The sequence below is a fragment of the Maritimibacter sp. genome (assembly GCF_016774595.1).
Classification (GTDB): Bacteria; Pseudomonadota; Alphaproteobacteria; order Rhodobacterales; family Rhodobacteraceae; genus Maritimibacter; species Maritimibacter alkaliphilus.
Genome location: NZ_JACBWT010000001.1, coordinates 444869 through 499949, shown reverse-complemented (window position 1 = coordinate 499949; position 55081 = coordinate 444869). Strand labels below are relative to the sequence as shown.

Annotated in this window: 55 protein-coding genes and 1 tRNA gene (2 of these 56 cut by a window edge); 23 read left to right on the top strand and 33 right to left on the bottom strand. The window is 65.2% G+C overall.

Features of this window, described 5'->3' with window-relative positions; all coding sequences use genetic code 11:
• Window positions 1-378 carry the 3' portion of a periplasmic heavy metal sensor gene (locus HOY44_RS02550; RefSeq protein WP_287432842.1) on the top strand. Its footprint begins 147 nt before the window's first position, so 378 of the gene's 525 nt are visible here — the last part of the coding sequence; its start codon lies beyond the left edge, outside the window; it ends in the stop codon at window positions 376-378.
• Here the strand turns inward: HOY44_RS02550 and HOY44_RS02545 are convergent.
• Window positions 375-1745 (bottom strand): diguanylate cyclase, encoded by a 1371-nt coding sequence (locus HOY44_RS02545; RefSeq protein ID WP_287432841.1) that lies wholly within the window; start codon window positions 1743-1745, stop codon window positions 375-377. The genes HOY44_RS02550 and HOY44_RS02545 overlap by 4 nt on opposite strands.
• 98 nt (window positions 1746-1843) lie before the next feature.
• Between HOY44_RS02545 and HOY44_RS02540 the strand changes: the two genes are divergently transcribed.
• The 7 genes from HOY44_RS02540 (at window position 1844) to HOY44_RS02510 (ending at window position 8527) form a co-directional block, all read left to right on the top strand.
• Window positions 1844-2122 carry a DUF3572 domain-containing protein gene (locus HOY44_RS02540; RefSeq protein WP_287432840.1) on the top strand — a complete coding sequence of 93 codons (279 nt, stop codon included), beginning with the start codon at window positions 1844-1846 and terminating at the stop codon, window positions 2120-2122.
• Entirely contained in the window at window positions 2119-2811 is a 693-nt protein-coding gene (locus HOY44_RS02535; RefSeq protein WP_008335225.1) for an HAD family hydrolase, read from the top strand. Before HOY44_RS02540 ends, HOY44_RS02535 begins: the two co-directional genes overlap by 4 nt.
• Window positions 2812-2973: 162 nt before the next feature.
• The gene (locus tag HOY44_RS02530; protein WP_287432838.1) at window positions 2974-3582 is read left to right on the top strand and encodes a heme NO-binding domain-containing protein; all 609 of its coding nucleotides are present in this window, start codon (window positions 2974-2976) and stop codon (window positions 3580-3582) included.
• The gene (locus tag HOY44_RS02525; RefSeq protein ID WP_008335227.1) at window positions 3579-4604 is read left to right on the top strand and encodes a GGDEF domain-containing protein; all 1026 of its coding nucleotides are present in this window, start codon (window positions 3579-3581) and stop codon (window positions 4602-4604) included. The genes HOY44_RS02530 and HOY44_RS02525 overlap by 4 nt, the downstream gene beginning before the upstream one ends.
• Before the next feature lie 166 nt (window positions 4605-4770).
• Window positions 4771-5445: a response regulator gene (locus tag HOY44_RS02520; RefSeq protein WP_287432836.1), complete on the top strand. Its 675-nt coding sequence runs from the start codon at window positions 4771-4773 to the stop codon at window positions 5443-5445.
• 122 nt (window positions 5446-5567) lie between these two features.
• Complete coding sequence (locus HOY44_RS02515; RefSeq protein WP_287432834.1) at window positions 5568-7655, top strand: 4Fe-4S binding protein; 2088 nt, start codon at window positions 5568-5570, stop codon at window positions 7653-7655.
• On the top strand, window positions 7652-8527 hold the full coding sequence (locus tag HOY44_RS02510) for an FAD:protein FMN transferase (protein ID WP_287432833.1): 876 nt from the start codon (window positions 7652-7654) through the stop codon (window positions 8525-8527). Before HOY44_RS02515 ends, HOY44_RS02510 begins: the two co-directional genes overlap by 4 nt.
• On the opposite strand, the gene HOY44_RS02505 is transcribed toward HOY44_RS02510, so the two are convergent.
• Window positions 8524-9417: a substrate-binding periplasmic protein gene (locus HOY44_RS02505; RefSeq protein ID WP_287432832.1), complete on the bottom strand. Its 894-nt coding sequence runs from the start codon at window positions 9415-9417 to the stop codon at window positions 8524-8526. The genes HOY44_RS02510 and HOY44_RS02505 overlap by 4 nt on opposite strands.
• 4 nt (window positions 9418-9421) lie before the next feature.
• Window positions 9422-10108, bottom strand: a complete 687-nt coding sequence (pedF, locus tag HOY44_RS02500; RefSeq protein WP_008335232.1) for a cytochrome c-550 PedF — start codon at window positions 10106-10108, stop codon at window positions 9422-9424.
• A gap of 190 nt (window positions 10109-10298) precedes the next feature.
• On the opposite strand from pedF, the gene HOY44_RS02495 reads away from it, so the two are divergent.
• The 8 genes from HOY44_RS02495 to HOY44_RS02460 all read left to right on the top strand — a co-directional run bounded on the left by HOY44_RS02495 (window position 10299) and on the right by HOY44_RS02460 (window position 17750).
• Window positions 10299-11483: a lanthanide ABC transporter ABC transporter substrate-binding protein PedA1 gene (locus HOY44_RS02495; RefSeq protein WP_287432820.1), complete on the top strand. Its 1185-nt coding sequence runs from the start codon at window positions 10299-10301 to the stop codon at window positions 11481-11483.
• A 1-nt stretch (window position 11484) separates the two neighbouring features.
• A complete protein-coding gene (locus tag HOY44_RS02490; RefSeq protein ID WP_287432819.1) occupies window positions 11485-12441 on the top strand; it encodes a YVTN family beta-propeller repeat protein in 957 nt (318 codons plus the stop codon).
• A gap of 42 nt (window positions 12442-12483) precedes the next feature.
• Window positions 12484-12930: a hypothetical protein gene (locus tag HOY44_RS02485; protein ID WP_287432817.1), complete on the top strand. Its 447-nt coding sequence runs from the start codon at window positions 12484-12486 to the stop codon at window positions 12928-12930.
• An 18-nt stretch (window positions 12931-12948) separates the two neighbouring features.
• On the top strand, window positions 12949-13680 hold the full coding sequence (locus HOY44_RS02480) for a lanthanide ABC transporter ATP-binding protein PedB/LutE (protein WP_287432816.1): 732 nt from the start codon (window positions 12949-12951) through the stop codon (window positions 13678-13680).
• The gene (locus HOY44_RS02475; RefSeq protein ID WP_287432815.1) at window positions 13680-14489 is read left to right on the top strand and encodes a lanthanide ABC transporter permease protein PedC; all 810 of its coding nucleotides are present in this window, start codon (window positions 13680-13682) and stop codon (window positions 14487-14489) included. Before HOY44_RS02480 ends, HOY44_RS02475 begins: the two co-directional genes overlap by 1 nt.
• Before the next feature lie 70 nt (window positions 14490-14559).
• Complete coding sequence (locus tag HOY44_RS02470; protein WP_287432814.1) at window positions 14560-15132, top strand: tetratricopeptide repeat protein; 573 nt, start codon at window positions 14560-14562, stop codon at window positions 15130-15132.
• Window positions 15133-15270: 138 nt separating this feature from the next.
• Window positions 15271-15648: a c-type cytochrome gene (locus HOY44_RS02465; RefSeq protein WP_287432813.1), complete on the top strand. Its 378-nt coding sequence runs from the start codon at window positions 15271-15273 to the stop codon at window positions 15646-15648.
• A gap of 335 nt (window positions 15649-15983) precedes the next feature.
• Window positions 15984-17750, top strand: a complete 1767-nt coding sequence (locus tag HOY44_RS02460; protein ID WP_287432812.1) for a PQQ-dependent methanol/ethanol family dehydrogenase — start codon at window positions 15984-15986, stop codon at window positions 17748-17750.
• Between the two features lie 250 nt (window positions 17751-18000).
• On the opposite strand, the gene HOY44_RS02455 is transcribed toward HOY44_RS02460, so the two are convergent.
• The 5 genes from HOY44_RS02455 to HOY44_RS02435 form a co-directional block, all read right to left on the bottom strand.
• Window positions 18001-18075 (bottom strand) — tRNA-Glu (locus tag HOY44_RS02455).
• A 76-nt stretch (window positions 18076-18151) separates the two neighbouring features.
• Window positions 18152-18682, bottom strand: coding sequence for a P-loop nucleotide/nucleoside kinase family protein (locus tag HOY44_RS02450; protein WP_287432810.1), 531 nt, complete (start codon window positions 18680-18682; stop codon window positions 18152-18154).
• Window positions 18679-20427: a single-stranded-DNA-specific exonuclease RecJ gene (recJ, locus tag HOY44_RS02445; RefSeq protein WP_287432809.1), complete on the bottom strand. Its 1749-nt coding sequence runs from the start codon at window positions 20425-20427 to the stop codon at window positions 18679-18681. The genes HOY44_RS02450 and recJ overlap by 4 nt, the downstream gene beginning before the upstream one ends.
• A 9-nt stretch (window positions 20428-20436) precedes the next feature.
• Window positions 20437-21414, bottom strand: a complete 978-nt coding sequence (gene glpX / locus HOY44_RS02440) for a class II fructose-bisphosphatase (RefSeq protein ID WP_287432808.1) — start codon at window positions 21412-21414, stop codon at window positions 20437-20439.
• Between the two features lie 103 nt (window positions 21415-21517).
• On the bottom strand, window positions 21518-22204 hold the full coding sequence (locus HOY44_RS02435) for an FCD domain-containing protein (RefSeq protein ID WP_287432807.1): 687 nt from the start codon (window positions 22202-22204) through the stop codon (window positions 21518-21520).
• 195 nt (window positions 22205-22399) lie between these two features.
• Between HOY44_RS02435 and dctP the strand changes: the two genes are divergently transcribed.
• Both dctP and HOY44_RS02425 read left to right on the top strand, forming a co-directional pair.
• Window positions 22400-23386: a TRAP transporter substrate-binding protein DctP gene (dctP, locus tag HOY44_RS02430; RefSeq protein ID WP_287432806.1), complete on the top strand. Its 987-nt coding sequence runs from the start codon at window positions 22400-22402 to the stop codon at window positions 23384-23386.
• A gap of 54 nt (window positions 23387-23440) precedes the next feature.
• On the top strand, window positions 23441-23884 hold the full coding sequence (locus HOY44_RS02425; RefSeq protein ID WP_287432804.1) for a type II 3-dehydroquinate dehydratase: 444 nt from the start codon (window positions 23441-23443) through the stop codon (window positions 23882-23884).
• A 130-nt stretch (window positions 23885-24014) separates the two neighbouring features.
• Here the strand turns inward: HOY44_RS02425 and HOY44_RS02420 are convergent, their stop codons facing one another.
• The 6 genes from HOY44_RS02420 to HOY44_RS02395 all read right to left on the bottom strand — a co-directional run bounded on the left by HOY44_RS02420 (window position 24015) and on the right by HOY44_RS02395 (window position 31606).
• On the bottom strand, window positions 24015-25307 hold the full coding sequence (locus HOY44_RS02420) for a homoserine dehydrogenase (protein WP_008335353.1): 1293 nt from the start codon (window positions 25305-25307) through the stop codon (window positions 24015-24017).
• 193 nt (window positions 25308-25500) lie between these two features.
• Window positions 25501-26292 carry a crotonase/enoyl-CoA hydratase family protein gene (locus tag HOY44_RS02415; protein ID WP_287432803.1) on the bottom strand — a complete coding sequence of 264 codons (792 nt, stop codon included), beginning with the start codon at window positions 26290-26292 and terminating at the stop codon, window positions 25501-25503.
• Window positions 26289-26738: a PaaI family thioesterase gene (locus HOY44_RS02410; RefSeq protein WP_287432802.1), complete on the bottom strand. Its 450-nt coding sequence runs from the start codon at window positions 26736-26738 to the stop codon at window positions 26289-26291. Before HOY44_RS02410 ends, HOY44_RS02415 begins: the two co-directional genes overlap by 4 nt.
• 66 nt (window positions 26739-26804) lie before the next feature.
• The gene (pdeM, locus tag HOY44_RS02405; protein WP_287432801.1) at window positions 26805-27455 is read right to left on the bottom strand and encodes a ligase-associated DNA damage response endonuclease PdeM; all 651 of its coding nucleotides are present in this window, start codon (window positions 27453-27455) and stop codon (window positions 26805-26807) included.
• A 247-nt stretch (window positions 27456-27702) separates the two neighbouring features.
• Window positions 27703-30096, bottom strand: coding sequence for a ligase-associated DNA damage response DEXH box helicase (locus tag HOY44_RS02400; RefSeq protein ID WP_287432800.1), 2394 nt, complete (start codon window positions 30094-30096; stop codon window positions 27703-27705).
• 184 nt (window positions 30097-30280) lie between these two features.
• Window positions 30281-31606: a DUF8689 domain-containing protein gene (locus tag HOY44_RS02395; protein ID WP_008335347.1), complete on the bottom strand. Its 1326-nt coding sequence runs from the start codon at window positions 31604-31606 to the stop codon at window positions 30281-30283.
• A 138-nt stretch (window positions 31607-31744) separates the two neighbouring features.
• Between HOY44_RS02395 and HOY44_RS02390 the strand changes: the two genes are divergently transcribed.
• Window positions 31745-33370 (top strand): hypothetical protein, encoded by a 1626-nt coding sequence (locus HOY44_RS02390; protein ID WP_287432799.1) that lies wholly within the window; start codon window positions 31745-31747, stop codon window positions 33368-33370.
• A 15-nt stretch (window positions 33371-33385) separates the two neighbouring features.
• Here HOY44_RS02390 and HOY44_RS02385 read toward each other — a convergent pair whose 3' ends face one another.
• From HOY44_RS02385 to HOY44_RS02320, 14 genes are all read right to left on the bottom strand, one after another.
• Window positions 33386-33901, bottom strand: coding sequence for a prepilin peptidase (locus HOY44_RS02385; protein WP_287432798.1), 516 nt, complete (start codon window positions 33899-33901; stop codon window positions 33386-33388).
• Window positions 33898-34761, bottom strand: a complete 864-nt coding sequence (locus HOY44_RS02380; RefSeq protein ID WP_287432796.1) for a tetratricopeptide repeat protein — start codon at window positions 34759-34761, stop codon at window positions 33898-33900. Before HOY44_RS02380 ends, HOY44_RS02385 begins: the two co-directional genes overlap by 4 nt.
• A gap of 66 nt (window positions 34762-34827) precedes the next feature.
• A complete protein-coding gene (locus HOY44_RS02375) occupies window positions 34828-35406 on the bottom strand; it encodes a tetratricopeptide repeat protein (protein ID WP_287432794.1) in 579 nt (192 codons plus the stop codon).
• Window positions 35407-35452: 46 nt separating this feature from the next.
• Entirely contained in the window at window positions 35453-36427 is a 975-nt protein-coding gene (locus HOY44_RS02370; RefSeq protein ID WP_008335341.1) for a type II secretion system F family protein, read from the bottom strand.
• A 10-nt stretch (window positions 36428-36437) separates the two neighbouring features.
• Complete coding sequence (locus tag HOY44_RS02365) at window positions 36438-37406, bottom strand: type II secretion system F family protein (protein WP_008335340.1); 969 nt, start codon at window positions 37404-37406, stop codon at window positions 36438-36440.
• A 5-nt stretch (window positions 37407-37411) separates the two neighbouring features.
• Window positions 37412-38896: a TadA family conjugal transfer-associated ATPase gene (locus HOY44_RS02360; protein ID WP_287432793.1), complete on the bottom strand. Its 1485-nt coding sequence runs from the start codon at window positions 38894-38896 to the stop codon at window positions 37412-37414.
• A 10-nt stretch (window positions 38897-38906) separates the two neighbouring features.
• Window positions 38907-40187 carry a CpaE/TadZ family protein gene (locus HOY44_RS02355; RefSeq protein WP_050772005.1) on the bottom strand — a complete coding sequence of 427 codons (1281 nt, stop codon included), beginning with the start codon at window positions 40185-40187 and terminating at the stop codon, window positions 38907-38909.
• Window positions 40188-40473: 286 nt separating this feature from the next.
• Window positions 40474-41142 (bottom strand): OmpA family protein, encoded by a 669-nt coding sequence (locus HOY44_RS02350; RefSeq protein WP_008335335.1) that lies wholly within the window; start codon window positions 41140-41142, stop codon window positions 40474-40476.
• A gap of 2 nt (window positions 41143-41144) precedes the next feature.
• Complete coding sequence (locus HOY44_RS02345) at window positions 41145-42569, bottom strand: type II and III secretion system protein family protein (RefSeq protein ID WP_008335334.1); 1425 nt, start codon at window positions 42567-42569, stop codon at window positions 41145-41147.
• Window positions 42570-42827: 258 nt separating this feature from the next.
• Window positions 42828-43682 carry a Flp pilus assembly protein CpaB gene (cpaB, locus tag HOY44_RS02340; protein WP_040885347.1) on the bottom strand — a complete coding sequence of 285 codons (855 nt, stop codon included), beginning with the start codon at window positions 43680-43682 and terminating at the stop codon, window positions 42828-42830.
• Complete coding sequence (locus HOY44_RS02335) at window positions 43655-43861, bottom strand: hypothetical protein (RefSeq protein ID WP_287432792.1); 207 nt, start codon at window positions 43859-43861, stop codon at window positions 43655-43657. The genes cpaB and HOY44_RS02335 overlap by 28 nt, the downstream gene beginning before the upstream one ends.
• A gap of 26 nt (window positions 43862-43887) precedes the next feature.
• A complete protein-coding gene (locus tag HOY44_RS02330) occupies window positions 43888-44079 on the bottom strand; it encodes a Flp family type IVb pilin (protein ID WP_008335330.1) in 192 nt (63 codons plus the stop codon).
• 33 nt (window positions 44080-44112) lie between these two features.
• Complete coding sequence (locus tag HOY44_RS02325; protein WP_008335329.1) at window positions 44113-44304, bottom strand: Flp family type IVb pilin; 192 nt, start codon at window positions 44302-44304, stop codon at window positions 44113-44115.
• Window positions 44305-44341: 37 nt separating this feature from the next.
• Window positions 44342-44533, bottom strand: a complete 192-nt coding sequence (locus tag HOY44_RS02320) for a hypothetical protein (RefSeq protein WP_008335328.1) — start codon at window positions 44531-44533, stop codon at window positions 44342-44344.
• 343 nt (window positions 44534-44876) lie between these two features.
• On the opposite strand from HOY44_RS02320, the gene HOY44_RS02315 reads away from it, so the two are divergent.
• Together HOY44_RS02315 and HOY44_RS02310 are read left to right on the top strand one after the other, a co-directional pair.
• On the top strand, window positions 44877-45728 hold the full coding sequence (locus HOY44_RS02315) for a lytic transglycosylase domain-containing protein (protein WP_008335323.1): 852 nt from the start codon (window positions 44877-44879) through the stop codon (window positions 45726-45728).
• 4 nt (window positions 45729-45732) lie between these two features.
• On the top strand, window positions 45733-47199 hold the full coding sequence (locus HOY44_RS02310; RefSeq protein ID WP_287432789.1) for a UbiA family prenyltransferase: 1467 nt from the start codon (window positions 45733-45735) through the stop codon (window positions 47197-47199).
• Window positions 47200-47217: 18 nt separating this feature from the next.
• Here the strand turns inward: HOY44_RS02310 and HOY44_RS02305 are convergent, their stop codons facing one another.
• From HOY44_RS02305 to HOY44_RS02290, 4 genes are all read right to left on the bottom strand, one after another.
• The gene (locus tag HOY44_RS02305; protein ID WP_287432788.1) at window positions 47218-47955 is read right to left on the bottom strand and encodes an SDR family oxidoreductase; all 738 of its coding nucleotides are present in this window, start codon (window positions 47953-47955) and stop codon (window positions 47218-47220) included.
• The gene (locus HOY44_RS02300) at window positions 47952-49262 is read right to left on the bottom strand and encodes an FAD-binding protein (protein WP_287432787.1); all 1311 of its coding nucleotides are present in this window, start codon (window positions 49260-49262) and stop codon (window positions 47952-47954) included. Before HOY44_RS02300 ends, HOY44_RS02305 begins: the two co-directional genes overlap by 4 nt.
• On the bottom strand, window positions 49243-50268 hold the full coding sequence (locus HOY44_RS02295) for a lysylphosphatidylglycerol synthase transmembrane domain-containing protein (protein ID WP_287432786.1): 1026 nt from the start codon (window positions 50266-50268) through the stop codon (window positions 49243-49245). Before HOY44_RS02295 ends, HOY44_RS02300 begins: the two co-directional genes overlap by 20 nt.
• Window positions 50269-50465: 197 nt before the next feature.
• The gene (locus HOY44_RS02290) at window positions 50466-51299 is read right to left on the bottom strand and encodes a bifunctional allantoicase/(S)-ureidoglycine aminohydrolase (protein WP_287432785.1); all 834 of its coding nucleotides are present in this window, start codon (window positions 51297-51299) and stop codon (window positions 50466-50468) included.
• A gap of 97 nt (window positions 51300-51396) precedes the next feature.
• Here HOY44_RS02290 and glpD point away from each other — a divergent pair, with 97 nt between their 5' ends.
• Both glpD and glpK read left to right on the top strand, forming a co-directional pair.
• Window positions 51397-52872, top strand: coding sequence for a glycerol-3-phosphate dehydrogenase (gene glpD / locus HOY44_RS02285; RefSeq protein ID WP_287432784.1), 1476 nt, complete (start codon window positions 51397-51399; stop codon window positions 52870-52872).
• Window positions 52873-52957: 85 nt separating this feature from the next.
• A complete protein-coding gene (gene glpK / locus HOY44_RS02280) occupies window positions 52958-54427 on the top strand; it encodes a glycerol kinase GlpK (protein ID WP_287432783.1) in 1470 nt (489 codons plus the stop codon).
• On the opposite strand, the gene HOY44_RS02275 is transcribed toward glpK, so the two are convergent.
• A protein-coding gene (locus tag HOY44_RS02275) for a non-ribosomal peptide synthetase (RefSeq protein ID WP_287432782.1) crosses the window boundary here: on the bottom strand, window positions 54424-55081 show its end. Its footprint extends 2159 nt past the window's final position; the window shows 658 of its 2817 coding nt (coding positions 2160-2817); the start codon falls outside the window, past its right edge; it ends in the stop codon at window positions 54424-54426. The two genes, glpK and HOY44_RS02275, sit on opposite strands and share 4 nt — an antisense overlap.

The window sequence follows — 55081 nt, the reverse complement described above, 5'->3', positions numbered from 1 at the left end:
CGCTCGACACGGGATGCGCGGTCGTCCTTCGATCCTGCGCTGGGCCCGTTTTCGCGGTCGCTGCCCGATCCGTACCGTGAGCAGGCCGTCCAAGCGTTGCGCGAACGGGCGGGGGATTACCGCGACAACCGGGCGCAACTGGCCGATCAGCTGGCCACGATGCTGACGATCCTGCGGGCGCAGGAGTTCGACGAGGAGGCGCTGCGGGCGGTCATGGCCGCGCAGACCGAACTGTTCGAACGGCGTGGCGAAATCGGGCGTGACGTGGTCGTGGAGCAGATCGCCGCGATGTCCGCCGACGAACGCGCGGCGCTGGCGGCGCGTATGGAAGAGGGGTTCAAACGGGCGATGGACCGGGCCAAGCCGCCGAAACGCTAGGCCGCGCTGCGTTCGGGCGCGCAGGTCACGATGTTGCGCCCCCCGGCCTTGGACACGTAAAGCGCCCGGTCGGCCTGATCCCACAACTCGCGCGGGTTGCTTATCGCGCTGGAACACAGCGCCATGCCGATGGACAGGGTGACCGAAATTGGGGTCTGTCCGTCACGGGCGTCGACCGGGGTATCGGCGACGGCGGCCCGCAGGCGCTCGGCGGTCAGCCGCGCCTCGTCCCCGGTGGTGTCGCGCAGCACGACAAGGAATTCCTCGCCCCCGATGCGCGCGACGAGGTCGATCTCACGCAAGGTGGCTTTCAGGCGGCGCGCGGTCTCCACCAGCACGTCGTCGCCGGCGAGATGGCCGAAGCGGTCGTTGACCGATTTGAAGTGATCGAGGTCCAGCAAAAGCATGGCGCAGGATCGGCGCGTGGCCCCATGTTCTTTCTGCATCCGGGCGAGGTAACCGTCGGCGTAACGGCGGTTGAACAGCCCCGTGAGCGGATCGCGCAAGGCCTCGTCCAGTTGGTCCTCGACGCGGGCGCGCAGCCGGTCGGTTTCCCGTTTCCGGTCCAGAAGCCGGTCCAGACGTGCGGCCAGTTCCGCGCTGGAGAAGGTGCCGCGCATCACGGCGTCCGCCCCGAAGTCGAAAGCCATGTCGGCGGTGTCGTCACGCTCGCGCGGCGTGTGCAGCAGGACGAGCGCGTGGCGCGTCGACGGTCGGGCGCGCAATTCCGCGACAAGCCCAAGCGCCGCGCCTGGGTTGCCCGATGTCAGCGCGATGACATAGGCATCGCCCTCGGCCTCCGGTTCCAGCGCGGTCGCAGACGTGGCGAGCGTCACCTTTGCACCCGAGGCGGCGGCGATCCGGCTGCGCCAGCCCGGCCCTTCGGTCGCGGTGGGGGGAACCACCGTGATGCGGGCGCGTGGCGCGAACCCGGCGGAGGCTTCGGCGAATGCGTCGGCTGCGCCCAGGGGCTGACGGCGCAAAAGCTCCTCCCGCTCGGCGCGTTTGCGGGTCAGGTTGCGCAGAAGGGCGAGCAGAAGCGCCTCGCCCGGAAGGTCGGTCAGGCATTCCTCGGCCCCCGCCTCCAGCGCGGCGATCCGGGCCACCCTGTCGTCGGCCGCGCCGTAGATCACGACGGGCACCTCGGCCAGATCGGGCCGGGCCTTCAGGGCGCGGCAGGCGGCGATACCGCCGCCGGGAAAGTCGATGTCGATCAGGATGACATCGGGTTTGTCGGCGAAGGCGCGCGTCAGCAGCTCGTCCCGCGTGCGCGCCTGTGTCACGCTGTGCCGCGCCGCTGCCAGCCGCGCCTTGAGCGCGATCCGGTCGGTGACGAGGTCGTCTGCGATGATGATGCGTCCGCCCATTCTTTTCTGCTCGATTTTGTATTAAGTGCTCCGCGATTGGGTAATCTTTGCCCAAGAAGTCTTAACAAAGGGTTTCTCCCGGTCGGGATGAGGGGCAGATGAAGCAGGAAATGGCCGAAACCATCGGTTTACAGGCACTTGGCTGGCTTGCGGGCAACGATGACCTGCTCCCGGTCTTTCTGGGTTCGACGGGCGGTGACGTGGGCGCGTTGCGCGAAGGGGCAAGTGATCCGCAGTTCCTTGCCGCCGTGCTCGACTTCATCACGATGGACGATGCCTGGGTCATGGCGTTCTGCGATGCGTCCGGGCTGGACTATGCGCAGCCGATGCAGGCCCGGCAGGCGTTGCCCGGCGGAGGCGAGGTAAACTGGACATGAACCGCAAGGTGGATGCGATCCTGTTCGACAAGGATGGCACGCTGTTCGATTTCGATGCGACCTGGACGGTCTGGGCGAACACGGTCATCGAACGTCTTGCACAGGGCGACCCCGCGCTGGCGGACGCGATCGCGGAGGCGGTCGAGTTCGACCGGGCCACAGGCCGCTTTCGGGACGCATCGGTCGTGATCGCCGGGACGCCCGACGATGTCGCCAAGGCCGTCGCGCCGGTTCTGGGCATCGCGCCGGATGTGCTGATCGGTGGCATGAACGCCGCCGCCGCGACCGCTCCGATGGCCGAAGCCGTGCCTTTGGTGCCGCTTCTCACAGGATTGCGGGCCAAAGGCCTCAAACTCGGCGTGGCGACCAACGATGGCGAGGTTCCGGCGCGTGCGCATCTGGGAAGCGCGGGCGTTGTCGAGGCCTTCGATTTCATCGCCGGGTCCGACAGCGGCTGGGCGCCCAAACCGGACCCGGCCATGTGTCTGGCCTTTGCCGAGGCCATGAACCTTGCGCCGCACCGGATCGCGATGGTCGGTGACAGCCTGCACGATCTCGTCGCCGCCCGCGCAGCCGGGATGCACGCGGTGGCGGTGCTGACGGGTCACGCCGATGAGCGCCGACTCACCGGACATGCGGATGTCGTTCTGCCCGACATCGGTTACCTCCCCGGTTGGTTGGGGTTTTGAGCGCACCACCTGAGGTGGATCGCGTTAACCTATTGATAACATTTGTTTTGAATTCTGCGCCGAGAACGCCGACTTTGCGCGCGGTCGGTGCTTCGTTCGCCTGATTTTTCCGGTTTCTTAACCCCGCAACTCTAGTCTTAAGACTTAATTGAGGGTTCCAGCATGCATGGCATTATTTGCCGTTCTTTCGAAATGTTCGTGAGGTCCGCCTACGGGGCGGAGCTATGGGGCGCGGCGCTGGATCAACTCGACCTGCCGTTCGACGGGTTCGAGACGATGTTCCAATACGACGACCATCTGGCGGATCGCCTCGTGTCCTGCTGCGCCATCCTTCTGGGCAAACCGCGCGACGCGCTTTTGGAAGACTTCGGAACCTTTCTCATCACCGCTACGCCGTCCGGGCGGGTGCGCCGACTGCTGCGGTTCGGCGGCCTCGACTACGAGGATTTCCTGCATTCGCTCGAAGACCTGCCGGGGCGTGTCGCGCTCGCGGTTCCCGACATCGGCCTGCCGGATCTCGTGCTCTACGAAATCGAACCCGGACGCTTCGAACTCGCCTGCCGGAGCAAGGTCAGGGGCGCAGGGCATGTCATCGCGGGGCTCTTGCGGGCGATGGCGGACGACTACGGCGCGCTTGTGCTGCTCGACCACGTGGGTCGCCGCCGAAGTGTCGAGATTATCGACATCCATCTTCTCGAATCTTCGTATTCCGAAGGGCGCGGCTTCGATCTGAGCGAAGGCGGGCTGACGGCGGCGGGGCAGGTCGGATGAACGACATGACACCGTTGCGCGTGACCGTTTCGGGCCGCGGACTGGACCGGCTCATGCCCCTTCACCTCCTGCTCGATATGGAGGGGCGGATCGTGCAGGTCGGCCCCACGATGGCCAAGGTTCTGCAAGGGCAGACCTTTCTCGGCCAGCGGATGCTGGACCTGTTCGACCTCAAACGCCCGCGCGAGGACGAGATTTTGGCGCTGCTCGAAAAGGGGGCGACCGGCAAGGTGCTGCTGCGCCTGCGCGCTTATCCCCAAACGCAATTCATCGGAAGTGCGGTGACCTTGCCCGACCACGCGGGTGTGCTGGTCAACCTGTCCTTCGGCATCTCGACCTTCGACGCAGTGCGCGATTTCCGGCTCGCCGGTTCGGATTTCGCGCCGACCGACCTGACGCTCGAACTGCTCTATGTCGCCGAGGCGAATGCGGCGGCGATGGCCGAGAGCCGTGCCTTGAACGAACGGTTGCACGGGGCCAAGCAACTGGCGGAATCCGAGGCGCATACGGATGCGCTGACCGGGCTGCGCAACCGGCGGGCGCTGGATCAGGAACTCCACCGGCTGATCGAGCGCCGGGTTCCGTTCACGCTCGCCCATCTCGATCTCGATTTCTTCAAGTCGGTGAACGACACGCTGGGCCACGCGGCTGGCGATTTCGTTCTGGGTCAGGTGGCCCGCGTTCTGGTGGAAGAGACGCGAACGAACGACGTGGTCGCACGGGTCGGGGGCGACGAATTCGTCCTCCTTTTCATCGGTTTGACGGATCGGGAGCGGATTTCGGCGCTCGCCGGGCGGATCATCGGACGGCTTGAGGAACCCATGCCGTTCCATGGCACGCCCTGCCGGGTGTCCGGGTCCATCGGCCTCGTGCTGTCGACGCAATACGAGCGGCCGGATGCCGAACGGATCATGGCGGATGCGGATACGGCGCTCTACGCGTCGAAAGAGTCGGGTCGGTCGCGGTTCACCTTCATCAACCCGAAGATCGGCACGATGGAATATGGTCCGAGGGCCGGGTGATCGCCCTAGATCGTGGCCAGAGCGGCGCCAGATCGAACACCGTTCCGCGGTCCCGAACCTCTCCGACCTTTCGCCAATTTGAGGCGGGATCGTGCGTTGCTAGCCTCGATGCGTGACGAATGGGTGGCGGGGCGACCCCCGCGACCCGTCGCAGGCGACCGCAACCATGACGGAGGGGGCCTTGAACTCAGCAATGATCGTCGACGATCACCCGCTGTTCTGCGACGCACTTTCCATGACGCTCAGGGCCTCGATGGGGATCGAGCATGTGGTGACGGCGGGCACGCTGGAAGCGGCGTTGGATCACCTCGCGCGCGCCACGGCCCCGGATGTCATCCTGCTCGACCTGAACCTGCCCGATGTTCACGGTCTCGAAGGGCTGGTCCGGCTCGTGAAATCCAGCGCCGAGACGCCCGTCATCATCGTCTCGTCCGAGACCGAGTCGCGCGTGGTCCGGTCGGCCATTCGGGTCGGCGCGGCGGGATATGTGCCCAAACATTCCTCGCGCGACACCTTTCGGCTGGCCCTGACCCAGATCATGCGCGGCGAGGTCTATGCGCCCGAGGTCGCGCTGTCTCATCAGTCCGCGAATGCGCCGCTCACGGCTCGTGAAGACGCGCTCGTGCGGATTTCCCACCTGACCCGGCAACAGGCGCGCATTCTCCAACTCATCTGCGTGGGGCAGATGAACAAGCAGATCGCATATGAACTGTCGATTGCCGAAACGACGGTGAAGGCTCACGTCACCGCGATCATGCGAAAGCTCGGGGTGCAAAGCCGCACGCAGGCCGTGCTGATCGCGCAGGAGGCCAATTTCAGCTCGCTGCTTCAGGACAACTGAGGCCGCGCGGTTCCCGCCTTTTGAGACAATCCTCCGGTTATTCGCGCAGGTTCAAAACGTCCTGAAGGTCGCTCGACCTTGGTCGTATAGGGCGCGCTGCGGGGCGGGAGTAGCGTCGCCCCATGTGGAGGATCATCACCGCTGTCTGGCTTGCCTGTCTGACGCTCGCCTGCGCGCCCGGCGCGGTCGCGGCGGAATGGGCGCCTGCGTCGCGCGCCGAGATCGAGGGGCGGATCGTGCCGCCCTATGCGCTGGGCACGCCTATCGGTGACGACGGCGTTTACCATCTTCTGAACTCGGGCGGTGCCGAGATCGGCTATGCCTTCCAGACCGGGCCGCTCGCCCCGCTGCCGGGGTTTTCGGGCAAGCCCATCGACATGCTCGTTCTGCTCAAGCTCGACGGAACGATCATCGACGTCCGCCTCCTGTCCCAGAAAGAGCCGGTCTTCGTTTCGGGTCTGGGCGAGGCGCCGTTTCGGGCGTTTCTCGAACAATATCCGGGGCTTTCGATCACCCAGCCGCTTGTCGTCGGGGTGCCGTACGGCAAGGCGGGCGGTGGGTCCGACCTCGTCTATCTGGACGGGGTGACCAAGGCGACGGCGAGCGTGCGCATCGCCCACGAATCCATTCTCGCCGCCGCGCTACAGGTCGCGCGGGACAAGATGGCGGGGGTCGGCGGGGCATCGACCGCGCCGGCGCGTCCGAAGATGGAATATAACGAGGCGCTCGACTGGCAGGCGCTTGTCGACGAAGGGATCGCAAGGCGCCTGACGGTGACCAACGCCCAAGTCGACGCGGCCTTTGCCGGCACCATCTGGGCCTCGGACGACCCCGAGGCGCGCGCCGATCCTGAAGGCCTGTTCCTCGATTTGTGGCTGGTCGACATCGGTCCGCCTGCCGTCCAACGCGCCATCTTCGCCCCGGACACGGTGGACGAGCTTGCGCGGCTTTATGCAGTCAGCCCGGATGACGAACCGATCCTCGTGATGGATGGCGGTCGCCATGGCCTCGTGTCGGCGGATTTCGTGCGGAATACCGCGCCCGACAGGGTCTCCGCCGTTCAGGGCGGTTTCCCGGTCGCGCTGCGGGATGCGGATATGTTCCCCGCTTTCCTGCCCGGCGTGCCGGAGCATGACACCGCGATGATCCTGCGGGCCGATCGCAGGCTGGGGTTCGATCCGATCACCGAATGGGTGCTCAGGGTGCAGGCGGTGCGTGCGCACGGCATGTTCCAACCCGAAATCGGCGACGTGCATTTCGAGATCGCGTATCAAGCGCCGGAGCGGTTCTACGACGTGCCCGAGGTCGTGACACTGCGCCCCGCCTGGCAGGAGGCGATCGTGAACCGGCAGGGAGACCTGATCGCGCTGTCGGTGTTCCTCGTCGTGCTTCTGGGGCTCCTGGGGCCGGGGATGACTTGGTTCGCGGGGCTCGGATCATTCACCGCTATTCGGCTCGGCATTCTGGCCGTGGTCGTGGGGTTCATCGGATACTGGGGGCAGGGGCAGCTTTCCATCGTCACGGTCCTCGCCGTCCTGCGCGCGGCGGTCGGCGAGGGGTCTTTCGCCGTTCTGCTCTACGACCCGTTCTCACTCCTCATCTGGGCGGTGACGATCCTCGGTTTCGTGCTGTGGGGCCGGGGGCTGTTCTGCGGCTGGCTGTGCCCGTTCGGCGCGATGCAGGAGTTCGCGCATCACATCGGCCGCGCCCTCCGCCTGCCCGAAATCGAGGCGGGGCCACGGCTCGACCAGTGGCTCAAGAAGGTGAAATACATCGCGCTTTCGGGGCTGATCCTGACCGCCTTCGTGGTGCCCGATCAGGCCGAGAAGGCCGCCGAGATCGAGCCGTTCAAGACCGCGATCACCGTCTCGTTTCAGCGCGAATGGTTCTATGTCGCCTATGCGGCGCTCTGGCTGGGGCTCGGCACCGTCTTTTTCAAAGGCTTCTGTCGCTACGTCTGCCCATTGGGCGCGGTCATGGCCATCGGGGGGCTCTTGCGCACCCGGAGGTGGATCGCACGGCGAACAGACTGCGGCTCGCCCTGCCAGTTGTGCAGGGTCAAATGCCGCTACGGCGCGATCAAGAAGACCGGCGAAATCCAGTATGACGAGTGTTTCCAGTGCCTTGATTGCGTGTCGATCCATGACGATCCGACCCGCTGCGTGCCGCTCGTCCTTGCCGAAAAGCGCCGCACCAAGGTGGCCGCATGACCCTGACGCGCCGCAGGTTCATGGCCCTCATGGCGAGCCTTGCGATGCCGGGGGCGGCGGGCGCGGTGAGCCGCGAGGTCTGGCGCGGTCGTGCCTTTGGCGGTGACGTGTCGCTCGACCTGACCGGCCCGCGCGACCGTGTGGCGGCGGATCTCGTCAGGCTGACCGCCCGGATGCGCGAACTCGAGGCGCGCTTCACGCTCTACGAGGATGATGGGCCATTGGTGCGGTTGAACCTGACCGGGAAGGGGCCGCTCCACGGCGACCTGCGCCGGGTGATGGAGGTGTCGCGGCGGGTGCACGTCGCCACGAACGGCGTGTTCGACCCCACGGTGCAGTCGCTCTGGGCCGCACTGGCCGAAGGGCGCGGTGCGGATCTGTCCGCTGTGGGACTGGATCGTGTTCGGATGACAGATACCGAGATCACGCTGGCGAAGGGTCAGGCCCTGACCTTCAACGGCATCGCGCAGGGCTATGCCGCCGACGCCTTGCGCGCGATGCTTTCGGGCTGGGGCTATTCGACCGCGCTGGTCGACATGGGCGAACAGGCCGCGCTGGGCGGGCCGTTCCGGCTTGGGCTGGTGGACCCTGCGGCGGGGCGGATCGGTCAGGTCACGCTAACGGGTCAGGCGGCCGCCACATCCTCGCCCGCGGCCATGACCATCGGGGGGCGTGCGCATATCCTGCACCCGAAAGGCGGGCGCGCGATCTGGTCCACGGTGACGGTAATCGCAGCCTCCGCGACGCTTTCGGATGCGGCTTCGACCGCGTTCTGCTTGATGGAGCGGGACGACATCGGACAGGCCAAGGTCGCCCTCGGCCTGTCCGATGTGCTGCTCGTCGACAAAGACGGCGACCTCACCCGGTTTTAGCGGTCCGGCGGCAGAAACGTCAGGCCATGGGCCTTGAACAGGGCCTCGATCCGCCCGTCTGCAAGCGCCTTTTCGATAGCGTAGTCAACGGCATATCCCAGATCTCGGTGCTGGTGGTTGATCGCGACTCCTACCGTCCAGCGCGACCGGACAAGGCCCGGATACGGTGGGACGTGGATGTCCTGTGCCTCGGTCAGCCCCGCTTCAAGAACCGCGCGCGGCCCCATCGCGGCCATGACCTCGCCCGCGACGAGGGCGGTCATGGCGGCTTCGGTCGTCGGGAACCGATGCACCTTATCGCCCACCGCGCCCCGACCCACCGACGCGAGGTAGAAATCGGACAGCGAGTCGTTTTCGACCGCCACCGTGTCATAGCGGAAATAGGCTGGCGTCGGGCCGCCGTCGGGGTAGGCCGCGCGGTCAAAGGCGATGGCCAGTTCCTCGCCCGCGTATTGCCCGGTGAAGACGACCTGTTCGATCCGGCAGGTCAGTTCGCTGTCATAGGGCGCGTGCAGCATCACGTCGGACACGCGCCCGTTCACCACCGCGCCTTTCCAGACGTAGTTCATCAGGTCGGTGTCTAGGTTTTCGCCCGCCTGCACGAAGCGGAAGCGCGCCTCGACGCCCAGGTCGTCGGCGATGATCCTGCCGATCTCGATGTCGATGCCGACCGGCTGCCCGCCCGTTTTCACGGACCACGGCGCGAAATCCTCGTAGACCGCGAATTCGATCCAGCCTTCGTCGATGATCCGGTCGAACTCCCGCCCGATGTCCTGAGCGAAAGTGTTCTGCGGTTTGGGTTGCGGGACATAGTCCTCGCAACGCGCCAAGGCCGGCCCCGCGAAAGCAAGACCGGCCATCAGGCTCGTCAGAGCGAACAGGCGTGTCATGGCGTCAATGCGCGGCGGACAGGCCGACGGTCAGGATGTCGCCCGCCTGTTTCCACGTGGCCTGATCGTCCGACAGGATGCGCGAGGCCTCGAAGGCGACGGAATCCGCGATGGGCGCGCCCGAGCCGGTTTCGACGGTCGCGGCGATGTCGGCCAGTTCGACCTTGAGCGCCTCGGGGTCAGCGACCGACCCGGACAGAAGCTCGTCCCGGATCGCACCGAGGCGCGTGGCATGATCGTCCAGCGCCCCGTCATCGGGCCGCGTCTCGACATAGGTGCGGATGGCCCACGCGGCTTTCTGGCCCAGAAGCTCGCCGAACGCGGGCATCTTAGTGATCCCGTTCTGGGTCATGCCGTGGCGGAACCGTTCGACATACCATTCGTCACCGTATTCGGCGGCTTCCAGATAACGCAGGTCCGGGGCCAGCCCGCCGGACACGACGCCAAGCCCATGACAGCGCGCGCAGTTCTGGGTGTAGCCCGACGCCCCGATCTCGATCGCTTTCAACCAGGTTTCCTCGCCCACCGCTTCGGCGCGGTAGGGGTTTTCGATCAGCCATTCCTCGCCCACATCGGGCAGGGCTTCGGTGTTCACGGGCTGGGGCGTGACGTCGCCGTGACCGATGGCCATCCCGCCAAGCGTCAAGGTTCCGGCGAGCGTCGTGGCCGCGATGAGAGCGAGTTTCTGCATGGTGTTCCTCCGCGTTTCTCGGCCCAACTATCGGCGCGCCGCCGCGTCGCACCATTAGACCTTGGTGCAAGCCAATCGGCCCGATACGGCGCAAATCGCCGGAATCACGCCGGAAAAGGCATATCTGCGACCTAGGTCTAATGGGCCGTCGCGATGTCCTTCCTCTAGCGTCGTCGGCGTGGAGGAGACGATGCGCAAGATCGTGCGGAATGCGGCCCCGTGGGCCATTGGTCTGACGCTGGCCTGTTCGGGTGGGCTACTTGCCGAACCGCTTCAGGTTCGCGTCGGCTACCTTCGGCTCGAAGAACCGCCGCGCGCGGTTCTGTCGAACCTCGACACCGTGCCCGCCGACCTTGGCATCGCGGGGGCAAGGCTCGGGTTGGCCGACAACGCGACCACCGGCGCCTTCATGGGGCATGACTACGCCCTCGAAATCGTCTCGCTTGCGCCGGGTGGCGACGTGGTGGCGGCGGCGCGTGACATGGCGGGGCAGGTCGATCTGATCCTCGCCGACATGAACGCCGAGGCGCTTCTGAGCCTCGCCGATCTGCCGGATGCCGCCGGGGCGCTCATCTTCAACGTCTCCGACGCATCCGAACGCCTGCGTGATGCCGATTGCCGCGCGAACCTGCTTCATACCGCGACCGAGGCCGCGATGCGTTCGGATGCGCTGATGCAGGTTCTGTTGGCGAAACGCTGGACGAAAGTGGCCCTGATCGAAGGACCGGGGGGCGCGGACGCGGCGCTGGCCGCCGCCTACCGCGCATCTGCGCGAAAGTTCGGGGTCAGGATCGTCTCGGACGCCCGGTGGGACGACACCGCCGACCTGCGCCGCACGGCCTCGGCCGAGGTGCCGCTGCTCACGCAGGGGTTCAAGGATCACGACGTGGTGCTGGTGGCCGATGCCGCCGACGATTTCGCTCGCTACGTGGAACACAACACATGGGTGCCGCGTCCGGTGATCGGTGTCACCGGCCTGACCCCTGTGGCCTGGGCGCCGGTGGTCGAGCAATGGGGGGCGGCGCAGCTTCAATCCCGGTTCACCGACCTTGCGGCGCGCGACATGCAGCCCCGCGACTATGCCGCCTGGGCCGCCATGCGGGTGATCGGCGAAGCGGTGACGCGCACCAATACCGCCGACGCCCCTGCGCTGCGCGCCTACATCCTGTCCGATACCTTCGAACTTGCGGCGTTTCAGGGCCGCCCCCTCAGTTTTCGCCACTGGAACGGTCAGATGCGCCAGCCGATCCCGGTGGTGAACGCCCGCGCGGTCGTCGGTTCGGCCCCGCTCGACGGGTTCGAACATGCCCGCAACCCGTTGGACAGCCTCGGCCTCGACGCGCCGGAAAGCGCCTGCACGGCCTTTGGAGATTGATATGCTTCGCACCTTCGCAACCGCCCTCTGCCTTCTGTCGCCGCCCGCACTTGCCGGAGAGATCTGGGTCACGAACGAGAAGGACGATACGATCAGCGTCATCGACATCGAGACGCTCGAAGTGACCCGCACGATCCCCACGGGCGAGCGGCCACGCGGCATCACCTTCAACTCGGATCATTCGCTGGTGTTCATCTGCGCCTCGGATTCGAACGCGGTTCAGGTGATGGACCCGGACACGGGCGAAATTCTGCACGACCTTCCCTCCGGCGCCGATCCGGAGCAATTCGTGCTTGCGCCCGATGACCGTCACCTCTGGATCGCCAACGAAGACGATGCGGTCACGACGGTCGTCGATGTCGAAACCCGCAGGGTGGTCGCGCAGATCAACGTCGGGATCGAACCCGAGGGCATGGCCGTGTCGCCCGACGGCAAGACGGTGATTACCACGTCCGAGACCACGAACATGGCGCATTGGATCGACACGGACAGCAAGACGATCCGCGCCAACACGCTGGTCGATGCGCGGCCCCGGCACGCCGAGTTCATCAAGGATGGGACCGAGCTGTGGGTCAGTTCGGAAATCGGCGGAACCGTCTCGGTGTTTTCCACGGCGGATCAGGCCCCTGTGGCCAAGATCGCCTTCGCGATTCAAGGTGTGCACGAAGACCTGATCCAGCCGGTCGGGTTCGAAGTCACGCCGGATCAGAAGACCATCTTCGTCGCGCTCGGCCCGTCTAACCATGTCGCCGTGGTGAATGCCGAGACCTACGAGGTCGAAGACTACCTCCTCGTCGGGCGGCGGGTCTGGCACATGGCGTTTTCGCCGGATCACACCCGGCTTTTCACCACCAACGGCGTGTCCGGCGACGTCACCGTTATCGACGTGGTGCAACGGGAGCCGATCAAGACGATCAAGGTCGGCCGTTTCCCCTGGGGCGCGGCAACGCGACCCTGACGAAACGAGTGGCCATTGGCCCGGTTCATGGGAGGACCGAGAATGAAATGCATCACCCTGACTCTGGCGGCCGCCGTTTTCGCCTTTCCGGCGTTTGCCGACGACGACAGTGCCGCCGCGCGCTTCGGATTGGCGGGCATCCTGTCGGCCACGAATTCCGAAGACCTGCCGCCGATCATGCTGTCGGCGGGTCAGCCGCTCGCCGCTGCGCCGCTGGTTCTAAAGTCGGGCACTTATTACGAGATCGAGATCGAAGCGGACGGGTCGCAGGAGCTTGCGCTGGTCGGCGCGGGCTTTTTCCGGGCGATCTGGATCGACGAAATCGTGGTTGAAGGGCTTGAGATCCGCCCTCTCGGCATCGACAGTTTCGAGTTCGACGAGGCGGGCGTGATGGAGGTGGGCTTCGTCGCGATCAAACCCGGCAGTTACACCCTGAGCGTGCCGCAATCGCGCGGCGACCTTCAAACGCTTCAGATCACCATCGAATAGCAGGGTCAGGGGGAGCGGATGAGCGGTCTTTCGGTTCGAAACGTCACCTATCACTGGGGCAGGCACCGGGCGCTGGACGAGGTGTCGTTCGACGTGGCCCCCGGCGCGTTCTGTGCGCTCCTGGGCCCCAATGGCGCGGGCAAGTCGACGCTGTTCGGGCTGCTCACGGGGCTCTTCAGACCCGAGCGGGGCAGGCTGGTGCTGGCGGGTCACGACATGGACCGCGCGACCCGGTCGGCGCTTGCGGCGACGGGCGTCGTGTTCCAGCAACCGACCCTCGACCTCGACCTCTCGGTCTGGCGTAACATGCTTTATTTCGCCGGACTTCAGGGGCTCACGGGGCGCAGTATGCGCGGACGGGCCGAAGCGGCGCTGGCGCGTCTGGGGATGGAGGAGCGTGCGGGCGAAAAGGTGCGGGCGCTCAACGGCGGCCACCGTCGGCGGCTCGAAATCGCGCGGGCCTTGATGCACGACCCGCAGGTTTTGCTGCTCGATGAGCCGACCGTCGGTCTCGACGCGCCGACGCGCCACGACCTGACCGCGCATGTCCATGCGCTTGCCCGCGACGAGGGGTTGAGCGTGCTTTGGGCCACGCACTTGACCGACGAGGTGGCGCCGGGCGATCACCTCGTCATCATGCACAATGGTCGCGTTCTGGAAGAGGGACGCACCCCGGCGACGGGCCCCGCGCTGACCGCACATTTCCTTGCCATGACGGGCCGCGCGGTCCGGGCCGACGAGGCCGCCTGATGAAACACGCGCTGTCCGCTCTCATCTCGATCTGCCAGCGCGAGGGGCTTCGCTTTTTCGGGCAGACCGGGCGGCTGGTGGCGGCGCTCGTGCGACCGCTCATCTGGCTGTTCGTCTTCGCGGCGGGCTTTCGCGCGGCGCTCGGCCTGTCAATCACCCCGCCCTACGAGACCTATATCACCTTCGAGACCTACATCGTGCCGGGGCTGGTCGGGATGATCCTGCTGTTCAACGGCATGCAAAGCTCGCTGTCGCTGGTCATGGACCGCGAATTGGGCACCATGCGGCTGCTCCTCACCGCGCCGCTGCCGCGCTGGTGGCTTCTGACCTGCAAGCTGATTGCCGGCGCGCTGATGTCAGTGTTGCAGGCCTATGCATTCCTCGCCATCGCAGCCGTTTACGGCATCCGGTTTCCCGCGCTCGGTTACCTCACCGTCGCGCCCGTTTTGCTTGTCGCCGCCTTCATGGTGGGTGCGCTGGGGATCGCGTTGTCATCGACGATCAAACAGCTCGAAAATTTCGCGGGCGTGATGAACTTCGTCATCTTCCCGATGTTCTTTTTGTCCTCCGCTCTCTATCCGCTCTGGAAGATGGCCGAGGCGAGCGCGCTTCTGCACGACATCTGCGCCGCGAACCCCTTCACCCACGCGGTCGAAGCGGTTCGCTTCGCGCTCTACGTCCAGCCCAACTGGTTCGCGCTTGGCATCACGGTGGCGGCGGGACTTGTCTTCATGGGGATCGCGCTGTGGGGCTACGATCCGGGGCGGGGGATGGTGCGACAGAAGGCCGGGGGACCGGCAGGGTCGTAGAATTTTCGCGACGTAGGTCGGATAAACGGGCGGGGCGGGCTGTGGCACACTCCCGTTCGGAGGATACCCGATGACCCGACTATCGCTGATAGCAACCCTGCTGTTGTGTGCCTTGCCCGCCGGTGCCGAAGACTTCGCCCTGGATTTGGGCGAGGGCACGACGGTGGACGATGGCGGCACGCTGAACCCGCACGAAATGTCGATGGCCCGCGTGATGGAGAATATCCGAGACGGGCAATCGGGGATGGTCCTGTGTTCCACCGGCTACCTCGTCACCAAGTCCGGGCGTCACGGTCTGGCCCGCGAATTGTTCACGCGCTGCGCCGAAGATGGCTATACTGGCGCGATGACCTGGATGAGTCAGCTCGACGACAATGGGTTGGGCGGTGCGCAGGATCTGGAAGCGGCGACCGAATGGAACCGCCGGGCCGCCGAAGCGGGTGATCCCGTGGGCAAGTTCAACCGGGGTCTCGACCTCATGCGCGGCCGGGGCGTCGCGCAGGATGAGGAGGCCGGACGTAGACTGGTGGACGAAGCCGCGAACGAGGGCCTTCCGGTCGCAGAACGCCTGCGCCGCGCCGACTACGATCTGGACGAAGTGACGCCCGATGCCGACGAATGGCGGTATCAGACCCTGTTCTGACCGGGATTCGCGACGAAGGTCGTATATGACCCCCGACGAAGGTCGGGGGTTTTGTTTGACGTAAATCAAGGGTTCAGGGCGGCATCGGGCCGATCCTGAGAACCGCGATCACCCAAGGTCGCGGCTCAGGAGTTCCAAATGATACGTCTATCCCTCGCCCTCGTCGCCTGTCTCGCCACCCCCGCCATTGCCGATGAATACGACGCGATAAAGGCGCAGGCCGGTGAACGGCTTTTCGACAAGGAATGCCACCGCTGCCACTCGGTCGAGGCCGACCGGGCCAGCTATGGACCTTTGCTGAACGGCGTGCTGGGCCGGGCAGCCGGAACCTTTGCCGACTACCCTTATTCGGACGCCCTTCGGGGCGCCGGGTTCGTCTGGACCTCCGGCGCGCTCAAGGCATGGATGGAGGACAACGACGGGTTTCTTCCCGGCACCAAGATGCGCCATGTCGGTATCGACGATCCCACCGTTCAGGACTTCATCGTGACCTATCTCGCCAGTCTGACCGAGTAAGTCGCGGCGGCGCGGTCTGGGCCGCACGGCGCATCGGTGCGCGCCGCATTCTCACGTTGGCCTCCCGGCCCGGGTTCACGATCCGAACCCAAAAGACTGCATCGAACATCCTAGAAGCGGGCGAAAGGCCCGCAAATAGGACCAAAGGACAAGGCGCGGTTTGCTGTGCGAAACCCTTGAAAACAAGGGGGTCGTAGGGGTCTTACGACCTTTAGCCAATTTGCCCGGGGATAGGGCTTGCCGATCATGAAAGCGGCTCCACCAGCGTCCGGTCACATCATGGATCCCGGACGGGATCACGGGTCGGACGCCAGACTATCCATGGGAGGATACAGATGAACAGATTTGTCAAAGCCGCCGTCGCGGCGACCGTGGCCCTTGCCGCGTCCAGCCCGGCCTTCGCCAATGTGACGGAAGAGGACCTCGCCAACGACCGCGATACGCCCGAAAACATCCTGACCAACGGCATGGGGCGCGATCTTCAGCGCTACTCGCCGATGAACACGCTGAACAAGGACAACGTGCAGAACCTCGTGCCCGCCTGGGCCTTTTCGCTCGGTGGCGAAAAACAGCGCGGGCAGGAGACGCAGCCGCTCGTTTATGACGGCATGATGTATATCACCGGGTCCTATTCGCGCCTCTACGCGATCGATCTGGAGACCGGGGAAGAGGTCTGGCAATTCGACGCGCGCCTGCCCGAAGGCATTCTGCCCTGCTGCGACGTCATCAACCGCGGGGCGGCGATCTTCGGCGACAAGATCTATTTCGGCACGCTCGACGCCCGCATCGTCGCGCTCGACCTCAAGACCGGCGATACCGTCTGGAACAAGAAAATCGCCGAATACAAGGAAGGTTATTCCTACACCGCAGCGCCGCTGATCGTCGACGGCCTTGTCATCACCGGGAACTCCGGCGGTGAATTCGGCATCGTGGGCGAGGTGCAGGCCCGCGACGCCGAGACCGGCGAACTGGTCTGGACCCGCCCGGTGATCGAAGGTCACATGGGCACGCTCAACGGTGAAGAAAGCACCATAACGGGCGAGCTTAACGCGACATGGCCCGGCGATATGTGGAAGACCGGCGGGGGCGCCACATGGCTTGGCGGCTCGTATGACGCCGACACCGATACGCTCGTCTTCGGCACCGGGAACCCGGCCCCGTGGAACAGCCACCTGCGCAACGCGGGCACCCCGACCGAGGGCAACGCGGGCGACAACCTCTATGCCGCCTCGCGTCTGGGCATCGACCCGGCCACCGGCGAGATCAAATGGCACTTCCAAACCACCCCGCGCGAAGGCTGGGACTTCGACGGTGTGAACGAGGTCGTCGCGTTCGAGGATGCGGACGGCAACAAACGCTTCGCCACCGCCGACCGTAACGGCTTCTTCTACGTGCTGAACCGCGAAGACGGCGCCTTCGTGAACGCGACGCCCTTCGTGTCCGAGATCAGCTGGGCCTCCGGCATCGACGAGACGGGGCGCCCGATCTACAACGAAGACAATCGGCCGGGCAATCCGCTCGACGCCGAGAAGGGCGAGATGGTCTTCGCCGTGCCGTCCTTCCTTGGCGGCAAGAACTGGATGCCGATGGCCTTCAGCCAGAACACCGGCATGTTCTACGTCCCGTCGAACGAGTGGGGCATGGACATCTGGAACGAACCGATTTCCTACAAGAAGGGTGCCGCCTATCTGGGGGCCGGTTTCACCATCAAGCCGATCTTCGAGGATCACATCGGGTCACTGAAGGCGATCCAGCCCGAAACAGGCGAGATCAAGTGGGAATACAAGAACGACGCACCGCTCTGGGGTGGCGTGATGACCACCGCCGGGGGCCTCGTCTTCTTCGGCACGCCCGAGGGCAAGTTCATCGCGCTGGACGATGAGACCGGGGAAGAGCTGTGGTCGTTCCAGACCGGCTCCGGCATCGTCGGCCAGCCCGTCACCTACGAGATCGACGGTGAACAATACGTGACGGTCGTGTCCGGCTGGGGCGGCGCGGTTCCGCTCTGGGGCGGCGAGGTCGCGAAGAAGGTGAACTACCTCAACCAGGGTGGCACCGTCTGGACCTTCAAACTCCCGCGGCAGCTGGCCTCTGCCCAATAATCCTCCCGCTGCAAAAAGCGAACCAACTGACCCCGCGGCGCTCGCGGGGTCTTTTTTTTGTGCGAGGTTCGGCCTTTTTGGGCGGGGCACGGCCTGCGTCGGTGCGCGGCGGCACGCGGCGCTTCGGAGGCTTGTGCGGCGAGGGACAGAGCTCGCAGGCCAAGGCCAGCCGCACCGATTGGCGCTGCAAGATCGAACAGGTTGCGGAAGGTGCCCGCCAGTCCAGAAATCCCGAAGACTTATGGCAAAGTGGCAGCCCGTAGGGGAATCGAACCCCTCTTTCCAGGTTGAAAACCTGGCGTCCTAACCGATAGACGAACGGGCCGCGCTTGGCGTGAGGCGGTTTCTAGAAAAACGCCGGGTCGGGTGCAAGAGGGAAAATCGGCCCCGTGCAAAAAACTTTAGTCGCGGGTGGCGGTATCCCGCGCCGCCTCGAGGATCAGCGCGATCGCGGCCTCGATCCCCGTGGTTGCGGTGTCGATCATAAGGTCGCACTGGTCGGACGGCAGATACGTGCGGCCCTCGACGGCTTGCCAGTCGGGCAGGGTCATGCCCACGATGTCGGCTGCGCGGGTTTCGATGCGTTTGCGGTGCGCGGCCACGTCCGAACAGGTCAATTCGACGATCAGGTGGGCCGCGTTCAAGCCGGTCAGGGCCTTGGACCACAACCGTTCGGCTGCGGGCCAGCCGTGGACGGCATCGACCACCGCGGATTGCCCGAGGGTGAGCGCATCGCGCGCCAGAGCATAGGCGACCAGATAGCCCGCGTCGCCGGACGCGCCGTCGAACTTGAACCCCCGCGCCTTCATCGCGGCCTCGATGGTATCGATGCGCAGGTGCTGGGCGGGCAGGGCGGTCGCGACGGCACGCGAAAGGGTGGTCTTGCCGGTGCCGGGTAGCCCGCAGAGCGTGATGAGCACCGGGCGGGTCATGCCCGCGCGGCGTCTTCGAGGCGAAGCTGGGGGATCGAACGGCCTTGCCAGTGGTTGATCTCCAACCGTCCGGCCAGGTGGAACCGCGCGCCGCCGTGGCCTTCCAGCGCGGGGCCGAGCGGCCCGTCATAGGCGCCGAAGGCGATGGCGTCGATCTTGGCGCCCAGCCCGTCGCCGAAGCTGACCTTGAGGTGGCGGTCGCCTACGCGCTTGGCGAAGGCGATCTGCACATCGGGGAAGGCGAAGCGCGGGGCGGGCGCGCCCGCGCCGAACGGTCCCGCCGCTTCGATCTCGTCTATAAGGTCCACGGTGGCTGCGCCGGGCATGAGAATCCCGTCCACCGCCAGATCGCGGGGGCCACCCGCGCCCGCGCCTTGGCGTGCCAGAAGCTCGGACAGGCGCGCCATGGCGGGTTCGAGTTGCGCGCGGCTCAAGGACAGGCCCGCCGCCATCTTGTGCCCGCCGCCCTTCTCGATCAGCCCTTCAGCGGCGAGTTTCTGGATCGACGCGCCAAGGTCGACGCCCGAGACCGAGCGGCCCGACCCCTTGCCTTCGTCGCCGTCGAAACCGATCACGATGGCCGGGCGATGCGCCGCGTCCTTGAGGCGCGAGGCGACGATGCCGACGACGCCCGGATGCCAGCCGTCGGCGGCGGCCCAGACGAGCGGCGCGTCCAGCCCGCGCGCTTCGGCCTGATCCAGCGCGGCGAGGCGCACCTGTTCCTCGATTTCCCGCCGTTCGGTGTTGAGCTGGTCGAGACGCGCGGCCAGCGCGCCCGCTTCGGCCGGGTCGATGCAGGCCAGAAGCCGCGCGCCGAGGTCGGCCTTGCCGATGCGCCCGCCCGCATTGACGCGCGGCCCCATGAGGAAGCCCAGATGATACGGGCGCGGCGCCTCGTTCATCCGCGCCACGTCCGCCAGCGCCACCATGCCGGGGCGTCCGCGCTGGGCCATGATCTTCAACCCTTGTGTCACCAGCGCCCGGTTGGCCCCCACAAGCGGTGCCACGTCCGCCACGGTGGCAAGCGCGACAAGGTCGAGCATCCCCATGAGGTCCGGTCCACGTCGCCCGGCTTCGCGCATCTGGCGGCCCGCTTCGACGAGCATGAGGAACACGACCCCGGCGGCACAAAGATAGCCCGGCGCATCGACCTCATCCTGCCGGTTGGGGTTCACGACGGCCAGCGCGGGCGGCAGCGTTTCGCCGCCCAGATGGTGATCGAGCACCACGACCTCGGCCCCCTTGGCGTTCGCGGCTGCGATGGGCTCATGGCTGAGAGTGCCGCAGTCGACGCAGACGATGAGACTGTGAGTCTCCGCCAGCGCCTCCATCGCCGGGACGTTGGGGCCATAGCCCTCGTCGATCCGGTCGGGAATGTAGAGCGTGATGTCGCGCCCCATCCGGCGCATCCAGTCGATGAGAAGCGCGGCAGACGATCCGCCGTCCACGTCGTAGTCGGCGAACACGGCCACGCGCTCGTTCTTGTCGACAGCAGCCAGCAGGCGTGCGGCGGCGCGATCCATGTCGCGCATCGAACGCGGGTCGGGCAGCGTGTCGCGGATCGTGGGGGCGAGGAACCCCACCGCTTCGTCCGCCTGCACACCCCGGCGGGCGAGGACGGCGCAGACGGGCGCCGACAGGCCGGTCGCCTGCACCAGCGCCTCGGCCTGTCGTTCCAGTTCGACCCCGGGGCCGGTCCAGCGCCGACCCGTGAGGCTGTTGTCTACGTCGAGAAATGCGGCCACGTGGCCCCCTTACGCGCCCACCCACTCCTTCGGGTTGCGGTAGGTCATACGCCGGACCGAACCGGATTTCGAGCGCATCAGGATGGTCTCGGTGGTCAGGTGGTGCGGCTCGCGGATGATGCCGCGCACGATCGACCCGTCGGTCACGCCGGTGGCGGCGAAGATCACGTCGGCGCGCACCATTTCGTCGCGGGAATAGACCTTGTCGAGGTCGGTGATCCCGGCCTTGGCGGCGCGGCCCCGCTCGTCATCGTTGCGGAAGGTGAGTTGGCCCCACATCTGCCCGCCCATGCATTTCAGCGCAGAGGCGGCCAGAACGCCCTCGGGCGCGCCGCCCGATCCCATATACATGTCGATGCCCGTGGTCGGTTCGGCGCAATGGATCACCCCGGCCACGTCGCCATCGGTGATGAGGCGGATCGCGGCCCCGGTGGAGCGGATGTCGGCGATCATGTCTTCATGGCGCGGGCGTTCCAGCACGCAGACCGTGATGTCGGACGGCTCGCAGCCCTTGGCGTTGGCCAGCGCCTTGACGCGTTCCGACGGGCTCATGTCGAGCGAGACGACGTTTTCCGGGTAGCCCGGCCCGATCGCCAGCTTTTCCATGTAGACGTCGGGGGCGTGGAGCAGCGTGCCGCGCGGCGCCATGGCGATCACGGTCAGCGCGTTCGGCATATCCTTGGCGGTCAGCGTCGTGCCTTCGAGCGGGTCGAGCGCGATGTCCACCTCGGGCCCGTTTCCGGTGCCGACCTCTTCGCCGATGTAGAGCATCGGGGCCTCGTCCCGCTCGCCCTCACCGATGACGACGGTGCCCTTGATGTCGAGCAGGTTGAGCTGGTCGCGCATGGCGTTGACCGCGGCCTGGTCGGCGGCTTTCTCGTCGCCGCGCCCCACCAGTTTGGCCGAGGCCATCGCGGCGGCCTCCGACACGCGGGCAAGGCCCAGTGACAGCATGCGGTCGGCAAATACGACGGGAGAAGCAGACATGTTCGGAAGTCCCTCAGAATTTTGGTTGGCCAACACCTAGCAGGCGGCGCGAGGGGGGCCAAGCGTCCCCAGCGCGTTTAGCGCAACCAGTGTTGCCCGTGTTTCAGGCAGGTATCCGACCGGAGGCCAGAATGTGTTCGACACCGCTGCCGATGTGGGAGGTCAGCAGGGATACGGCAGCCTCGGTGTCGCGCGCGATCACCAGATCGCGCAGCTTCGCATGTTCGTCGGCAGCCGGGCGGCCGCGAAAGTCCAGAACGATCATGTGATAGCGGATGAACCGGTCGAAGGCGTTGGAATGGGCGGCCATGAGCGCCGGCGAGGCGCAGGCCGAAATGGTGGCATGGTGAAATTCCCAGTCCTGCTGCACCCAGTCGTTCACCGAGTTCATGTCGCCCGCGATCAATTGCTCTTCGACCGTGTGCAGCATGTAGTAGGAGCGGACCACATCCGCCTCCCACGACAGATCCCCGGTGGCGAGCGACAGGCGAAGCGCCTGTGTTTCCAGCAAGGTGCGCAACGCAGCGATGTCGCGCAGGCCCGCGACCGAAACCGGCGCGACCTCGAACCCCTTCTGCCCTTCGGCGACCACGAGGTCTTCGACCCAGAGCCGCGTCAGGATCTCACGCACCGTTCCGGCGCCAATGTCGTAGCGGTCTTTCAACTGGTCGATCCGCAGCTTTTCGCCCGGACCTACGATCCCGCGGATGATATCGAATTTCAGACGTCTGTAGGCCGTCTCTCCGACAGTCTCGTTAATCGCGGCGTCGGCGTAGGTTTTCTTGATCATCAGACAAAAGCCCGTTTCTGGCGGTCATACGATTATTCCCGAAACACGCGATAATGTCAGCCCGGGCGAAAGCAAAGCCGATGTTTGGCAAGCGCATCGGCCCTACCGCTTTCGCTTTACAGCCCGCGTCGAGTCAGCATATGAATTTAAAATCATCCGATGAAAATAGATTCATCGGCAAAAGGGAGGAATGACATGACTTTCAGATTGGGCCGTCGCGCCCTTCTTTCGCTTGCGGTCGCCACGTCGGTCATGGCCGCCGTGCCCGCCACGGCTCAGGATACCGTCGAGCTGAACTTTTCCGCCGTGTTCTCGGCCAATGACATCCGCGCCGAGATGATGAACAAGTTCGCAGAGGCGCTGACCGACGAGTTCACCTTCAATGGCTATTACGGTGCGACCCTGTTCGCGCAGGGGACCGAGCTTGTGGCGATCCAGCGCGGCAACCTCGAAATGGGGAACATCGCGCCGCAGGACGTGTCGAACCAGCTTCCGGCGTTCTCGATCCTGACTTCGGCCTACCTGTTCCGCGATGCCGACCACCTGCGGACCTTCTTCAACTCCGAGCCGGGCGAGGAGATGAAGGCGATGGCGGAGGACGAGCTTGGGATCAAGATCCTCGGCCCGACCTACTTCGGCACCCGTCAGGTCGGCCTGCGAATCGACAAGGAAATCAACACGCCCGAGGATATGGCGGGTGTGAAGCTGCGGATGCCGGGCGGTGAGGCGTGGCAGTTCCTGGGCGAGGCACTGGGCGCGAACCCGACTCCGATGGCCTATGCCGAGGTCTACACCGGCCTTGCGACGGGTGCGATCGACGGGCAGGACAACCCGCTGCCCAACGTGCAGAACATGAAGTTCTACGAGGTCGAGACCCAGACGGTTCTGACCTCGCATCTTGTGGGATACGACCTGCTCGTGATCTCGAAAGAGGTCTGGGATGGCCTGTCGGATGAACAGAAAGCCACCGTGCAAAGTGCAGCGGACGAGGCGATCGCATGGTCGACCGAACAGCATCTGGCGCAGGAAGCGGAACTCGTCGCGTTCTTCGAGAGCGAAGGGATGACGTTCCATACGCCGGATGTGGACGCGTTTCGTGCCTACGCGCAGGACAAGTATCTGAATTCGGATCTGTCGAAGGACTGGCCCGAAGGGATGCTGGACAAGATCAACGGCCTGTGACTGCCCGAGGAGGCCTGAACGGCCGCCTCACTTCCCCATGAGAAGGACACCGTGATGAGCCGCGGTCTTTACGTATTGAACGGCCCGAACCTGAACCGGCTCGGGTTGCGAGAGCCTGACATCTACGGTCACACGACGCTGGCCCAGATCGAAGCCATGTGTCGGGAGGCGGTGGGCGACGCGCCGCTGGAGTTTCGGCAGACGAACGCGGAATACCAGCTGATCGACTGGATTCACGAAGCCTGCGATAGGGCCGACGCGCTTGTCATCAACCCCGCAGGTCTCAGTTTTCGATCAATCCCGGTGCTCGATGCCCTTAAAATGTTCTCCGGGCCGCTCATAGAATTGCATATTTCGAACATCCATGCCCGGGATGAGATCTACCGGACGTCGCTGGTGTCGCCCGTCGCGACGGCGGTGATCTGCGGGCTCGGCGCACGCGGTTACGACCACGCGGTTCGCGCGGCCCTGGACCTCGTGACGGATCGCGCGGTCTGAGGCCGCCGGGAATGGTGACAGGAGAAAGCGGCCGGGCGCAAAGCCTGCCTCACATGGCCTGAAGCTCACGAATGGCGGCCGGGGATTGCCCGGTCGCGCCGGCTTGCCCCTTGGGCGTCGGGGCCGACCGTCAGACTTCCTCGATACGGATCGCGACCGGATCGCCCTCGACGACGCCGGTGGCCCCGAGGCCCGAGAGCGCCTCGTCGATCGCGGCGCGGGTCGTGGTGTGGGTCACGATGATGACGGGGGCGGTGCCCTCGTCATGGCCGTATTGGCGCATCCGGTTGATCGACACGCCCGCGTCGCCCAGAACAGCGGCGACTTTCGCCAGCGCGCCGGGTTTGTCCATCAGCGACATGCGCAGGTAATACGCGGCGGGAACGGTGGCCTTGGCGGGCTTTGCAGGCACCAGATCGGTGGCCCGTTTGCCGAAGGTCGAAATCGTGATGCCGCGCGCGATGTCCATGACGTCGCCCATGACGGCGGAGGCGGTCGGGCCTTCGCCCGCGCCCGCGCCCCGCATGACGATCTGGCCGACGCTGTCGCCCTCGATCACCACCATGTTGGTGCCGCCTTCGAGCTGGCCCAGCGGTGAGGCGGCAGGGACGAGGCAGGGCGACATGCGCTGTTCCAGCCCACGGCCCGTCATCTGCGCGACGCCGAGCAGCTTGATCCGGTAGCCCATGTCGGCGGCTTGCTCGATATCCTCGATCTTGATGCGCTCGATGCCTTCAAGCTCGACCCCGTCGAAGTTGACCTGCGTGCCGAAGGCGATGGAGGATAGGAGCGACAGCTTGTGGCCCGCGTCGATCCCGCCCACGTCGAGCTGCGGATCGGCTTCGAGGAAGCCCAGCTTGTCGGCCTCGTCGAACACCACGTCATAGGGCAGTTCGGCGTCGTACATGCGGGTCAGGATGTAATTGCAGGTGCCGTTCATCACGCCCATGACCCGCGTGATCTCGTTCCCCGCAAGCCCTTCGGTCAGCGCCTTGATGACCGGGATGCCCCCGGCGACGGCGGCTTCGAACCGGAGCACAACATCGGCCGCCTCGGCAGCCTCGGCGATGGCTTGGCCGTGATGGGCGAGCAGCGCCTTGTTGGCGGTGACGACGTGTTTGCCTGCGGCGATGGCCGCTTCCACGCTCGCCTTGGCCGGTCCGTCGGACCCGCCCATGAGTTCGACGTAGACATCGACATCGTCGCGGGTGGCGAGCGTGACGGGATCGTCTTCCCAGTCATACTTGCCAAGATCCACGCCGCGATCCTTGGCGCGGTTGCGGGCGGCGACGGCGGTGATCGCGACGGGGCGGCCCGTGCGTTCCTCGATCAGCTTGGCGTGTTTACGCACGATCTTGATGACGCCGACGCCGACGGTACCGAGACCTGCGATGCCGAGGCGAAGCGGGGCGGGGGTGGACATGGCGGATCTCCGTCGAAATTGCGCTGCGTCCACTTATCCAAAGGCCTTGCTGGGTGCAATGGAGGGTTTGCGCCGGGCTTGCCCGTCGCGAGGGGGCGGGCGCGGGCAAGCCCGCGCCCGCAAGGGGCGTTGCCCCTCGCCCCGCCAAGGCGGGCCTCACCCCAAGGTTTCCGGAAACAGAGAAGGGGCGCGGTCAGTCCGTGAAATTCGGGGCGCGTTTCTGCAGACCTGCCATCACCGCCTCCATCTGGTTCGCGGTGCCGATGAGTTCCTGTTGAATGCGGCTTTCAGCAAGGAGCGTGTCGGCGGGGGAGGTCTGTTCGGTCGCGGAAATCAGCCGTTTTGCGGCGCGGATCGCATCCGGGGATTTGCCGGCGATGGCGGTGGCGAGCTCCATTGCGCGGGCGAGCGGGTCGTCGGTGATTTCGGTCACCACGCCCCAGTGGAGCGCCTGCTCGGCACCGAAGGTTTCGGCGGTATAGGTCAGGCGGCGCAGGATGTCGCCGCGCATCAGGCGGCGGGCGAGGTGAAGCCCGCCCATGTCCGGCACGATGCCCCATTTGAGCTCCATGACGGAAAAGCGCGCGTCGGGGGCGGTGATGCGCATGTCGGGGCCGAGCGCGATCTGGAACCCGCCGCCCAGCGTGTGGCCGTTGATTGCCGCGATGACGGGAACGGGGCATTCGGCCCAGACCATCGCGGTCGCCTGAAACTTGTTGGCGATGCCATGGGTGCGGGGCATCAACCCGTCCCCCTGCGCATCTTGCGCGATATTGGCCATCGACGCCATGTCGAGTCCGGCGCAGAAGGCTTTCGGCCCGCCGGTGAGGACGACGGCGCGCACACCCTTGGTGGTCGAAACCTCTTGCCCCGCCGCGATGATCGCGTCGATCTGCTCCGGGTCCAGCGCGTTCATCTTGTCGTGCCGGTTCATCGTGACGAGCGCCACGTGATCCTGAATGTCGATGGTGACGCGGTCGGTCATGTCGTTGGCTCCACGAGTGGGACGGGCACCATCGTGCCCATGAGTTTCGCGATAAGGGTGCGGGCGCCCACGGTTTCGGACCACACGTCGGCCTCGACGATGGTCAGGCGACGGCCGGGCCGGATCACGCGGCCGGTGGCCACGAGGCGCTCGCCACGCCCGGGGGCGAGGAGGTGGATCTTCATCTCGGAGGTGACGATTTCGTTCCCCGTGGGCAACAGCGACGAAGCCGCATAGCCCGCCGCCGAATCCCCGATCGAAAAGGCGAGGCCGGCATGGGTCGACCCCTGCTGTTGCAGGGTGCCGGGCGGGATCGTCGACACGATGGTGACGGTGCCGGGGCGCACGTCGGTCATGGTGGCGCCCAGCGTTTCCATCATCGGCTGACGGGCGAAGCTCGCACGCACGCGTGCCTCGAAGTCCGGGTCTTTCGGTGTGAAGTCCATGCCATCGCCTCCCTCGCTGCATCCTGTCGGGGTGCGGGGCGAGGGGCAAGCGTGACGCGGCGGCGGCTAACGCGGCATCGGGATCGCGAGCGGGCGCGTCCCGGTCAGGACCGCGACGGCGCCCGGTTGCATGAGCGTGGTGAGCGCGCGGTCGTGGCTGCGCAGACCGCCGGTATAGGTGCCGTAGGCGGGCAGGATCACGCGGGCGTCGTCACGCAGCAGGCAGGGCCGGGCGCGCCCGGCGACCCGTGCCTTGGGGTGGTAATGTCCCGAGACCTCGCCCGCCGCGCCGGGGGCGGCGATGTGCCGGAAGGTGAGGGGGCCGAGGGTCAAGTCTGCGCGGTGATCGCCGCCGAGTTCCACGGGGCCGGGGTCGTGGTTGCCTTCGATCCAGACCCAGCGGCGTCCGGCCATCAGGCGGGTGATCCAAAGCGCCACGCTGTCGTCCAGCCCATGCGCGGCTGCGTCGTCGTCGAAACTGTCGCCCAAGCAGATGACGGTCGTCGCCCCGGTCGCGTCGATGTCGGTTTCGAGGCGCTTGAGCGTATCCTGCACTTCGTAAGGGGGAAGCAGCGCGCCGGCACGCCGAGCGAACCGCTCCGACCGGCCGAGGTGCAGGTCCGAGACGACAAGCAAGCGTTCGGCGGGCCAGAACAGCGCGCCGGTCGGGCGGAAGGACAGGTCGGCGCCCGCGAAGGTGAAGGGGTGGTCGTTCATGGTCTGTTCTTTGCCTTGCAGGGCGTGGGTTTGCAAGGGCGAGATGGGGTGGAGAGGTGCGAATTTGAACGTTGGAGGGGGTGGACGTGTTAACGCGTTAACGTTTTAGCGTCGGTGGATGGTTCGTAAGATCATGGTTCCATTGGAAAATATCTGTATGCACCGATACTAGAATACTAGGATTCTAGTATCCTTGAGCCAAGCGATGCTGCCCGCGCTCCGCTGACGCCGCGCAAAGGTCACCACCCTATGCCAGCCCGGCTTCCTGCATCAACCGTTCCGCCTCCATCTCCATCAGCGCCTCGCGTCCCATGCCGTCCACCGGCACCTTGCCGACTTCGAGGAACAGGGGGGCCGCGAAGGGTGTAACGCGGTCCAGCACCATATGGTCGACGCGGCCCTCGGTGCGTTCCAGCATTTCCTCGATCCGCCCGAAGTCGATGAGGCCGCGCATCGCTTCTTCTCGCGTGATGTTCAGAAGCAGGTGGTCGGGGTCATAGCGGCGCAGGGTGTCGTAGAGGATATCGGAGGAAAACGTGGCCTGCCGACCGCTCGCGCGCGTGCCGGGGAAGTTGCGGGGGGTCAGCCCCGCGATGTTGGCGACGGCCTTGAAGCTGCGCTTCATCAGGGCGTTCTCCGACAGCCACCCCTCGAGCCCGGCGACAAGATCGTCGCGGCTGAACAGAAAGGCGGGATCGTCTACCGGATGAAGGCTCCAGATCAGGGTCGCATAATCGGTGGCAACGAAGCCGAGGGGGCCCAGCCCCGCGGTCTCCATCCGGCGGGTGAGGAGGAGGCCGAGCGTCTGCATCGCGCCGCGCCCGGCGAAGCCGTAAATGACGGTTTGTGCGCGTCCGTCATGGGGAAAACTCTCGACGAGGATACGGCCCGCTTCGGGCAGGTGGCTGACCTCGCGTTGCAGCGTGATCCACTCCTGTGTGTGACCGGGCAGAGCCGAGAGGTCGCGCCGGTGAATCAGGTCGAGGACACGGGCCGACAGCTGGGTCGAAGTGGCGAATTTCGAGCCTGCGAAAACGGCGATCTTGGGTTTGCGCCCCTTGTCGTTCGTCACGTCGACATGCATTTCCTTGAGGCTTTCGAACCGCACGATCTTGCCGCCCATCAGAAAGGTGTCGCCGGGGATCAGCGAGGCGGCGAAGCCCTCTTCGACCTCGCCCAGAAACTTGCGGTTCTGGCGCATCCGGACCTTGAGCGTGTCGGTGTCCTGAATCGTGCCGATGTTCATGCGGATCAGCGCGGCCGCGCGCGGGTCGCGAAGTTGCCACCGCCCGTCGGGGCGCTGTTTCAGGCGTTGCCAGCGGTCATAGGCGCGCAGGGCGTATCCGCCGGTCGCGACGAAATCGAGCGCCTCGTCGAACTGGGCGCGGGTGAGGCCCGCGTAGCCGCCCGCGCGGCGCACTTCGTTGAACAGCTCCACCTCGTCGAACGGGCCCGAACAGGCCACGATCAGGATGTGTTGGCAGAGCACATCACGTGGCCCCGGTCCGCGCGGGTCGCCGTCGAGATCGCGGGCGAGGACGGCTTCGAGCGCGGCCTGACACTCGATCACCTCCCACCTGTTCGCGGGCAGAAGCAGCGCCTTGGACGGGGCGTTGTAGCGGTGGTTCGCCCGCCCGATCCGCTGCACCAGACGTTTGACGTTCTTGGGTGCGCCGATCTGGATGACAAGGTCCACATCGCCCCAGTCCAGACCCAGATCGAGCGTGCCTGTGCAGACGATGGCGCGCAGCTCTCCTGCCACCATCGCGGCCTCGACCTTTTGCCGCTGTTCGCGAGCGAGAGACCCGTGGTGGATGCCGATGGGCAGGCCTTCCTCATTCGCAAGCCACAGATTGTGAAAGAAAATCTCGGCCTGCGCTCGCGTGTTGTGAAAGATCAGCGTCGTCTTGTGACGCTTCACTTCTTCCAGCACGTCCGGGATCGCATAGGCACCGCCACCGCCCGACCACGGCGGCGGGGTCTGGGTGGTAAGCATACGTATGTCCGGGTCCGGTCCGGGGTCGGCGGTCAGGACCGGACAACCGCCGGCCATGAAGAACCGGGCGAGCGCGGGCGGGTCTTCGACCGTGGCGGACAGGCCCACGCGGCGCAGGTCCGGGCGCATCGAGACGAGCCGCGCGAGGCAGAGCATCAACTGGTCGCCCCGCTTCGATTCTGCAAGCGCGTGCAACTCGTCCACCACCACCCGTTCCAGCCCTGCGAACATGCGCGGCGCGTCCTCGTAGGACAGGAGCAGCGCGAGGCTTTCGGGGGTCGTAAGCAAGATTTCGGGCGGGTCGGCGCGCTGGGCCTTCTTGCGGGTCTGGGTCGTGTCGCCGGAGCGATCCTCGACCCGGATCGGCAGGCCCATCTCGTCGATCGGACCCGTCAGGTTGCGCCGCATGTCGGCGGCCAGTGCCTTCAGCGGTGAGATATAGAGCGTATGCAACCCTTTTCGCGGGTGCTCGGCCAGTTCGACAAGTGTGGGCAGAAATCCGGCGAGCGTCTTGCCGCCGCCCGTCGGGGCGACCAGCAGCGTCGCAGGATCGTTGCCTCGCGCCAGCATTTCCATCTGGTGCGGATGGGCGGACCACCCCTTTTCGGTGAACCAGTCGGCGATGATCGGGGGCAGGGCGCTCATACGCCGACAGTATTTTCGCGCGCCGGCGAAGAAAACGCAAAAACCCGCGACGGAACGGCGAACCGCCTGCGTTTGACAAAGACAGTTGGAATTCACGCCATGTCGGGGGAGTTGCGTTCGGCCCCGGCGGTGTGGAAAGAGCGGCGCGCCAGCCCCTTCAGGCGCGCCGCTCGCCGTTCTGGCGTCAGTGGATGATCTTCTCGTCCTTGACGAACATGTTGGCCCAGGCCCGGTCGATCAGGTCCGGCGACATGCGATAGGGGATGCCTTCGAAGTCGCAGATCGCGATCATCTGGTCGATCAGGAACACCGGCTGATAGTTCGCATAGATGTTGTCGATCGTTGGATATTTCTTCTTGAGCAGATGGATCAGCGCGGCTTCGTCCAGCTGCATCTTCTTCTTCTTCGCGACCATGGCGAAGATCTTGAGGAAATCCTCCTGCCCCGGACCGTCGATCTTGATCTTGAAGAAGATCCGGCGCAGGGCCGCTTTGTCGAAGATCTCGTTCGGGTGGAAGTTGGTCGAGAAGATCACAAGCGTGTCGAACGGTACCTCGAATTTCTCGCCCGATTGCAGGGCGAGGATGTCCTTGCCCTCTTCCAGCGGCACGATCCAGCGGTTGATGAGCGCCTGCGGCGGCTCGGACTGACGGCCAAGGTCGTCGACGATGAAGACGCCGCCGGTGGATTTGAGCTGGAGCGGCGCGGTGTAGGTCCGCGCCGTCGGGTTGTAGACGAGGTCGAGCATGTCGAGCGTCAGTTCACCGCCGGTGATGACGGTCGGGCGCTGGCAGCGCACATAACGGCGGTCATAACGGTTCGACGTGCGGCGCAGGGAGTTCGGGTCGTCGACCTGATCCTCGGCCTTGGAATGCACGATGGGGTCGTAGACCGTGATGACCTGACCAGAATACAGGATCGCGCGCGGGACGTAGATCTTGTCGCCGAGCGCATCGCGGATGCCGTTCGAGATCGACGATTTACCGTTGCCCGGCGGGCCATACATCAGGATCGACCGGCCCGAGCCGACTGCGGGGCCGAGGTGGTCGAGCAATTCGTTCGGCAGGATCAGGTGCCCCATGGCGCCGGTCAGCTGGTCGCGCGTGATCTGGATTTTCTTGATCGATTGGCGTTCGACCTGTTCGTAATACTTGTCGAGCGGCACGGGCATCGCGCCGTAGTATTCCGACTGCGACAGCGCGTCGAGCGCGCGGGCCTTGCCGCCATCGGACAGGCGATAACCCATTTCGTTGCCCGAAGTCGCGTGCAGCGTGCCGGTCGCCTCGACAAGCCCCTGATCGCGGGCGCTGTCGATCAGCTCCTGCGTCACGCGGGTCGGAAGGCACAGGATTTTCTCCAACTGGCTGACATGCTCGGCGTTCATGCGGAACATGGTCTTCAACAAGATGTCGCGCATCATGACCGGGGTCAGACCGGTGTCTTCCATGTTCCGGCACGGCGGGGGCGGTTCGACACCGGAGGCCGGGGTCGGGGGGGTATCCATTTTCATTCGTCTGCTCGCTGCCTGATTTTTTTCCCAAATCTTTCCGCTTTGCGTCCTCGGCCCGTCCAAAACCCGGTATAGTCCGGGGCAAGGTGGCCGAAGCACCATCAACAAAAACCAAGAACTCGGCGAAAAGAGGGCAGAATGGGCAAGACAAATGATAAAATGCTGGCGATTGCGCTGGCATTGATGACGGTCCTGTTGGGCGGGGCCGCGCTTTTGAAGGGCGGGTTCTACCTCGGCAAGCACGAGGGCGACACGCTGCACCTCCTGCAAATGGTTCTGCGTATGGCCGACGGCGACTGGCCGCATCTGGATTTCGTCACGCCCATCGGTGTCCTTGCCATCGCCCCGATCGCATGGCTCGTCTCATTGGGCCTTGGGGTCGGGCACGCGATCCTGTGGTCGCAGGTGCTGGTCGCCCTGATCGCGCTGCCCGCGACATGGTATGTCGCCAGGACGCGGTTTGCGGGAATTTGGTCCTACGTATTCGGCGCGGTGATCCTGATCCTCATCCTCGCGCTCGTGCATGGCGAGACGACGCGCGCCGTGTCGATTTCGATGCATTACAACCGCTGGGCCTGGGCCGCGGCGTTTCTGGCCATCGCGACCGCGGTGATGCCCGCGCGGGGCGGCAACCGGACGGTGGACGGGGTGATTATCGGCGTCGCCATGGCCCTGCTGCTTCTCACCAAAGCGACCTATCTGATCGCATTCCTGCCTGCCATTCTGGTGGCGCTCATCGGGCGCAAGGCGTGGCGGACGGTGGTCGCGGGCCTGATCGCGGGGCTTGTCGTCATGGTCGCCGTCACGGTTCTGGCCGGCACGCCGATCTTCTGGCTCGCCTACCTGCGCGATCTCGCCACCGTCGCGGCGTCGGACGTGCGCCCTCAACCCGGCTATGCCTTCGGCGTCACCGTCGGCGCGCCTGCGTGGATGGGGGGGAGCCTCATGTTGATCCTGTCGGTGATCTGGCTGCGCCACGCGGGCCGGATGCTCGAAGGGCTGGTCATGCTGATCCTCGTGCCTGGGTTCTTCTACGTCACCTATCAGAATTTCGGCAACGATCCCCAGTGGTTGCCGCTTCTGGGGCTCATGTTGATCGCGCTCAGACCGGATGGCGAGGTGACCAACAGCTTCGGCTGGAACATGCGGGAGGTCATGACCTACACCGCCGTCGCCGCGCTGGCCTTCGGGGCGCCGAGCCTCATCAACCTTGCCTACTCGCCGTTCCGCCACCTGACGGAAGAGCCCGAGGACTACACCGCGCTTCTTCCCGGTTCCGGCGTGCACGAGGACATCGTGACCCCGACCATCCGCGCCTATCGCATGGACGCGAAGGTGGCGCTGGATGGGCCGGACACGATCTATGGCGCGTTTTGGGATCCTGAATTCCGCCAGAACGAAGTGACCGAGTGGAAGGGCGAGACGCTGCCCAACTGCGCGAACGAGGTGGGCACGGTCGGCTGGTTCCAGGTGAACGCGCAGCTTCTGAACGAGACGGGGCTAATCGAGGGCAAGACCGCCTTCGTGGCCGATCTGCTTAACGCCTTCTGGCTGTTCGGCGCGTTCGAGCCGCTGCCGGGGAACGCGCCCTGGTATTACGGCAACCTGTCGGGGCTGGAGAACGCCGATTTCGTGGTCGTGCCGCTTTGCCCGATGTCGGTGACCACGCGCCACCTGATCCTTGCAGAACTGGACGAGGCGGATGTCGCCCTGACCGAGGTGGCCCGGACGTCGGAGTTCATTCTCTACGAAGTCGGGGACTGATCCCCGCGTGGCGGGTCAGACCCCGTTCAGCGCCACGAAGGCGAGGTAGGCGACCAACCCGATCCCAAGGCAAAGACCCATGGGGAAATCGTCGCGTTCCCAGCTTTCCCAGCCGGGCACCGCTGCGCGCACGAAGGACACGCGCTTGGCGATCCGGTGCAGGACGAAACCGCCGAGGATTGCGGCGGCGAAGATGAAGGCGAAGACCGACAGATCGCCGAGCGCCACGAAGGGCGCCATGGCGGCCGCGAATTTCGCGTCGCCCGCCCCCAGAAGCCCGGCGGCGTTCATCACGAAGCCGACGAGCAGGATCACCGCGAGGTGGACGTAGCGCCAGAGGTAGTCGGGTAGGGTGATGACCGACATCGCGACCGCCGCCAGCCCGACCACGGCATAAATGCCGAACAGCGCCATCACCGCCTTGTTCGGGATCTTCATCCGGCTCATGTCGCTGATCGCGACCCAGACCGAAATCACGGCGGCGAAGGGCAGGAACATGAGCCCGAGAAGGGCGGGCTGAACGCTCATCATCCGTTCGAGACGTTCGATTCCAACGCCCGCATGGCGCGGACGGCTTCTTCGAAGTGCTGCGGGTGGGTGTCGATGGCTTCCTGCAACAGCGTCTTGCCGATCACGACGTCGCCCTGCTTGATCGCGGCCAGCGCGAGGGTGTGCAGAAGCTGCGCACGCTCGACCTGGCTCATCTCGACCACGGGCAGGTCGTATTTGCCCTGCGCGCCGCGTGCCATGACAAGGTTGTTCTTGGCGGTGAACATGCCCGCGTCGTAACTCAGCGCCTCGCCGAACAGCCGTTCGGCCCCGCTGAAATCGCCCCGCGTGAGCTTGGAGTAGCCCCAGTTGTTCAGCGTGCCAGCAGGCTGCGTCGTCAGGCCCACGGCGGTTTCATAGAAACTGTCGGCCCGCTTCCAGTCCTGATCGCTGTCGGCCACCATCGCTTCAAGCTTGTAGCGCATGAAGGTCTCATGCGTCGGCGGCACCTTGTCGAGTTCGGTCTTCGCCTTGGCCCAGTCGCCCGCGCGGATATAGGCATCGGCAAGGTTCACGCGGTCGTCCGCCGTGCCTTCGGCGCTGTTTGCCACTTCGGACCAGACGCTCGCCGCCTCGGAGGCCTTGCGCGCCTTGACGAGTGATTGGGCGAGACCGCGTTTGAAATCCATGCGTTCCGGGGCCTGCGCGGACGCGCGCCGGAAATAGGCGACCGCTTCTTCGGGGTCGCCCACGGTCAGCATGATGTCGTTGAGGTTCGACTCGTCGATGACGTTCACACCGGCGACCGCACGTTCGACTTCTTCATCCGACATCTGGCTTTCGCAGCCGGACAGCGCGACGAGCCCCATCAGGGCGGCGGACACGACGAAGGGGTGGCGCATGGCCTGTATCCTTTTCCTGCTCTCCTCGGCGGATCCGCTTATTGTCTGCTGCGCCGTTTTCGGCGTCTATCGCGTCCCGAGCAGGAGGTAGTCTCCGCGCCCACGACGCATCAGGGCGAATTCCGCTTTTTCTTCCTCACCATCATACGCAATGTTTTCCTGCTTTGATAGCGCGAGGTTGAGGTTTTCACGGATGGAGTCCGATTTGCCACTGTCCGCGCCGAAGGCGATCTTGAACACGCGCACGGCCTCGCCGACATTGCCGGTTTCCATCAGCACGACGCCCAGGTTGTTCCATGCGGGGGCGAATGTCGGGTCGTCCTCGACCGCCTGACGCAACAGGCGTTCGGCCTGTCCAAGGCGCCCGAGATACAGGTTCGCCGAGCCCATGGCCGACAACGTGTCGACGCTGATCCCGTCTTCGGCGGCGGCGCGCAGATAGGCTTTCAACGCCAGTTCGTATTCGCCCGCTTCCATCAGCCTGTGGCCGACGATCAGCCCGTCGACGCTGTCCTCGCCCGCCACGCGGGCATCGGGGGCATAGGCGTTGCCGCCACTGTTGCCGAGGCCCTTTGCATTTTCGCAGGCAGCGAGCGTGAAACTCGCCACCAGCATTGCGATAATGGATGTGCCTGTCCGTGCCATGCGGCGCGTCCCTTGTTTTTTGCAAGGCGCGCTGCTCGGTCGCGCCCTAGAAGCTGATATTCTTCAGCGTCTTGTACACTTCGTAGACGGAGGGGCCGATCAGGATGATGAGAAGCGGCGGAACCGTCAGCATCATTGTGGCAAGGGTCATCTTGGTCGGCAAGGTGTTTGCCTTTTCCTCGGCCCGCATCACGCGCTTGTCACGCATTTCGCCGGCATAGACGCGCAGCGCCTCGGCGATGGAGGTACCGAAGCTGGTCGATTGGATCAGCACCGTCACGAAGGACTGGACATCGGCCACGCCGCAGCGTTCGCCCATGTCGCGCAGAACCTGAATGCGGTCCTTGCCCGCCTTGATCTCCCAGCTCACGATCTCGAACTCGTCGGCCAGCGCCGGATAGCCCGCGCGGATTTCCTTGGCGACGCGGATGATCGCCTGGTCGAGCGATTGACCGGCCTCGACGCAGACCAGCATCATGTCGAGCGCGTCGGGGAAACCGTTCGTGATCTCTTCCTTACGGCTGTCGACACGGCGCGTGACCCAGTATTTCGGGGCGACGTAACCCACCGCGCCGGGGATGAGCACGGTCATAATCATCTTCTGCGTCGAGGTTTCGCCGTCGTTCGTGATGAAGGAATAGATAAGACCGGCGAACAGCAGGCCGAGACCCAGTGCGAATTGCGCGAAGTGATAGGTGCGCACCGCGTTCTTGCCGGGATAGCCCGCCTGAAGCAGCCGAAGCTGGATCGCGGAATATTCCTCGCTGTCCTCGGGTTCGAGGAAGCTTTTGTATTTCTCCAGCTTGTCGCCCATCCCGCCGCTTTCGGTGCGGCGCAGCGCCATATGCTCTTCTTCCAGTTCCTTCTGGCTTTTCTTGAGCTTGTTCAGCGGGTCTTCTTCGCGCTTGAACAGCAAGGGCAGGGCGCCGACGATCAGCAGAACGCCCAATCCGCCAAGCGCCATCAGGGGGCCGAAGGGGCCGAATTTGTCGGTCAGGATCGCGGTGAGTTGGTCGATCATCTCTCTGGTCTCACACCTTGATGTTCGTCAGCGCCTTCATCACGAAGTAGTTCGCGATGAGGAAGCCGAGACAGACGAGCGCGGCGGGAATGAAGAACCCGGTTTCCTTCACGTCGTCGTAATAGTTGGGCTGGATCACGTTGATCATGACGATGGCGAGGATCGGGAAGCCCGACAGGAAGGTGCCGGACCACTTCGCTTCGGCGGTGATCGCCTTGACCCGGCGGAAAAGCTTGAAGCGCGAGCGGATGACCTTGGCCAGACCGTCGAGAATCTCGGCCAAGTTGCCGCCCGAGGTCTGCTGGATCGTCACCGCGACCGCGAGGAAGCGCAGATCCTGCATGTCCATGCGCTCCGCCATCGCCTTGAGGCTGTCGCCGATGTCGCGGCCATAGGCGCTTTCATCCGCGATGATCCCGATTTCCGAGCCGAGGGGATCGGGCACCTCTTTCGCGACGATCTGGATCGCGGACGAGAACGGGTGGCCGACGCGCAGCGAGCGCACCATGAGTTCCACGGCGTCCGGCAACTGTTCCTCGAACATCGCCATGCGTTTCTTGGCCTTGCCGTTGATCCAGACGTAAACGCCGCCGACACCCATCGCGATGGACAACAGGATGCGCACGCCGGTGCCCGCGCCGGTCCCCATGGTGAGGCCGAGATAGGCGACGACGGACAACCCGGCCATCAGCATCATGATCTGCTTGGGCGTGAAGGCGATGTTGGCCTTCTGCGCCTTTTCGGCCAGCAGCGAGTAGAGCGGCATGCCCTTCGCGTTCATGTGCTGGTGCATCTCCTTGCGAAGCTGCTCCAGCACCTGTTCGCGGCCCGCGCCCTTTTCGAGCATGTCGAGGCGGCGGTTCACCCGGCTGTTCAGCGAAATCGACTTGCCGAAGACGGTCAGGTAGATGCCCTCGACCAGCAGGAGCACGGCGATGAAGATGACGCCGTAGATGATGATGTCTGTCGAGAACGGCATCCGGGTTACTCCGCGGCGATGGGTTCGAAGATGGAGGCGGGCAGGTTGTAGCCCCACTGGCGGAAACGCTCGGAATAGTGCGAGCGCACGCCGGTCGCGTTGAAGCGGCCGATGATCTTGCCTTCGGGCGTCAGGCCGAGGCGTTCGTAGCGGAACACCTCCTGCATCGAGATGACGTCGCCTTCCATGCCGGTGATCTCGGTGATCGACACCATGCGGCGCGAGCCGTCCTGAAGGCGGCTGGCCTGCACCATGAGGTTCACAGCCGACGAAATCTGCGAGCGGATCGCCTTGATCGGCATTTCGATCCCGGCCATCGCGACCATGTTTTCCAGACGCGACACGGCATCACGCGCCGAGTTGGCGTGGATCGTGGTCATGGACCCGTCGTGGCCGGTGTTCATGGCCTGAAGCATGTCGATGACTTCCTCGCCGCGCGTCTCACCCACGATGATCCGGTCCGGGCGCATACGAAGGGCGTTTTTCAGACAGTCGCGCTGGCTGACGGCGCCCTTGCCCTCGACGTTCGCCGGGCGGCTTTCCATCCGGCCCACGTGGGTCTGTTGCAGCTGAAGTTCCGCCGTATCCTCGATGGTCAGGATGCGTTCGCTGTCGTCGATGAAGGACGACAGGGCGTTGAGCGTGGTCGTCTTACCGGAACCCGTCCCGCCCGACACGATGACGTTCAGGCGGCAGGCGACGGCGGCTTGCAGATAGGCGGCCATTTCCTCGGAGAAGGCGCCGAACTGCACCAGATCATCGATGGCCAGCTTGTCTTTCTTGAACTTACGAATGGACACGAGAGAACCGTCCACGGCAATCGGCGGCACCATCGCGTTGAAACGCGAACCATCGGCAAGACGGGCGTCCACCGACGGGTTCGATTCATCGACACGCCGACCCACGGCCGACACGATCTTGTCGATGATCCGCAACAGGTGGCGCTCGTCCTTGAAGGTCACGTCCGTCAGGCTCAGTTTGCCCGCGCGTTCCACGAAGATCTGCTTGGGACCGTTCACCAGAATATCGTTGATGGTGTCGTCTTTCAGCAGCGGTTCGAGCGGGCCGAGCCCGGTCACCTCGTCGTAAAGTTCGGCGTTCAGGGTCTGGCGCTCTTCGCGGTTCAGAACCACGTTCATCTCGGACAGCACTTCGGACGCGATCGACTGAATCTCGGCGCGCAGTTCCTTTTCCGGCGCGGTCTCCAGCGCGGACAGGTTCAGGTTGTCGAGCAACTGCTTGTGCAGTTCGACCTTGATTTCCATAAGCCGTTCGCGCCGCTTGCGCTCCTTGTCCTGCGGCGTGGGCATCGCGGCCACTTTGGGCTTGGCGTCCACGACAGGCTTGGGCGCGGGTTTGGGCGCGCTGGCAACGGGTTTGGGCGCGGGCGCCGGGGCAGGGGGCTGGCCGCCCTCGACCGTTTCCAGCTTGGGCGCGCCGCCGCTTGTCGGTTTCTGGGGACCACCGGGCTTTTTGTATTTCGAAAACACCTAACGGCTCCTATTTCCTGGCCCGCTTCTTCTTGCCCTTCTTGCCGGAGGCTTCTTCTTCCTCCTGGCTCAGGGCATGAAGCTGCTCTGCGAGTTTCTGGATTTCCTTGCGCAACGGGTTCTTGAGCGCGGCTTCGGCCAGCGGCACGCCGTGGTCGCCCGCCTGAACGATGGGCTTGCCGCCGTCGGGCATCAGCAGATCGATCTGGATGTCGAGGCTTTCGGCCATGCGCTTGACCCGGCTTTTACCGTTCAAGTCCGTGAATTTGGGGGCGCGGTTCAGGATATAGCGCAGCTTGTCGACCGGCAGATCTTCGGATTTGAGCGCCCGGATCATCCGCAGGGTGTTCTGGGCCGAGCGCATGTCGAGTTCGACGGTCGCGAAGTAGATATGCGCGGCCTGCAACACGGTCTCGGTCCACTGGACGACGGCCGTCGGCATGTCGACGATCACGTAGTCGAAATTCGACCGGGCCTTGTCGATCAGCGCCTGCACGTCCGAGGACGAGATCAGGTCCAGTGGTAGCATTTCGGCGGGCGCGGTGAAGACGTGCAGATGTTCGTTGAACGTCAGCAGCGCGGCCATGAAGCTTTCGTCGTCGGCGGTTTCCATGTCCGACAGGAATTCGTAGATCACCTCGCGCCGGGGCAGGTCGAGATAGGTCGACACGCTGCCGAATTGCAGGTCGAGGTCGATCAGGCAGACGCGCGGGCTGTCGGCCTTGGCGATGGTCGCCAGTTCCCAGGCGAGGTTGACCGCGACGGTCGTGGCGCCGGTGCCCCCGGCCATGCCGTGCACCGCGATCAGCACGCCTTCGCGATTGGTGCCGGACGGTTGCGGGGTGTTCGGGGCGGCCGCCTGAAGGACAGGCGCAGGATCCGGTGCGCGCAGACGCTCGATCGCATCCTTGAGCGCGCCGTCGGGCAGGGGGTAGGGAATGAATTCCTCGGCACCGACCTTGAGAAGCTGGTGCAGCGCGATCGGGCTGACCTCTTCGGCCACGACGATGGCCTTGATGTTGCGGGCTGCGGCCTGACGGATCACCTCGGCGATCTGGGCGAGGTTCGCCTCGTCCTCGTCGTCCATCGCGATGGCGATGAATTCAAGGCTGTCGCTGTCGGGCTGTTCGAAGAAGGCCAGCGCATCCGAGATCGACAGGTCGCCCCAGGCTTCGCCCAGTTCGGTTTCCATGTCCTCGATGAGAAGATCGAACGCCTGCACATCGCGCGAGATCGTGCAGGCGACGATCGGTGCCGGCTCCTGATCTAGCACTGCTGCGCTCCCACTCATGCCTCGTTCCTTTCCGATCCGGCCGCCCTCGCAACAGGTGCGCGGTTCATCCGCGCGACCCCGGGCGACCGCCACACGACTCGGTCGTGCGGACTACTCGCAAGTTCTGAATTTCACTTCCAAGTTGGGCGAGATTTTGTCGGAACTCGCGAAATTATGCGGTGTTTTGAGACGATGCCGCGGCAGATGCGGCGGCTGTTTCGCAGGCGGTAACGGCGAAACAATAAGGGCCGGAACGTATCCGGCCCTGTAACAGCTTGGTTGGATTGCCTTTTTTAGGCCGCGTTCAGCCGCCGCTCGCCGCGGCGTTGAGTTCGCCCAGCCCGCCACGCTCCGGCGGCAGCTCGGTCGCCGACTCGACATACTCGCGGAACACCACTTCCGCGTATTTGCCGTTCAGGATCAGGGGGTTGTCCTGCACGAAGCCGGACACCTCGGTCACCGTGCGCCGGTTGCGGCGCTCGCGGTTCTCGGTCGCGACCAGAGGCTGCGTTTCGCCATAGGTGACGACCGCCTCGACCCGCGACCGGCTGATGCCCTGGCTCGCGAAGTAATTCACGACCGCTTGGGCCCGGCGCAGACCGAGCTGGCGGTTGTAGGCGTTGGAGCCGACCTTGTCGGTATGCCCGTAGACCCGGAAGTGCACTTCGGGGAATTGCCTGATGAAGCTCGCTTGCCGGGCGAGGATCTGGCGCGCCTGACCGTCGAGCACGGCCGAGTTGAACTCGAAGTTGACCGTATCCGGCACCTCGCGGTTGAACCGTTCGGCCAGATCGACGACGTAGCTCTTCTGACCGGTCTGGATCAGGTAGTTGTTCTCGGTCGCGCTGCCGAATTCGGCGCGGGCGGGGATCGCTCCGGCTTCGCCCAGATAGGTCTTGTCCGTGGCGCAGCCCGCCATGAGGGCGAGGGCCGATGTCGTCGCGACGATCTTTGCACCTGTGCGGATAGCCATGCTCAATCCTCCATCACGTAGCCGTAGGAGCCGGTGAAATCCTGCCGCGCCACTTCGCCCGCCGCGCCCGTCGTCGGGCGGTTCGGGGCGGCGGTATTGCCGCGCAGGAACAGGTCGGCCTCGGACGGGGGTCTGACACGGTCGGTGGGCAGGGCCAGCGCCTCGCCCCGGGTCGGGGTCACGAGGTGCGGGGTCACGATGATGACCAGCTCCGACTGGCTGCGTTCGTAATCCGCCGAGCGGAAGAGGGCGCCGAGGATCGGCACGTCGCCAAGCCACGGCACCTGACCGTTCAGGTCGCGGAAATCGTCCTGCAACAGGCCCGCGATGGCGAAGCTCTGGCCGTCGCGCATCTCGACCGTGGTCGAGGTTTCGCGCCGCTTGAAGGCGTTCACGCTGATCGCACCGTCGCCGTAGGTGACCGAGTTGTCGAGACCCGAGACCGAGGCGGTCATCTGAAGGTTGATGATGTCCTGATCCACCACACGCGGGGTGAAGGTCAGCTCGACACCGAACGGTTTGTAGTCGATGACCACCGCGCCGTTTTCCTGAACCGAGGGGATCGGGTATTCGCCACCGGCGAGGAAGCTCGCCTCCTGCCCGGACAGGGCGGTGAGGTTCGGTTCGGCCAGCGTGCGGACCATGCCTTTGTTTTCAAGGGCTTCGAGCATCACCGCGAATTGCAGGGCGCCCGCGTTGAACCCGAAGGTGAACGCCCCGGTGCGGTCGTTCCCGGTCGAGATCAAGTCGCCCGCCGAAGCGGCGTCCAGATTGGCCTGGTTGCCCAGGGCCCCGGTGCCGATCGAGCCGCCAAGGCCGTTGATGTTGGTGCCGAAGCCCAGCGACGAGGACAGCGATTTGGTGACGGAGCGCTGCATCTCGGCGAAGCGCACCTTGAGCATGACCTGCTGGGTGCCGCCGACCGACAGAAGGTTCGACACCTTGTCGGGCGCATAGCGTTCGGCCAGATCGAGCGCGCGGTCGAGCGCGGCGATCGAGGTCACGGTGCCCGACAGCACGATCCCGTCGTTGGCGGTGCGCACTTCGATGGGTTCGCCCGGCAGGATCTGGCGCAGACGCTCCTTGAATTCGGAAAGGTCGGGCGTGACCTGCACTTCGACGTTGGAAATGAGCGTGCCGTCGGGGGCGAGCAGGGTCAGCGTGGTGCGCCCCTGCGATTTGCCCAGCACATAGATCGTGCGATCCGACAGGGTCGAGATGTCGGCGATCCCCGGGTTCGCGATCGAAATTTCGGCGAAGGGTTGGTCGCTTTCGACGACCACGGCGCGGTTCATGGGGACGTTCAGCGTTTCGGCCACACCCCCGTCCATCACGCGCAACGTCTGGGCCATGCCGGGAAGCGGTACGGTGATCCATGACAGCGCCAGACCCGTGAGGGCGGCCTTCACATATCTATCAAGTCCCATGTGATCCTGCCTCTCCGATCACGTCTCTGCTGCTCTTCCCCGGTCGCAAGCGGGCGCCGGTTGTCTTTGTATTGGCCCAATTTTCGGGTCCGCCTGTATCGGGCACGTGTCCGGTTCGTCCGGCTCTTTCGGCCCATATTGCCGCCACCATGCGACAGTTTTCAGTTTATTGCAAGAATCAAGGGGTTGGCGCCTGTCCTTGCTGTGGGCGGCCCGCAACATGGCGGATCGCCCGACTGCCGTGCGCCGTGGGGCCGATCAGTTCGTCGGGCAGGGCACCGGCACTTCCACCGTCTCGGCGCCCTTGCGGGTGCGGATGGTGCAGACCTTTTCGCGCACCGGCGCTTCGACCTCGGCGGTTTCGATGCCCAGAAGCGTGTTCTGGTCGATCTCGACCGCCTCGGCCACGGTATCGTCCTGTGCGCCGACCAGCGACAGGGCCATGCGGCCCGTGGCCTGCGCCTGGGCGAGGGCGGCCACCTGTTCCGGTGTCGCCTCGATCGTGACGGTGCGCGCCACGGTGGGCGCGGTGCGGTCGGTGTCGGCCATCTGGTCGATCGCGATGATCCGGATGTTGGTCTGGATCAGCTTGGTGACCTCCTGGCTCGTGACGCTGTCCGAAGAGCCGCGCCCGGTCCAATAGATGTCGACCTTGTCACCGGGGCGCAGAAAGCCCGACACGCCCGAGGCGACGTCGACGCGGATCGCGAAGGCCCGCATACCCGAGGCAAGGCGCGCGGCCACCCCGGCGTCGGCCCCGGCCTCGGTCACCTTGACCGCCAGCAGGGCCTCGTCCTTCTCCATCGCGCGCAACACGGTGCGATAGCGTTTCTCGCCCTGCGGGAAGAGCTCTTCTTCCGTCTTGAACGCCCCTTCCGGGATCGCATCGACCGGGAAGCGCGTCAGGCGGATGTTCTCGTCGGTGATCCGGTCGCCATAGGCCACGGATTCCTTGACCACGTAGATTTCGGCGGTCTGGACCATCTGGGCACGGGCCGCACGTTCCTGTTCGAGCGCGGCCTGATAGTTCCCGATATAGTCGCGTGCCATGTAGACGGCGAAGCCCGCAAGCCCCACGCCCACGATCAGAACCAGTCCAAATACTGCTCGCATATCGTTACCTTTCCCTCGTGCGCCGGCAGGCCGGCAGTCAGGTTTCCATTACCCTTGTGCCGCCAGAATGCGGCGAAAATCTGGACAAACCGTGAAGTGCCGAAGATTTCTTTCAATTCGTCGACAATCAAACGCCCCCCCCAGAACGGGGAAAGGGCCGCATCGAGGATGCGGCCCAATTCCGGAGGTCTTCGGATCGTGACGCTTAGTGCGTCATGATGGTCATCGCGGACAGCGACGACGAAACCTTGTCGGCCAGCGAGGTGGTGCCGCCGGAGACCGAGGTCAGAACGGCGATGCCGAGGCCCACGATGGCGGCGGTGAGGACAACCCAGTCCACGGTCACGGCGCCATCTTCGTCTTTCTTGAAGCGGTTGAAGAAGTTCACGAGTTTCATGTTTCTGCTCTCCAGTAGAGTTCGTTGCGACGCTTAGTGCGTCATGATGGTCATCGCGGACAGCGACGACGAAACCTTGTCGGCCAGCGACGTGGTGCCGCCCGAGACCGAGGTGAGAACGGCGATGCCCAGGCCCACGATGGCGGCGGTCAGCACGACCCAGTCCACGGTCACGGCGCCGTCTTCGTCTTTCTTGAAGCGGTTGAAGAAGTTGATGAGTTTCATTGCGGTATCTCCTGATTGAGTTAGGTCGGTGTGACGCTTAGTGCGTCATGATGGTCATGGCCGAGAGGCTCGAGGACACTTTGTCGGCGAGCGAGGTCGTGCCGCCGGAAACCGACGTCAGAACCGCGATGCCGAGGCCCACGATGGCGGCCGTGAGAACGACCCAGTCAACAGTCACCGCACCGTCTTCTTCAGCGCGGAATTTCTTGGCAAGCTTGAACAGTTTCATCTTTTGTCCCTCCGAAAAGTTTTCAGCTCAGTTTCACTCACACCTTGCAGAAACCTTCGAACCGCCTGTGAACCGATCCTCTGCCCTGCTTGGCATGGTTGGAATTTGACCCTTGATTTGGGCATGATTTTGGCAGGGTTGGTACGATTTTGGACGGGTTGGGAAATTTCGTTAATTTCAGATTAACACTTTGAAATGTAGCGATAAAAAATCCGAATTATTTTCCGATCACCGGGTTTTCGGGGCCGTTTCGTTGCGAAAGGTAAGAAAAACTGGCCCTTCGAGTCCGAATTTGCGAAGATACCTCAAAAGAAAAGAACGAGGCAGTGCAGGTTTTCGCGACATGCGGACCGTAACGATCAAGACGATCGGTGTTCTGGGGCTTCTGTTGACCCCATTCTCGGCGTTCGGGCAGGATGCCGATTTCACCTTCAAACGCGTGCCCGTGCCACAGGCGGGGACCACCCGGCGCATCACGGTGCAGATCGATCCCGCCGAACAGGCCCGCGCGCGGGCGGCCTTGGAACAGCGGGCCGCGGAACGCGCGGCCGAGGAAGCGGCGAAGGCCGAGGCCGACGTGCAGACCGCCGAAGCGGACGACACGCCCAAGAGCGGTTACGAATGGTTCTGGGCCAGCGTGTCCCCCGCTCTGGACGAGGCGGGGCCCGCCAACGTCATGAAGGCGCTCGAGACCCTGACGGCGCGGGCCGATCTTCAGGCCCCGCGTCTTCAGACGCTTCAGGACATCGCCAAAGCCTATGGCCCCGACATTCTGCTGGCCACCATCGGCACCGACATTTCGCCCGCTCTGGTGGTCGCCCTGATCTCGGTCGAAAGTTCCGGCAGCACGACGGCGGAAAGCGAGAAGGGGGCGATGGGCCTCATGCAGCTCATCCCGGCGACCGCCGAGCGGTTCGGCGTGACCGATGCCACCGATCCTTCGCAGAACATTAAGGGCGGCGTGAAGTACCTGGGCTGGCTGATGAAACATTTCGGGCGCGACCCGATCCTGACGCTGGCCGGGTACAACGCAGGCGAGAACGCGGTGACGAAGCACGGCGGCGTGCCGCCCTATGCGGAAACGCGGGCCTACGTGCCAAAGGTGCTGGCGGCCTGGCAGGTGGCGCGCGGCCTGTGCCTGACCCCGCCCGAATTGATGACCGACGGCTGCGTCTTCGCCGTGAACGGAGTTTGACCGAATGGATGATACCGGGACCTTCATGAAAACCGAGACCAAACCGCTCGTGCTCGACGTCGACGGCACGTTTCTGAAGACCGATCTTCTGTTCGAAACCTTCTGGGCCGGTCTGGGGCAGGCCCCGATCGCGACGATCCGCGCGGTATTCGCGCATCTGACCGACCCGGCGCGGCTCAAGGCCCGCCTCGTGGACCTGACCGAGATCCGCACCGACCTCATGCCGGTGAACGAAGGCGTCGCCGACGCGGTTGCCGCGGCCAAGGCCGAGGGGCGGGAGGTCGTGCTGGCCTCGGCTTCGAACGAGGCGCTGGTGAAACGCCTCGCCACCGACCATGGCCTGTCGCCGCGCGTCTTCGCGTCGAGCGTGACCCAGAACCTCAAGGGCCGCCGCAAGGCCGCCGCGCTGGTCGAGGCTTACGGAGAGGCCGGGTTCGACTACGCGGGCAACGACACGGTGGACCGTGAGGTCTGGTCGCACGCGAACGCGGCCTTGGTGGTGGGCGACACCGCATCGGCGAAACTGCTCGAAGGGCAGGGCAAGCCCGTCACGCGGATCGCAGGCGGCTGGTCGCCGCGCGGCGTGCTCAAGGCGCTGCGCCCGCATCAGTGGGTCAAGAACGTCCTGCTGTTCGTGCCAGTCCTCGCCGCCCATGATTTCACGCTGTCCACGCTGATCGCGGTCCTGTTCGGGATGCTGGCGTTTTCCTTTGCCGCAAGCTCGATCTACGTGGTGAACGATCTTCTCGACCTCGAGGCCGACCGACTGCACGTCAAGAAAAAGCACCGGCCCTTCGCCTCTGGCGCGGTCCCGATTTCGGTCGGTATGGCCGCAGGTGCCGGGGTGGGGGCGGCGGCGCTGGTCATCGCCGCGATCCTGTCGCCCGCCTTTCTCGCCGTCATCGTCGGCTACATGATCCTGTCTCTGGCCTATTCGCTGAAACTCAAACGCCTGCGCTGGATCGACATCGCGGTGCTCGCCGGGCTTTATACGATCCGGGTGGTCGCTGGCGCCTATGCCTCGGGGGTCGAGGTGTCGGGTTATCTGCTCGCCTTCATCTTCCCGGCCTTCCTGACGCTCGGCTGCGTCAAACGCCTGACCGAAGTGACACTCGCCCATGGGGACGAGCGGCTGCCGGGGCGCGGTTACGGCAAGCCGGATCGGCCCGATCTTTTGAACGTCGCCATCCTCGGCATGGTCGGCGCGCTGGTCAGTTTCTTCCTTTACAGCTTCACCGATCAGGCCGTGGCGCTCTATCCGACGCAATGGCTGGTCTGGGCGGCCCTGATCCCGATTGCATGGTGGCTGATCCGCATGGTGCGGCTGGGCTATTACGGCAAGCAGGACCACGACCCCATCGTGTTCGCGATGAAGGACAAGCGCGGTCTCGGCATCCTGATGATCGCCATCGCCCTGCTGTTTCAGGCCGCTGGCCTGTGGGAACAATGGGTGAGCGCGGCCCTCAACTGACCGCGTGACGCGCTGCGGTCAGATCGACAGCTTCTTGAAGATCGGCTCGGGCACCGACTTGATGATCGTCATGATGATGCGCCAGAAGAACGGGGTGTAGATCGTGTTCTTTTTCTTCTCGACCGCCTTGAGGATGTCGGCAGCGACGTCCGCCGGATCGGCGACAAGGAACATGCCCTCGATCCCCCATGTCATCGCGGTATCCACGAACCCCGGTTTCACGGTGACCACATGGCCGCCCGCGCGGTTCAGACGATTGCGCAGCCCGGCGAGGTAGGTGTGGAACCCCGCCTTGGCCGAGCCGTAGACGTAGTTCGACAACCGCCCCCGGTCGCCTGCGACCGACCCGACGCCCACGACGGTCCCGCCCGCGCGCGCCTCGATCACCGGGGCGAGCATCTGTAGGAACCGGGCGGGGCCGGTGAAGCTGTCCTGCACCGTGCCGTCGATCAGGCCGGGGTCTTTGTCGACCTCCGACTGCTCCGGCATCGACCCCACGAAAACGGCGGCGTTGACCAGCCCTTCCTCGCCCTCGGCAGCCGCAATGATCGGCGCAAAGGTCGCGGCGTCCCGCGCGTCGAACTTGACCGCCTGCGCCTTGACCGCGCCGCGTGCCTCAAGATCGGCGGCGGACCCCTTGAGGTCCTCCATGTCGCGGCCGGCGAGGTATACCGTCGCCCCGCGCTCGGCCACCGCCCGCCCGAAGGCGCGCGCCATCGACGAGGTCGCGCCGAGGATGATCCATGTCTCGTTCATGTCGCGCTCCTCAGTTCGAGCCGTCGCACCATATCGTTGACAAGCGCCCCGTCCGGGTCTGCCTTGGCCGCCTGTTGCGCCCACTCGGACCATTCGGGATACATGCCCCTTATCATCTCGCCTGAGGCAAGGCTGTCCTTTGCAAGATACAGCCGCCCCCCGGCCTCCGCCGTCATCGCCTCCAACTCGGCGATCAGCTTTTTGGCCTTGGCCCGGTTCGGGAAGTCGATGGCGAGCGTGTAGCCTTCCATAGGGAACGACAGCATTCCGGCGCGCCCCGGCCCCATGCGTTTCAGCACGACGAGGGGGGAGGCGAGGCCGGATCGGCTGATCTTCATCATCATGTCGCGCAGCACGTCGGTCTTGTCGGTGGGCACGACGCACTGAAATTGGTGGAACCCCGCCTTGCCGTAAAGCTTGGTGACGCCGTGGACCTTGTCCAGGGGAAAGAAGAAATCCTCCATCGGCTTGTCCGATGTCTTGCCCGCCTCGGGAATGCGCCGCAGATACCCTTCGTTGAAGGCCCGCGCGAACAACCCGTTCGAGAAGAGGCCGATATTGAACGGCACCGATTTGGGCTTGGCGCGCGAGGGCAGGCGCATGTCGCTCAACTCCGCCTCTTCCAATATGCCGCGCCCCATCCTTGCGCCGCGGGCCTGCGCGTCGATCCAGCTTACGGCATAAGAGGCGGTCGAGGCCTCGAGCGCGTCGATCTGTTCGTCCCAGTCGTTCAGCCGCCGTTCGGTCACCCGCATCGCGGTGCCGGGGCAGGGCTTCATCTGGATCTTGGCCGACAGGATCACGCCGGTCTGACCGATCCCGCCCATCGTGGCGCGGAACTGCGCCTTGTTATGGCCGGGGGACACCGTCAACCGCTTGCCGTTGGCAAACAGCGCGACCGAGATCACATGCTCGCCGAAACTGCCTGCGACATGGTGGTTCTTGCCATGCACATCGTTGGCGATGGCGCCGCCCAGCGTGCAGAACCCGGTGCCGGGCACGACCGCGGGCGTCCAGCCGCGCGGAGCGAACAGCCGCATGAGCTCGCCCAGCCGGATACCGGCTTCGGCCTCGACCACGCCGGTGTCCGGGTCGAACCCCAGCACCTTGTCCATGCGCGTCATGTCGATCGCGCGCCCCCCGTCGTTCAGCGGGGAATCCCCGTAAGAGCGACGATTGCCGAAGGCCGGCGCGGGCGCCTCCTCCATGATCCGGGCGAGGGTCGAGGCGCGTTCGGGCCGCGCGATCTCGCCATGAGCCGTGTGGACCCGGCCCCAGCCGGAATAATCAGCGGTTTTCCAGAGCATTCTGCGCCTTCTTCGAATGTTTTTCGGCCACGGGGAACAGGATCAGCCCGATCCCGATGGCGAACCAGAGTGTCGTCACGCGAATGATCGCGGTGGCGGGCAGGCTGGTCTCCGGCCCCACGCCTTCGAGGGTGAGGAGCGCGACCATCGCCGCCTCGGCCCCGCCGACACCGCCGGGCGCGCCGGTCAGGCCGCCCGCGAGCGAGGCGAAGACGAAGATCGCGATGGCCTTGGACACGCCGATGTCGGCGCCCATCCAGACGAGGAGGAGGTGGAAGGCATAGCCTTCCGCGAACCAGCCGACGAGCCCGATCAGCAAGGCCAGCGCGGTGAGGCCGGGGGCGGAGAACACCTGCAACGACCGTGCCGCACGCCGCACCTTGGCGAAAAGGCGGGGCAGACGGCCGAGCCAGCGATGCCCGAGCGTGGCGATCTTTTCCAGCAGCACGGGCCGTGTCACGACCAGCGCCCCGATCAGGGCCAGCACGGTCACGGGAATGCCGCCCGCGATCCCGGTCGTGGAAAAGGCCAGCGCGATCCCGAGGATCAGGCCCATCGCGGCGAGGTCCGAGGCGCGGTCGACCAGCACCAGCGGTGCGGTCCGCTCGAAACTCCAGCCCGTCTCGCGCCCGATCCAACGCATACGGACCAGTTCACCGACCCGGCCGGGTGTGACGCTCATCGCGAAGCCGCCGAGGAAATGGATGAAATTCGCGACGGTCCCAAGACCGAGGCCGAGTTTGGCCGCGAACAGGTGCCAGCGCAGTCCGCGCAGCAGGTAGTTGGCCAAGGACAGGCCCAGAAGAACCGCGAATTGCCACAGGCTCAACTTGGCCAGTTGCGCCTTGGTTTCTTCCCAGCCGGTCGCGGCCGCCGCACCGATCAGGCCCGCGACCACCAGCGCGAACAGCGCCAGAAGCAGCGCGGTATCGCGCCACCGTTTCTGCGGTCGCTCGGTTCGGCGTATCGGTCCCATGCTTGCGGAATTCGTGCTCGTCATCGTCATTGGACGCTGGTTAGCGACAGATTAGGGCGACAATATGATGGTGTTTCCGATTTGGCGACAATTCCCGACGAAAATCCCGGATCCCCTTCTTCGGTCTGAAAATACCTCGGGAGAGCGCGAGAGGGCAGCGCCCTCTCGCCCACGCCGCTCCGGCTTTGAGCGGCGCAAAACCTGCGCGGGCCTTTGCCCGCACCGCCTTACAGACCCAAAGGCATGTGGCGGTTCACGTCCTTGTAAAGCAGGTAGCGGAACGGTTCCGGCCCGCCCGCGTAACAGGCCTGCGGGCAAAAGGCGCGCAGCCAGATGTAATCGCCCGCCTCGACCTCGACCCAGTCCTGATTCAGCCGGTAGACGCCCTTGCCCTGCAAGATGAACAGCCCGTGCTCCATCACGTGCGTTTCCATGAAGGGGATCACCGCGCCGGGTTCGAAGGTCACGATGGTCACGTGCATGTCGTGGCGCACGTCCAGCGGGTCGACGAAACGGGTGGTCGACCACTTGCCTTCGGTGCCCGGCATCGGGTGGGGGGCGTGGTCGCGTTCGTTGGTGACGAAAACCTCCGGCACGTCGATGCCTTCGATCTTGTCATAGCGTTTGCGGATCCAGTGGAAGAACGCGGGCATGTCGCCCTGGTTCTCGATCGACCAGTCGGTGCCGGGGGGCAGATAGGCATAGCCGCCCGGACCCATGCGGTGAATGTCCTCGCCGATCTTAAGCCAAAGCTCGCCCTTGGTGACGAACAGCACCGCTTCGGCCTCGGGGTTCACTTCCGGCTGGCCGGAGCCGCCGCCCGCGCCGACCTCCATCACGTAATGCGAAAAGCTCTCGGAAAACCCGGTCATGGGCCGCGAAATCACCCAGACCTTCGTGTTGCCCCAGTAGGGCAGCGCGATCAGCACGATATCGGTCATCGTGCCCCGCGGAATCACGGCATAGGCGTCGGTGAAGACGGCCTTCCCGGTGCTCGCGGTCATCAGGTCAGATTGCGGGGGGAGACCCCCCGGCGGCGTTGCGTAGGTGCGCGTGGTCATTGGTTTCCTCGGTGACCCGACGTCTATACGCGGGGATTTGATCGTAGCCAAGGGGGCCGCGCTTTGCAGGTGCAGCATGATGGGCTAGGGTCGGGACATGAGTGAGACAGTCGATCTATTCGTCATCGGTGGCGGCGTGAACGGCGTGGGCATCGCCCGCGATGCCTCCGGGCGCGGCCTGCGCGTGACGCTCGCCGAAATGAACGATCTGGCGAGCGCGACCTCGTCGGCCTCGTCCAAGCTGATCCACGGTGGCCTGCGCTACCTCGAATTCTACGAATTCCGTCTGGTGCGCGAAAGCTTGCAGGAGCGCGAGAAACTGCTGGCCGCGATGCCGCATATCGCCTGGCCCATGCGCTTCGTGCTGCCGCATCATTCCGGGCTCAGGCCCGACTGGATGCTGCGCTCGGGCCTGTTTCTGTATGATCGGCTAGGGGGCCGCGGTCTGCCGGGCACCAAGCGGGTCGACCTGCGGGGCCATCCGGCGGGCGCGCTGCTCAAGCCATCGTTCCGCACCGGGTTCGAATATTCCGATGCATGGGTGGACGATGCCCGCCTCGTCGCACTCAATGCGCGCGACACGGTGATGCGCGGCGGTCGCATCCTCACACGGGCCAAGGTCGTCGCGACCGCGCGCCATGCCTCGCATTGGGAAGTGAACGTCGAACGCGACGGGCGGATCGAAACCCATCGCGCGCGCAAGCTGGTGAACGCCGCCGGGCCGTGGGCCGGGGATCTGAGCGAAAAGACCGGCGACGCGCACAGGCTGCGGCTCGTGCGCGGGTCGCATATCGTCGTGCCGCGCCTGCCGGGCCATAACCAGCCGTATATCCTTCAGGGCGGGGATGGGCGCATCGTCTTCGTCATTCCCTACGAGGACGATTTCACGCTGATCGGCACGACCGAGGCCGAACATGACGGCAGCCCGGGCGAGGCCGAATGCTCGCCGGCCGAAGCGCAATACCTCGTCGATTTCGTGAACGACTACCTCGCCACGCCTGTGTCGACCGATCAGGTGGTCTGGACCTATTCCGGGGTGCGCCCGCTGATCGACAGCGAAGGGTCGGCGCGGTCGGCCAGCCGCGACTACCAATTGGCCTATGACGACAGCGCGGCACCGCTTCTGACGGTGTTGGGCGGCAAGCTCACGACCTATCGCAAACTCGCGGAATCCGCGCTCGAAACGCTGGGCTATACGGGCCGCTGGACGGCGCGGGCACCGCTGCCCGGCGGAGCGTACGACCGCAAATCAGGCCCGCGCATGGTGGGCACCTGGATGCAGCGCCACCCGTTCCTGACCGAGGCCTGGGCGCGACGTTTGCTCAGGTCCTATGGCACAGAAGCCGAGACGATCCTTGGGTCGGCGACCGAGGCTGCCGATCTGGGGCGCGATTTCGGCGCCACGCTGACCGAGGCCGAGGTGCGCCATCTCATGCGCCACGAATTCGCGGTGACGGCGCAGGATGTGTTGTGGCGACGCACGAAGCTGGGGCTCAGGGCCGATGCGGAACAGGTCGCCGCGCTCGAAGCTTTCATGTCCGACGCACGGGCGGAACGGGCGGCGGCGGAATAGCGCATTCGGACGCTGAATTCGCCCGGAACGCCTGCAAGGAAGTCCGGGCTGCGCGGCGGTTTCGTCGCAGGACGAGGGAGGACGCATGACACATATTCTCGCGCTCGATCAGGGCACCACAAGCTCGCGCGCCATCGCCTTCGACGGCGAGATGCGGCCCGTGGCCAGCGCCCAGCGGGAGTTCGATCAGCATTTCCCGCGCTCCGGCTGGGTGGAACACGAACCCGAGGATATCTGGGACACCACGCTCGCCACCGCGCGCGAGGTCGCGCAGGACGTGGGCGGGATCGCGGCCATCGGGATCACCAACCAGCGCGAGACGGTGGTGGTCTGGGACCGCGAAACCGGCAAGGCGATTCACCGGGCGATCGTGTGGCAGGACCGCCGCACGTCGGACCTGTGCCATGACCTGCGCGGTGGCGATTTCGAGGAGTTGGTACGCACACGTACCGGATTGCTCGTCGACCCCTATTTTTCATCCACCAAGGTCAAATGGCTGCTGGATGAGGTCGAGGGTGCGCGCGCAGCGGCCGAGGCAGGAAGACTGGCGTTCGGCACGGTGGATACCTTTCTCATCTGGCGTCTGACCGAGGGGCGGGTGCACGCAACCGACGCGACGAACGCCGCGCGCACGATGCTCTACGACATCCACAAGGGGGCGTGGGACGCGGACATCTGCGAGGCGCTGGGCATCCCGATGTCGATGCTCCCCGACGTGCGCGACAGCGACGGCGACTTCGGTGAGACCACGCTGTTGGGCGGCACGATCCCGATCCGGGGGGTGGCGGGCGATCAGCAGGCGGCCACCATCGGACAGGCCTGCTTCACGCCGGGCATGATAAAATCGACCTACGGCACGGGATGTTTCGCGCTGCTGAACACCGGGGAAACGGCCGTCGCATCGGAAAACCGCCTGCTGACCACCATCGCCTATCAGATGGGAGGGCAGGTGACCTATGCGCTCGAAGGGTCGATCTTCGTCGCGGGCGCGGTCGTGCAATGGCTGCGCGACGGGCTGGGCATTCTCGGGCAGGCCTCCGACGCCGGGCCGCTCGCGCGCAAGGCCGATCCGGGGCAGGACGTCATCCTCGTGCCCGCCTTCACCGGGCTCGGCGCACCCTATTGGGATGCCGAATGTCGCGGTGCGGTCTATGGCCTCACCCGCAATTCCGGCCCCGCCGAGTTCGCCAAGGCGGCGCTGGAAAGCGTTGGCTTTCAAACCCGCGACCTGCTCGACGCGATGGAGGCCGACATGGGCAAACCCATCGAGGGCGTTCTGCGGGTCGATGGCGGCATGTCGGCCTCGCGGTTCGCGATGCAGTTTTTGGCCGACATCACCGGCGCGCCTGTCGACCGGCCCCCGGTGCTGGAAACGACCGCGATGGGTGCCGCGTGGCTCGCGGGTCAGGCGATCGGGATTTACCCGGACGCCGAGACTTTCGCGTCAGGCTGGTCCGCCGAGATGCGGTTCGACCCGAAAATGGACCCCGATCTGCGTGCCGATCGCTACGCGGCGTGGAAAGACGCGGTGCGCCGGACGTTGACGCGCGGCTAGTCGCCCTTGCCGGGCGATGCGCCCCGCAACGTGACCTTGCGCGAAACGCCGCCGCGCCCGAGGTCGCAGAACCGCCCGTATCCGTCGTCGACCATCGTCAGCGTGACCTTCAGTGGCGCTTTCAGTTTCTCGTCCGGCCAACGCAGCCGGACCTGACCCGAAAAGCTCTCGCCCGGCCCGACGGGGCGGTCGAAGGTGATCCGGTCCCGGTTCCAGCTATGGGCGTAAATCTCGCCCGCTGCGGTGTAGGACGGTGTCAGGGACAGACCGCTCTCGGACGTCGGCGGCCAGACCTTGCGACTGCGATTGGTGACGGTCACGTCGACCACGCTGTCCTCGGTCAAAGACAGCGTGTCAGGCAGTTTGGCCCGCACGCGGGCGCGGTAGCGTTTGCGCCGCTCCCGCAGGCTGATCGGTTCGGGTGGGGCGGGCACGGGCAGATCCTTTGCCCCGGTGACATAGGGGATCGTCGCGCCCTCGACCTCTTTCATCCGGTCGCCGCGCAGCACCCAGTCGTGATCGCCGGTGAGATAGACAAAATCGGCCCCCGCCGGATGCCAGTCGCCAAAGCTGCGGGCCGGGTCGAAATAGCGCGGCGGATGCGAGAATTGCAGGCGGTCCGTCCAAATGTGGAACACCGGGAACTCCGTGGGC

Coding starts and splice junctions, on each gene's coding strand:
- HOY44_RS02540 (WP_287432840.1), top strand. CDS start 1,844: ATGAAGCAGGAAATGGCCGAAACCATCGGTTTACAGGCACTTGGCTGG.
- HOY44_RS02330 (WP_008335330.1), bottom strand. CDS start 44,079: ATGAAACTCGTGAACTTCTTCAACCGCTTCAAGAAAGACGAAGATGGC.
- glpK (WP_287432783.1), top strand. CDS start 52,958: ATGACACATATTCTCGCGCTCGATCAGGGCACCACAAGCTCGCGCGCC.
- HOY44_RS02385 (WP_287432798.1), bottom strand. CDS start 33,901: ATGATGAGCGTTCAGCCCGCCCTTCTCGGGCTCATGTTCCTGCCCTTC.
- HOY44_RS02310 (WP_287432789.1), top strand. CDS start 45,733: ATGGATGATACCGGGACCTTCATGAAAACCGAGACCAAACCGCTCGTG.
- cpaB (WP_040885347.1), bottom strand. CDS start 43,682: ATGCGAGCAGTATTTGGACTGGTTCTGATCGTGGGCGTGGGGCTTGCG.
- HOY44_RS02450 (WP_287432810.1), bottom strand. CDS start 18,682: ATGACCCGCCCGGTGCTCATCACGCTCTGCGGGCTACCCGGCACCGGC.
- HOY44_RS02395 (WP_008335347.1), bottom strand. CDS start 31,606: ATGAAAATGGATACCCCCCCGACCCCGGCCTCCGGTGTCGAACCGCCC.
- HOY44_RS02525 (WP_008335227.1), top strand. CDS start 3,579: ATGAACGACATGACACCGTTGCGCGTGACCGTTTCGGGCCGCGGACTG.
- HOY44_RS02300 (WP_287432787.1), bottom strand. CDS start 49,262: ATGCTCTGGAAAACCGCTGATTATTCCGGCTGGGGCCGGGTCCACACG.
- pdeM (WP_287432801.1), bottom strand. CDS start 27,455: ATGAACGACCACCCCTTCACCTTCGCGGGCGCCGACCTGTCCTTCCGC.
- HOY44_RS02320 (WP_008335328.1), bottom strand. CDS start 44,533: ATGAAACTGTTCAAGCTTGCCAAGAAATTCCGCGCTGAAGAAGACGGT.
- HOY44_RS02480 (WP_287432816.1), top strand. CDS start 12,949: ATGAGCGGTCTTTCGGTTCGAAACGTCACCTATCACTGGGGCAGGCAC.
- HOY44_RS02425 (WP_287432804.1), top strand. CDS start 23,441: ATGAGCCGCGGTCTTTACGTATTGAACGGCCCGAACCTGAACCGGCTC.
- HOY44_RS02475 (WP_287432815.1), top strand. CDS start 13,680: ATGAAACACGCGCTGTCCGCTCTCATCTCGATCTGCCAGCGCGAGGGG.
- pedF (WP_008335232.1), bottom strand. CDS start 10,108: ATGCAGAAACTCGCTCTCATCGCGGCCACGACGCTCGCCGGAACCTTG.
- glpX (WP_287432808.1), bottom strand. CDS start 21,414: ATGTCTGCTTCTCCCGTCGTATTTGCCGACCGCATGCTGTCACTGGGC.
- HOY44_RS02470 (WP_287432814.1), top strand. CDS start 14,560: ATGACCCGACTATCGCTGATAGCAACCCTGCTGTTGTGTGCCTTGCCC.
- HOY44_RS02365 (WP_008335340.1), bottom strand. CDS start 37,406: ATGCCGTTCTCGACAGACATCATCATCTACGGCGTCATCTTCATCGCC.
- HOY44_RS02420 (WP_008335353.1), bottom strand. CDS start 25,307: ATGTCCACCCCCGCCCCGCTTCGCCTCGGCATCGCAGGTCTCGGTACC.
- HOY44_RS02530 (WP_287432838.1), top strand. CDS start 2,974: ATGCATGGCATTATTTGCCGTTCTTTCGAAATGTTCGTGAGGTCCGCC.
- HOY44_RS02535 (WP_008335225.1), top strand. CDS start 2,119: ATGAACCGCAAGGTGGATGCGATCCTGTTCGACAAGGATGGCACGCTG.
- HOY44_RS02545 (WP_287432841.1), bottom strand. CDS start 1,745: ATGGGCGGACGCATCATCATCGCAGACGACCTCGTCACCGACCGGATC.
- HOY44_RS02465 (WP_287432813.1), top strand. CDS start 15,271: ATGATACGTCTATCCCTCGCCCTCGTCGCCTGTCTCGCCACCCCCGCC.
- HOY44_RS02305 (WP_287432788.1), bottom strand. CDS start 47,955: ATGAACGAGACATGGATCATCCTCGGCGCGACCTCGTCGATGGCGCGC.
- HOY44_RS02375 (WP_287432794.1), bottom strand. CDS start 35,406: ATGGCACGGACAGGCACATCCATTATCGCAATGCTGGTGGCGAGTTTC.
- HOY44_RS02390 (WP_287432799.1), top strand. CDS start 31,745: ATGGGCAAGACAAATGATAAAATGCTGGCGATTGCGCTGGCATTGATG.
- HOY44_RS02490 (WP_287432819.1), top strand. CDS start 11,485: ATGCTTCGCACCTTCGCAACCGCCCTCTGCCTTCTGTCGCCGCCCGCA.
- HOY44_RS02505 (WP_287432832.1), bottom strand. CDS start 9,417: ATGACACGCCTGTTCGCTCTGACGAGCCTGATGGCCGGTCTTGCTTTC.
- dctP (WP_287432806.1), top strand. CDS start 22,400: ATGACTTTCAGATTGGGCCGTCGCGCCCTTCTTTCGCTTGCGGTCGCC.
- HOY44_RS02485 (WP_287432817.1), top strand. CDS start 12,484: ATGAAATGCATCACCCTGACTCTGGCGGCCGCCGTTTTCGCCTTTCCG.
- HOY44_RS02325 (WP_008335329.1), bottom strand. CDS start 44,304: ATGAAACTCATCAACTTCTTCAACCGCTTCAAGAAAGACGAAGACGGC.
- HOY44_RS02460 (WP_287432812.1), top strand. CDS start 15,984: ATGAACAGATTTGTCAAAGCCGCCGTCGCGGCGACCGTGGCCCTTGCC.
- HOY44_RS02295 (WP_287432786.1), bottom strand. CDS start 50,268: ATGACGATGACGAGCACGAATTCCGCAAGCATGGGACCGATACGCCGA.
- HOY44_RS02315 (WP_008335323.1), top strand. CDS start 44,877: ATGCGGACCGTAACGATCAAGACGATCGGTGTTCTGGGGCTTCTGTTG.
- HOY44_RS02515 (WP_287432834.1), top strand. CDS start 5,568: ATGTGGAGGATCATCACCGCTGTCTGGCTTGCCTGTCTGACGCTCGCC.
- HOY44_RS02410 (WP_287432802.1), bottom strand. CDS start 26,738: ATGGACTTCACACCGAAAGACCCGGACTTCGAGGCACGCGTGCGTGCG.
- glpD (WP_287432784.1), top strand. CDS start 51,397: ATGAGTGAGACAGTCGATCTATTCGTCATCGGTGGCGGCGTGAACGGC.
- HOY44_RS02345 (WP_008335334.1), bottom strand. CDS start 42,569: ATGGGACTTGATAGATATGTGAAGGCCGCCCTCACGGGTCTGGCGCTG.
- HOY44_RS02415 (WP_287432803.1), bottom strand. CDS start 26,292: ATGACCGACCGCGTCACCATCGACATTCAGGATCACGTGGCGCTCGTC.
- HOY44_RS02350 (WP_008335335.1), bottom strand. CDS start 41,142: ATGGCTATCCGCACAGGTGCAAAGATCGTCGCGACGACATCGGCCCTC.
- HOY44_RS02370 (WP_008335341.1), bottom strand. CDS start 36,427: ATGATCGACCAACTCACCGCGATCCTGACCGACAAATTCGGCCCCTTC.
- HOY44_RS02495 (WP_287432820.1), top strand. CDS start 10,299: ATGCGCAAGATCGTGCGGAATGCGGCCCCGTGGGCCATTGGTCTGACG.
- HOY44_RS02290 (WP_287432785.1), bottom strand. CDS start 51,299: ATGACCACGCGCACCTACGCAACGCCGCCGGGGGGTCTCCCCCCGCAA.
- HOY44_RS02400 (WP_287432800.1), bottom strand. CDS start 30,096: ATGAGCGCCCTGCCCCCGATCATCGCCGACTGGTTCACCGAAAAGGGG.
- HOY44_RS02520 (WP_287432836.1), top strand. CDS start 4,771: ATGACGGAGGGGGCCTTGAACTCAGCAATGATCGTCGACGATCACCCG.
- HOY44_RS02380 (WP_287432796.1), bottom strand. CDS start 34,761: ATGCGCCACCCCTTCGTCGTGTCCGCCGCCCTGATGGGGCTCGTCGCG.
- HOY44_RS02435 (WP_287432807.1), bottom strand. CDS start 22,204: ATGATCAAGAAAACCTACGCCGACGCCGCGATTAACGAGACTGTCGGA.
- HOY44_RS02355 (WP_050772005.1), bottom strand. CDS start 40,187: ATGAGTGGGAGCGCAGCAGTGCTAGATCAGGAGCCGGCACCGATCGTC.
- HOY44_RS02510 (WP_287432833.1), top strand. CDS start 7,652: ATGACCCTGACGCGCCGCAGGTTCATGGCCCTCATGGCGAGCCTTGCG.